A 57671-nucleotide genomic window follows, 5' to 3' on the forward strand; every position below is an offset into this window, starting at 1 on the left:
AACTAATATTGATAATCCATATTTCTTTTTAAGTTCATTCAAGAAGATCATTAGAGTTGTTGCTTCTGAAGCCTTTTCTGTTCCGTTTTTTAGGTAAGAGATATTATCTATTATTAGAACTTTTGCAGATTGTTGAAGGATTATCGTTTCAAGACTTTCACATAAATACTCTTCAAATGAATTATACTTTTGAGGTACTTTTACTCCAGGTTCTATCTCAGCTCGATAAAAATTATTATTAAAAGTGAAGTGATTTTTATAGCCATCAGAATACCTACATTCAAATTGTTTATCGGATAATTCAAAGTCAATATAAATAACGGGTTGTTGCTTTGCTTCTAAACGTAAGCCACAAGTTGGATAACCAGAACTAATACTTTGTGCAATTTGAACTGCTAAAATTGATTTACCAAGATTTGTATCTGCAAAAAGGATGCATAATTCGCCTTCAAACCAAAATTCTCCGAAGAGCATTTTAGGAATAGGTCTTTTTTTAGCTTCATCTATCCAGTCATTAACTGGTTTAATTTGAAACAGTGAAGGAGCTGTTCTTTGTTCTAAATCTTTTGTGAGATTTTCTTTAAATATATCTGTGTTTTTCATCGTTATTCCGATTTACGGCTCAACGAAAGTAGAAATAGTTATATTTTTATTAGTTAGTATTGTGGTTAAACAATTTAAAAATCAGCGTTTTAAAATGTTTTCAAGTGTTTTCAAGTGTTTTCAAGAATTTTCAAGAAAAGTTTTCAAGAGTTTTCAAGAATTTTCAAGAAAAGTAAATTATTTTTCTATAGGATACCTTTAAATTTTTCAACTAAGATCTTTCTAATATTTTTATAAGTATTATCAATACCCCTATTTACTTTATAACCCCACATTGATTGATATGAACCTATATAATGGTCAAACATATTTTCAAACGCATTATAAATTTTTTGTTTTTCACCTTGCTCAAGAGTTAATAAATCATATTTATGTAAATATTCAATTATACATCTGTATGTTTTTCCTTTTTTATCTTTGAAATTTTCAAAAATTATTTTTTCTATTTCATCATTATTTTCATGTGAAATATAAAAGGCTAGAGTTTTTGGTTTAATATCTGGTTGCGATGTTTCACAGTTTAAATTTTGAGGAATCTGTGTTTTATAATTTGTTTTTTTTGAAATATTACGTTCTGTATCAATAACCTTAATATTGTATCTAGCTAATAATTCATTAAAATGGGTTTTAAAAGACTGAAATTGAATTTCAAATGCAGTTAAGATATCTTCTGGTAATTCATTTTTGAAATCAAACTTCAAATTTATAAGCTCAAAGTCACATGTCTCCATTACCACAATAACAAAAGCTAAATATTTTTCAAAGACCAAACAAAAATGTTCAGAGCTAAGATTTTGTTCGGCATCGGCCAATATAAATAAATTAGTTTGCAGCTCACGGTCCTTTTGTAAAACTCGAAATACTTCTTTTTGGTTTTCAAGATCTATTAATATCATTGGGGATCCAATCTTTTTAATAAGGAATACCTCATTATAAGGTATTGTCTTACTTGAATTACCTAGATCAAATGCTAAAGAACCATCTTCTAAATGAGGAGTTTCCGAATGATATATTAAAAAGTTAGTCGCTAAATTTTTATTGAGAAGATTAATTATTTCTGTGGATGAAGTCATTTATTATGTGTTTCGGTTTTAACAATATTTTTTTTTAAATCCTTAATATGTATATTTATAAAGTTTGAAATCAAGGGTGCTTATATTATAAAAATTTTCTAAATAAGCTTATTCTTTAATACTAATTTAAAGATATTTAATAAATAATTATAGTTCATGAATTTTACATTATTCTAACATTTTTGAATAGTCTTCTGGTAGTTCAGCATCAATATCACGTAAATATTTTTCCAATGCATCCATTGTAGCGTGACCAGTTATTAACATTAATTTACTTTTCGCTTCAAAAGGTGAATAGTCTTTACGCAGCTCTTTATATAGCTTAGTTATAAATGTATGTCTAAAACTATAAAGTCCATAATCTACTCCTAAGTTAAAGTGATCTTTCACAACCTTTTTAAAACGTTTGCTAAAATAATTTCTCTTATCATTTTCGTTTGTGTTCCATTCTCTACCTATTTGATCTGGAGTAAATAAATTATCATCTGGATTTAATTTTGATAAATCTGGGAGTTGGCTAATTAAAATTTCTGGAATTATTTTGGTCTTTAAAGTATTGTTTTTTGCTTCGAATTGGAGTTTTCGTTCTTTGATATTTATATCCTTTACCTTTAATCTGCAAACTTCAATAGGTCTTAAAAAGTTATAAGAAATGAATTTTATATATAATAGAAGAAGTGGATCATTATTTTCTAAATAAGTATAAATTTCTTCTTGCAATTCATTGGAATAAGTTTTATTCCTTGTAGGAATTGACTTTAGGTTTGGTATTTTCTTAACGTAGTTGATTATAATAATTTCATTATCTTCTAATACTTGAAAAACACTGCTAAGGTCAGCTCTAAAATTGTTTCTGTTTCCAGCACTTGTTTTTTCTAATTGAAAATTTAAAAATTCATTAATGGTTTTTTTGTTGAGATCTTCAATAGTGTTTAATTTAGAATGATTTTTTTCAATCCATTCTGTAAAATTATTCACCCTATTGCTTAAACCTCTATAAGATGTGTATTTTAATGTTTGCTTCTTTAGATTAAGGGAATAATCAATAGCTTCCTTAATCGTCATCTTAGGCTTTTCAATTTCAACCTTTATTGAAGAATTTTTCTCTATTTCTTTGTTATATAAGTTTTGATTTCCTTCAAAAGGATTATATCCATCTTTTAATATTTTGGATAATGTTTTTTGAAATGAAGTCAAAATAGAAAGCCTTTCTACTTTAGTTTTATAGTTGTTTGCTCCTAAAAATATTGAAGGCATTCTTTTAAGCTCACCAGTTTCTGGGTTTCTATATCTATAATATACGTACCATCGTTTACTTAAATCTCCATTTGCATTGTAGATTTTTGGTTCAGAATATTTTTTTTTCATAGGAGGATTGTATTCATTTTCGTACTCGTTTTCGTACTCGTTTACTAGATATTCGTTTAAATTAAACATAAAAAAAGCGATTTAGTAGTACTAAATCGCTCGTTTACATAAATTTAAAGTGTAGCGTGATCCAGAATTGAACTGGAGACCTCCGGGTTATGAATCCGACGCTCTAACCAACTGAGCTACCACGCCATTTATTAAGGGTGCAAATATAAAAAATAAAATAGTTATAGCAACAAATATATTCTTCTATTTTTTAAGAATTTAAATTTTTTTAAAAAGGAATATTTATATATATTGTGCTTTTAAATAAATAAGATGTCGACAAAAATTAAATTTGAAATAGAATTTCCTATACACGCCTCACCACAAATGCTTTATCAATATTTTGGTACACCATCAGGGCTTTCTGAATGGTTTGCAGATAATGTAAATTCTCGTGGAGAGCTATATACATTCATATGGGATGGATCTGAAGAACAAGCAAAAGTGCTTCAAGAAAGACCAGGTGAAAAAATAAAATTTAAATGGCTTGAAGATGGCGAGGACAAAATTTACTTTGAATTTAAAATTCAAGTAGATGAAATTACGAAAGATGTATCATTAATTGTTACAGATTTTGCAGAAGAAGATGAAGTTGAAGAAGCCAAAATGTTTTGGACAAACCAAATTGATGAGCTAAAACATACCATAGGAGCATAATTACATTGCTTTTTATACATAATTAAACCTTGAATTTTTTAAGATTTTAATTATGTAAATTTGTCAACTAAATTTAATAAATGATAAATTTAAGCGGTACACTACATAACAAATCAACTGAAATTTTTAATTCAAATAATAGAGCTTTCAAATATGGAGATGGTTTATTTGAGACTGTAAAAGTTAAAAATTTAAAAGTTTATTTTATTGAAGATCATTATTTTAGATTAATGGCTTCAATGAGGATGCTTCGAATGGAAATTCCAATTAATTTCACGTTAGAATTTTTTGAGCAAGAGTTACTTAAAACTGCAGAGCAAAATAATTTGGAAAATGCTAGAATTCGATTTACAGTTTTTAGAAAAGATGGTGGCTTATATAAACCATTAATAAATGAAGTTGATTATTTAATTGAAGCTTCAGAACTTAATTCAAGAATAAAAGATAATTATACGATTGATATATTTAAAGATTATTATATCTACTCAGGATTGTTATCTTCTATAAAGACTACTAATAAAATAACAAACGTTTTAGCCAGTATTTATGCCTCTGAGAACGAGTTTGATAATTGTATTTTAGTAAACGAAAATAAGCAGGTAGTTGAAGCTATCAACGGAAATATATTTATTATTAAGGGGAATTTGATTAAAACTCCTCCAATAAGCGAAGGCTGTATAAAAGGGGTTGCAAGGAAAAAAATAATTGAAATTATATTAAAAAATGAAAAATATTCATTTAAAGAAGCTATAATTTCTCCTTTTGAGTTGCAAAAAGCTGATGAAATTTTTATTTCAAACGTAATTATTGGAATACAACCAGTTTTTGCTTATAAAAAGACGATATTTAAAACTGAAGTCTCTAAAGAATTAACTTTTGAGTTTAATAGGTTAGTTTAAATTAGGGTTTTTTGGTGCATTTGCCCAAATTTGATATTCACCACCAAATTTTAATAATTGATTTTTCCAAATATCATTACTTTCAACTTCTAATATATTCTTGTAATTATTATCAACTACTGTCCAAGTAGACTCTTCTAACTCTTCTTTTAATTGGGATACAGACCAGCCCGAATAACCTAAGAAAAAACGAATATCAGTCGGTTTTATAGTATTATTATTTAGTAAATCGGTTAAAATATCAAAATCACCGCCCCAATAAATGTCCTTATCTATTTCAATACTATTTGGTATTAAATTTGGTAACTTATGAATAAAATATAAATTTTCTTGCTCTACAGGACCGCCATTATATACTTTAAAATCACAATTAATCTCATGAATTAAATCATTTAAAATAAATTGAGTTGGTTTATTTATTATAAAACCAATACAACCATCTTTATTGTGTTCAGACAAATAAATTACAGACCTATTAAATGATTTATCATTTAATATAGAAGGTTCGGATACTAATAATTTACCTTTAGAAGGAGTTAATTCAACCATTATAAGAAAATTGTATGTTTAAATATAAAATTATTTTTTGAATAAAAAAAACTCTCTAAATTTTTTAGAGAGTTTTTAAAATAAGAAATAGTTCTTATATGTTAGTTTACAGCATCGCTTAGTCCAGCTCCAGCTTTAAATTTAACTACATTTTTAGCTGCAATTTGGATAGTTTTTCCAGTTTGAGGGTTTCTACCAGTTCTAGCTGCTCTGTTAGAAGTAGACCAAGTACCCCATCCAACTAATGCTACTTTTCCTCCTCCTTTAAGAGTTTTAGTCACATTTTCTGTTAATGATTCTAATGCTGCTTTCGCTGCTGCTTTTGTGATACCAGCATCAGCTGCCATTGCATCAATTAAATCTGATTTGTTCATAACTTAAATTTTAAATTAATTGGTTAAACATTTTTTGCTATTAATAGCTTAACAAAGTTATACGGAATAAGGGCTTGTGCAAGTTTTTGAATAAAAAAGTGATATTTTTGTTAATAAATGATATTAAATGTTAATAACCTTAATGCTATTTATTAAAAAAAGCTATAAACCCTTTAAAATATAAGGATTAATGCATCAATGCATTTTGAGAAAATGTAAATCCATTTAGCAAGCTTTTGCTTTCCATTTTTCTCTTGCCAGCTAATTGTAAACTGTTAATGATAATAAAGCCATTTGAAACGGCAACTTTAATTTCTTCCTTTGAAGTGATTATTGTTCCTATTTTATGTAGATGCTCTATATTTTCTTTTTTAATATCGTAAATTTTAACTTTAATTTCTTCATTATTGTTTCTTAAAGTTGTCCAAGCAGCAGGATATGGATTTAAACCTCTTATTAAATTGTAAATGTTATTTAAGGAATCATTCCAATTTATTTTACAGGTATCATTGTATATTTTTGGAGCAGGTTTTTCATCAATTTCGGGTTGCTTAAATGTTTTAACATTATTTTGTTCAATCTGTTTAACAGTTTCAACTACTAACTTACTTCCAATTAGCATTAGTTTATCATGTAATTCGCCAACAGTTTCCGTTTTATCAATTTCAACTTCTTCTTGCAAAATAATATTTCCAGTATCAATTTTTTCGTCAATAAAAAATGTGGTAACTCCTGTTTTTGTTTCACCATTTATAATTGCCCAATTTATTGGCGCAGCACCTCTGTAATTTGGTAATAATGATGCGTGTAGATTAAAGGTACCGTATTTAGGCATTTTCCAAACTACTTTTGGTAACATTCTAAAAGCTACTACTATTTGTAAATTAGCATTTAAGCTTTCTAATTCTTTTATAAATTCTTCACTTTTTAAATTTGTAGGTTGCAAAATGTTAAGATTGTTTTGTAAAGCATATTTTTTAACTGCAGATTCGGATATTTTTTGACCTCTTCCGGCAGGTTTATCAGAAGCTGTAATAACTCCAACTACATTAAACTTTGCTTTTACAAGTGCATCTAAAATTGCAACAGCAAAATCAGGAGTTCCCATAAATACAATTCTCAAATCTCTCATTAAAAGTTACGTTTAAATTTATTTTGCGAAGTTATTGCTATTTTATTTTTTTCTAATAGTATTTTTAAGGAATTTAAAATTTCACTTTCTGAATAATTTAAGAGTGTAGTTAGTTCTTGAGAAGACAGCGGTTTTTCATCCAATAAATTAATAATATGGTTTGAAATGGTTTCTAATGAATTATCAGGTTTAATTTTAGCTTTACAAACATCACAATTACCACAAGTTTTTTTAATAGTTTCATTAAAGTAGGAGAGAAGTTGAGTATTTCTACACGTTTTGGTATTTTGAATGTATGAAATAACGGCTTCTAATTTTTCGTACTTTAAACTATTCTGTTGTTCAATATTTTTTGAAATATGATTAATTGTATAATTATCATCTCTTGTAACTAAAAATAATAACTTTGAAGTGGTATTTTCATACGAATAGTTTACGATTCCATTTGAATGTAAATCATTTAAATGTTTAACAACTTCTTTTTTTGAACTTTTTAATTTTTTTGAAAGTGAAAACTCATTTATAATGGTATAATGGTCAAAAATACCGCCATAACTTCTTAAAATTAATTGTATTAACTCACTTTTTGAAGGCTGATTGTTTAAATAATCAAAAATTTGAGTGTTGCTTATTAAAAATTTCAGGGTAGATTTTTTACTGTAATTTTCATCTAAACTCACTATATTTTCACGCTCTAAAGCTTTAATAGCATTGTATGTTTGTAATAGTTTTAGTTGATAAGTATGACAAAATTCTTGGATTGAAAAATCAAATAATTGTGTTGGTAATTCGCCTAAAGTGATATTATAATATTGGTTTAAATGGTTGTAAACAGCTTTTACAACCTTGGTTGAAGCCATATTAGTTTTAAACTTATTTGTAGTGTCAAAGAGATTAGATTTATTAGTTAAAATTATTGAATAAGCTGTTTCACCATCTCTACCTGCTCTGCCTGCTTCTTGAATAAAATTTTCTAAACTATTTGGTGTGTTTATATGAATTACAGCGCTAACGTCGGGTTTGTCAATTCCCATTCCAAATGCATTTGTAGCAACCATTATAGGAGTTTCATTTTGCATCCAATTAGTAAAAGCATTATTTTTTTCATGAGTTGAAAGCCCACCGTGGTAGTAACTACTTTTGAAATTGTTTTTTGTTAAAAATTTTGAAATCTCTTTCGTTTGTTTTCTAGTATTGGTATAAATAATTATGGAAGCGTCTATTTTATTAACAATTTGAAGCAATTTTCCATGAATATTTTCTGTAGTAATTACATGATAATTTAAATTACTTCGTTGAAAAGATTTTTTAAATATAACAGCTTCTTTTATTTCTAAATTTTGTTGAATATCTTCTAATACTTTTTGTGTAGCTGTAGCTGTTAAAGCCATAAAAGTTGCTTTGGGCTTTAATTCTTTTAGAATTTTTAACTGCAAATAGGAAGGTCTAAAATCGTGCCCCCATTCTGAAATACAATGAGCTTCATCAATAGCAACAATGGAAACATTCAATTGCTTAATTTTTTCTTGAATAAAAGGAGATTGTAATTTTTCTGGCGAAAGGTATAGAAACTTAAAATTGCCAAATTGTAAATTGTCGAAGGCTAATATAACATCATCTTGACTTAACTGAGAAGTTAAAGCAATGGCCTTAATATTTTTTTCTTTTAAGCTATTTACTTGGTCTTGAATAAGAGCAATAAGTGGAGAAATAATGATACAAATCCCATCTAAGATTAAAGCAGGAATTTGATAACATAATGATTTTCCACCTCCGGTAGGTAGTAAAATAATGGTATTTGTTCCATTTATAGTAGCTTCAATAATTTCCTCTTGTGGATCTCTAAATTCAGAGAAGTTCCAATATTTTTTTAATATTTCAAGAGGTGTATTCATTATTTTAAACAGTCTAATATAAAGTTTGTTCTAGCTTCAATGGTTCCTGTTGGTACTTCAATTATTTTATAGTTTAAATCTTTATAAGTACGTTCAAGGTGATTATGAATAGCTAAAGCTTGTTCAAAATTTTCATAACGTTCGTTGTCTGAAATATAAATTTCTTCCCAAGGTGGCATTAAAAATATGTAATTATATCTATATAAATTACTTTTTGTAAGATATGTAGCTGGGTAATCTATACTAATATAATTCATATAGGCATGAACATCAGGGATTCCTCTATCAAAAAAAATAAGATTTTCATTTTTTGTTTCAGCTTCAATATATTGGTTTACACGCCCTTCTAATAACAATTCACTAAATAACAACGGTTTTGTTAAAAATAATTGTTCTGTTCCATTTTTTCTGGCATTTAAAGTAACCTCTCTTGAGATTTCTTTCATACACGTAAACTTACGTTTTATCAATTCTTCAATAATGGTAGATTTTCCTGTACCAGGTCCGCCAGTGATTACTATTTTTTGTTGCATATTGCAAAATTAAGGTATTCATTAAATTATACTAAAAATATTCATGTAATTTTGTCAGTTAAATATTAACAATAGTAGATGGTATAAAATTTGATACCTTATTTTTTAAAAGAAAATGGATAAAAGAGAACAATTTTATAAAAAATTAAAGAAAAAATTAAAAAAGGATACTGCTTTTCCAGCAAAATACTTATTTAAATTTATTGTACCTGCATCAGAAGAAAAAATTATACAAGTTGAAGATATTTTCGATTTCACAGGAGCAGTTATTACTAAAACATCTTCAAAAACTGGAAAGTATGTTAGTTTATCAATACTTGTAGTGATGAATAAAGCAGATGATATTATTGTAAAATATATGGAAGCAGAAAAGGTTGAAGGTATTATTTCTTTGTGATTCCTTTAACATGGTTGTGAAAAAATAAAAAATATCTTGCAGCGTTTTAAAATTATATTGATATCCACACTTTTTGTTATTTTTGAAGCAAAATTATTATTATATGAAGTTTAAGTATTTATTTTTATCATTATTTTTTATAGGATTTAAAACTTTTTCACAGGAAAATAAAAATATCTTATTTACTATTGATAATGAACCGTATTATTCTCAAGAGTTTTTAACGGTTTATAAAAAGAATTTACAGTTAGTAACTGACTCAAAATCAGATTTAGAGAGTTATTTGAAATTATTTATAGATTATAAATTAAAAGTAAAAGAAGGAAAATCTTTAGGTTTAGACACACTTCAAAAATTTAAAAATGAATTAAAACAGTATAAAAATAATTTGGTTTTACCTTATTTAAAAGATAAGGAAGTAACAAATAAACTAATTAAAGAGGCTTATGATAGATTAAAAAAAGAAGTAAATGTTAGTCATATTCTTATTTTTTTAAAACCAGAAACTACTCCAAATGATACCTTAATAGCTTACAATACTTTAATTGAAGCTAGAAATTTAATTTTAGACGGCAATGATTTTGCTGAAATAGCAAAAAAATATTCTAAAGACCCAACCGTTGAGCAAAATGGAGGAAGTATTGGGTATTTTACGGCATTGCAAATGGTATACCCGTTTGAAAATATGGCGTTTGAAACTCCAGTAAATGAAGTTTCTATGCCTTTTAGAACTAAGTTTGGATTTCATATTTTAAAAGTGAATGGCATAAGAGCATCTGAAGGAGAAGTTGAAGTTGCTCACATCATGTTTAAAAATGATAGTTTAGCAGCTAAAAGAAAAATAGATTCAGTTTATGATGTTCTTCTTAGTGATAAATCAGATTTTTATGAATTAGCTAAAAAAGTTTCTGAAGATAAAGCAAGCGGCATAAAAGGTGGAAAACTAGAAAAATTTGGCACAGGAAAAATGATTGAAGATTTTTCAAAAGTTTCATTTTCGTTGAAAAAAGAGGGTGATATTTCTAAACCATTTAAAACTCAATTTGGATGGCATATTGTAAAATTAATTAAAAAATACCCTATTGAAAGCTTTGAAAAAATGGAGGAAAAATTAAAGCAAGAAGTTGAAAAGGATGAACGCTCTAATTTAATTAGTAAATCAGTTATTAATAAGCTATTTCATCAGTATACTATTACTGTAAATGAAGCAGCACTTCAGCAATTTTATAGTGAAGACTGGAAGAATAATTCTGAAAATTTTCAACAAAATTTATTTTCAATTAACAATAAAAAAATTCTTCAAAAAAAATTCATAATCTACTTAAAAACAGTTATAAATACACCTTTAAATGAAGCCTTTACAGCTTTTAAAGAGAAAGAAATTTTAGAATATTATACAGAGAATATAGAATATTCTAATCCTGAATTTGCAGCAACTTATAAAGAATTTAATGAAGGGTTATTACTTTTTGATTTGTTGGAAAAGGAAGTTTGGGAAAAAGCAAAGGATAGTATAGGTTTACAAAATTATTTTAACTCAAATGAGAGTAAATATAAATCGAATGATTTAAAAACTAGAAAAGGTGAAGTTATTTCAGATTATCAGAATTATTTAGAAATTAATTTTTCTAAACAACTTAGAGATAAATACTTCGTGAAGATAGAAAGTGCAGAAAAAAAGAGATTAAAAAAGTTAAAAATATAATGAAGAAATGAAATACTTATATATTTACATAGTAGCTGTTATTAGTTTGCAATCTTGTAATTATTTTACTTTTAAAAATGATACTCGTCAGACTGTAGCACGTGTTAATAATACATATTTATATAAGGATGATTTAAAAAATATTTTTAATGAAAATATTTCAGCACAGGACAGTACTTTAATCTCTAATAATTTTATTAATAATTGGGTTAGGCAGCAGTTACTTCTGTCTAAAGCCCAAATAAATTTAGAAAATGATATTGAAAAATTCGAGGGTTTTGTTAAGAAATATAGAGAAGATTTATTTATAAACTCTTATAAAGAAGCAGCAGTTAAACAATATTTAAATACTGAAATTACGGAAGATGATATTGATATATTTTATAAAGAGAACAAACAAAATTTCAAGCTAAATGAGGAATTAGTGAAGCTTAAATTTATAAAAATTGGTAAAGATGTTTTGAACAAAAAGGAACTTATTAAACTTTTTCTTTCATCAAAGAAAGAAGATTTAGATGATTTAAATTCTAAAGAACTTTCTTTAAAATCTTATCACTTAAACGATTCAATTTGGATTAAATTAAGTGATTTACTGGTTAAAATACCAGTATTTAGCAATGAAGACAAAAATCAGTTGTTAAAAAAAGATAACTTTATTCAAAAAGAAGATTCATTAAGCTTATATTTGGTGACCATTAAGCAAGTGTTAAATAGGAATGAATTAGCTCCAAAAAGCTATGTAACACCTACCATTAAGCAGATGATTTTACATCAAAGAAAATTATTATTATTAAGAAATATTGAAGAAACATTAATTGAAGATGCAACTAAAAAACGACAAATTGAAATTTACTAAAATGAAAAAAAATATTATTGGAATGGCATTTCTGTTATTTGTGATAGGAATAAATGCACAGGATAGTTTAAGCGTTGAAACTAACAAGTTTGAAAGAATAAAAATAGACGGTGTTGCAGTAGTTGTTGGGAAAAATATAGTGTTAGATTCTGATATTGATAAATTTAAAAAAGAATTGCAGCAGCGTATTGAAGGTAAAATAGATATTACAGATTGTGAGATGTTGGAAGAACTTATGACACAAAAATTAATTGCGCATCATGCTGTAGTTGATAGTATTGTAGCTACAGATGTAGAAGTTAATAGTGAAGTTGAACGTAATATAGCCTACTTTACGCAACAATTAGGTGATATGGAAAAAGTAGTTGAAATGTATGGTTTTAACGACGAAGAAGATTTAAGAAAAGAATTATATGACATTCAAAAAGAGCAAATTTTAATACGTAAGGAAAGAGAAAGCATCACTGAAAAGGTAGATGTTACTCCTGAAGAAGTTAGAACTTATTTTAAAAATCTTGAAAAAGAAAATAGTTTACCTGAATTTAGTGCTGAAATTGAATTGGCTCAAATTGTAAAAATTGTAAAACCTTCTGAAGAAGAAGTTAATCGTGTGATTATAAAGCTAAATGAAATTAGAAAGGAAATAGAAGAAGGGTATAGTTTCAGATTAAAAGCAATTATAAATTCTGATGATCCTGCTGTTTCAGGTAATGGTGAAGGAGCTGGAGGGAAATATACAATTACGCGTGAAAGTGGTTTTATTAAGGAATTTAAGGAAGTAGCTTTTAGCTTAGATGAAGGTGAAATTTCTGAACCATTTGAATCAGGTTTTGGATATCACATCATTCAGGTTGAAAAAATTAAAGGTCAGGAACGTGATGTACGCCATATTTTAATGCAACCAAAAATTAGTGGAGCTGAATTACAAGCTTCAAAAGATGAATTATCTAAAATTCGTGAGCAAATACTTAGTGGAGAAATTACTTTTGAAGATGCAGTGCTAAAATATTCAGAAGATAAAGAAACTAAAAATAATAAAGGGTTAATTTTAAATCCACAAACTAATGATACACGTTTTAATTTAACACGTATGGATCCAACTTTATACGGACGCGTTAGTAATTTAAAAGCAGGTGAAATTACAGAAACTTATTATGATGAGATAAGAGGAGGAGAGAAAATGCATAAAATAATTTTGTTAAAAAGTAAAGATGAAGCTCATACTGCTAGTTTTACACAAGATTATGAAAAAATTCAACAATTAACATTGCAAAAAAAACAAGAAGAAACAGTTGATAAATGGGCAAAAGATAAAATTAAAGATACTTACATTAAAATAAACGAAGATTTTAAAAAATGTGAGTTTAAAAATAATTGGAAAAAAGATTAATATGTCTGATGTTGATGCATTAAAAGAACTAGTTGTAAAACATAAAGCTTTAAAACAAGAAATAGGAAAAGTAATAATTGGTCAAAATGAAGCAGTAGATCATATATTACTTTCAATTTTAAGTGGAGGACATTCACTTTTAATTGGCGTTCCTGGTTTGGCAAAAACCTTAATAGTACATACAATTGCTAAAACTTTAGGTCTTAATTTTAAACGAATTCAGTTTACACCAGATTTAATGCCTTCAGATATTTTAGGAAGTGAAATATTAGATGAAACGAGTCATTTTAAATTCATAAAAGGCCCAATTTTCAGCAATATTATTTTAGCTGATGAAATAAACCGAACTCCACCAAAAACACAGGCTGCTCTTTTAGAAGCAATGCAAGAGCGCACTGTAACAGTTGCTGGCCATCATTATGAATTAGCAAAACCCTTTTTTGTGTTGGCTACACAAAACCCAATTGAGCAGGAAGGAACGTATCCTTTACCGGAAGCTCAGCTAGATCGATTTATGTTTTCAATAAATTTAGAATATCCAAGTTTTCAAGAAGAAGTTGAAGTGGTGAAAAACACAACTAATGATGTTAAACCAGTTATTAACGCATTACTTTCAGATGAGGAAATTAATAAGTTTCAACATTTAATAAGAAGAATTCCTGTTCCAGATAATGTGATTGAATATGCAGTAACATTGGTTTCTAAAACAAGACCTAATACCGAGAATTCACCTGAAATTGTAAATAATTATATAGATTGGGGTGCAGGGCCACGGGCTTCGCAAAATTTAATTTTAGGAGCAAAAGCAAATGCAGCCGTTCACGGTAAGTATTCTCCTGATATTGAAGATGTTCAGGCTGTTGCGTATTCAATATTAAAACACAGAATTGTTAAAAATTACAAAGCGGAAGCTGAGGGAATTTCCGAAAAACAAATTATTGAAGCCTTATTTTAGGCTTCATTTTCTTTTTCAAAAAAACTAAACATATTTCCTCCATATTTTTTTGAATAACTAAAATATTGATGCTTAGATAAATCAGTCTGTTTTGAGTGTTCAACAATCAAAGTACCTTCATCATTTAATAAATCTTTGTCAAAAACTAAATTAACAATTTTCTCAAACAATTCAATTTCAAATTCATAAGGTGGATCTGCAAAAATGACATCAAATTTGGTGTTGGTTTTTTCTAAATATTTAAACACATCACTTTTTATAGTGTTTATATTTAAATCTAGTTCTTTAGAGGTCTCATTTATAAATTTAATACAACCAAAATGAGCGTCAACGGCTGTAATATTTTTAGTGCCTCTTGATCCAAATTCAAAACTTATATTACCAGTTCCAGAGAATAAATCAAGTACAGCTATATCATTAAAATAATAGGTATTGTTAACAATGTTAAATAAAGCTTCTTTTGCCATATCTGTTGTTGGTCTAACAGGTAAGCTTTTGGGTGCTTGTAATCGTTTACTTTTATGTTTTCCTGAAATAATACGCATTAATTATAATTGATTTAATAAGGTAAAGTTAGAGTGTGAAGAAATACTATTCAAAATTGATGGAAAAGTAGTAGGTTCATAAAATTTTATATTTCTTATATATTGATATAAAATAGTATATAATTCAGATTCTTTTTCAATATCACCTACAAGCACTAAATTAAACTCTTCTGGATTTAAATTTAGTTGTTCAGCTGTAAAAAGTATATAATATATAAAATCTTCTTTTGTAACAAAACTAAAGGAGTTAAACAATTCAAATTTTGTATTTTTCATTACTATAATTTCAAATGTAGTATTTGAAACATTTACGAAACAAAAATCGCCTTCTAAATTTTTATACTTATTTAATAGTTTTTCAATAAGTATTGTAGAAGAGTGTTTGTAGATAAAAGTTCCATAAATATCTAATAAAAAATTATTAATATTTACAAAAGGAATGTAAACATTTATAATCTCTGAATTCCAAACTTCATCATAAGTAATATAATCATTATCAAGCACTTTAATAGTGTGCTGAAGGTAGTCTTTTAAATTACTTTTATTGAAAAAGGCTTTAGGAACTTGCGTAGCTAGGTTATTAAAATGTGAAACGCTAACTGATTCATATTTTATATGAAGCAAAATTTCTTGATCAAATAATTGCTTAACCTGTTCTAAATGTTTGTATGGAGAATTCGAGTTATTTTCAAACTCGTATACTGCAAAAACACCTATTTCTTCTTGTATTTTATTATAAATACAAAAAGAAAATCCATCCAAACTAAGTTGGATGGATATGTGATTTTCTTGTAGATTTAAAAAATCTACGTTATTATTCGATATCTTTTTTATCTCCTTGATCATAAAATGGCGGCCAGTTACCGTCTTCGCTTACTTCACCTAAAGAACCAACTCTTAAATATTCACCTCTTACTTCTTCACCACCAATTGCTTCTTTTTCTTGTTTAATTAGGTTCATATCCATTCCTTCTAAAATTAAAGCTTTATCAACTTTAATTTCAAATACAGGAACAAATAAACCTTGTATTTTTTCAATTTCACCAACTTCAATCTTAAATTTCTGATCTGTACCAGGAATGGTAAGCATATTTTTATAATCTACTCCAGAAAATTTATTTTTAACATCCTCATAACCAATAGTGTCAACTACTCTTTCTTCAATTTCTTTAGTAATTCCACCACCAACATTAATCGTTTTTGCAACGTTTCTTGTTTGTGTTAATGCAAATTTAGCGGTGTCAATAAATTTAATTAATCCTTCACCATTTGCTGTATATTTTCCTGTTACCTTTTTATGAGCAACTTCAGCATCACGAAGAATTTTCAAATTCTTAACTACTGCAGCATATTTTATTTTTTTCTCTTTATTAAATTGAACAGGTTTTTGAATTTCAAAATTAATTTTAAAAACTAAAAAAGCTGCCAAAGCAATTAGTACTACTGAAATTACCCAATGAAGTTTCCTTGGAATAAAATTAACAATTGCGTATGCTAAAAAACCAGTAACTACAATACCAGCAATTATAATCAAAAATGTCATCATTTGTATTTAAATTTTATGTGTGTACGCAAATCTACAAATTTTTTTTAATGAGAAAAATTTTTGAGCATAAATCAATTTGTATATTTGAATTTTATTTTAAATATGACAAAAACTGCACCTGAATTTTATCAAGATATTATTGAAAAGTTTCCTTTTGAACCTACAAGTTCGCAAAACAAGTTACTTGGTAAATTGTCTGAGTTTGTTTTTGACACAAATAAAAATGCACTTTTTTTATTAAAAGGGTATGCTGGGACTGGAAAAACAACTACAATTAGTACAGTTGTAAATAATTTATGGCGAGTAGGGAAAAAAGCCGTACTGTTAGCGCCAACGGGAAGAGCGGCAAAAGTTATTTCTGGATATTCAAACAGACAAGCATTTACCATTCATAAAAAAATATATTTTCCTAAAAAGAATAAAGCAGGTGGTGTAGATTTTACGTTACAAACAAATAAACATACAAATACACTCTTTATTGTAGATGAAGCTTCTATGATTCCAGATTCACAACCAGGTGCAAAATTATTTGAAAATGGATCTCTATTAGATGATTTAATCTCCTATGTTTATTCTGGAGCACATTGTAAATTGATTTTAATTGGTGATACAGCACAATTACCGCCAGTTAAATTAGATATTAGTCCTGCATTAGATGCTAAAAAGCTTTCATTAAACTATAATAAAGATATTACTGAAATTGAATTAAATGAAGTAATGCGTCAGCATGAAGATTCTGGGATTTTAATAAATGCTACTGAACTACGTTTAATTTTAGCGAATAATGGTTTTAGTAATTTTCAATTTCAATTAGGTTTTCCAGATTTAATTAGATTGATTGATGGTTATGATATTGAAGACGCAATAAATACCGCTTATGATAATATTGGTGTAGAAGACACTGCTTTTATAGTTCGTTCAAATAAACGTGCAAACCAATACAATCAGCAAATTAGAAGTAAAATTAGAGGACAGGAAAATGAAATTTCTACTGGAGATTTTGTAATGGTTGTTAAAAATAATTATTTCTGGTTAAATGATGATAGTGAAGCTGGTTTTATTGCCAATGGAGATATTTGTGAAATATTAGAGATTTTTAATATGAAGGAACTTTATGGATTTAGATTTGCTGAAGTTAAACTACGAATGATAGACTACCCAAATCAAAAACCATTTGAAACCGTATTATTGTTAGATACACTTTCTTCTGAATCACCTTCACTTTCTTATGACGAATCAAATAAATTGTACCAAGAAGTGGGTAAAGATTTTGCTCATGAAAGCTCTAAATATAAGCAGCTACTAGCAGTTAAAAAGAGCAAATATTTTAATGCTTTACAAGTGAAATTTTCATACGCTGTAACATGCCATAAATCACAAGGTGGGCAATGGAAAACAGTATTTGTTGAGCAGCCATATTTGCCTGATGGTCAAAATATTGATTATCTACGCTGGTTGTATACAGCAATTACCAGAGCTCAAGAAAAAGTATATTTAATTGGGTTTTCAGAAGATTGTTTTAAAGAATAAATTTTCTTTAATTCTAAAATGAAAACTCTAAACATGAAATTTATTATCATTTAATTAAGGCTTTAGATATTTTTAACTAAATAAATTTAATTCAAGGTTAAATTATCCTATTTTTGCCACTCAAAAATTAGTACGGATGACAGATAACTTTATGAAAATACCAAAAGCTGAAAAGATTGAGAAGAAATTAGAAATTCATGGAGATGTTAGAATTGATAATTACTACTGGTTAAATGATAAGGAAAATTCAAAGGTTATTGATTATTTAAATGAGGAAAATGCATATTATGATGCAAAAACTGCTCATACTAAACAATTTCAAGAAGATTTATTTCAAGAAATGAAATCTCGTATTAAAGAAGATGACGAGTCCGTACCCTATAAAAAAAACAATTACTATTATATTACAAGATTTGAAACAGGAAGCCAATATCCAATTTATGCTAGAAAAAAGGGTTCTTTAGATGCAAAAGAAGAAATTTTGTTTGATGTTAATAAATTAGCCGAAGGGTTTAATTATTTTAAACTTTCAGGTTTGTCTGTTAGTCCAGATAACAATTTAGTTTCTTTTGGTGTTGACACAATAAGTAGAAGAATATATACATTGCAGTTTAAAAATTTAACTACAGGAGAAATTTATCCTGAAAAAATTGAAAACACCACAGGAAGTGCATCTTGGGCAAGTGATAATAAAACTGTTTTTTATACACAAAAGAATCCTATTACTTTAAGAAGTGAAAAAATATTTCGTCACGTTTTAGGAACAGACCCATCAAAAGATGTTGAAGTATTTTTTGAAGAAGATGAGGCATTTAGCACGTATGTTTATAGAACCAAATCTGAAAAATATATAATCATAGGTTCAAGCAGTACAGTTTCTACAGAGTATCGTATTTTAGAAGCTGATAATGCTACGGGTGAGTTTAGAATATTTCAGCAAAGAGAACGGGATTTGGAATATAGTGTGGCACATTACAAAAATCACTTCTACATACTTACTAATAAAGATAAAGCCGTTAATTTCAAATTAATGAAAACTTCAGAAAAGAAGACATTAAAAGAAAATTGGGTTGATGTAATAGCACATAGAGAAGATGTTTTATTAGAAGATATTTCAATATTTAAAGATTTTTTAGTTGTTGAAGAACGGACCAATGGATTGAATAAAATTAGGATTATGTATTGGGATAATTCTGAAGATTATTATCTTCCTTTTGAAGAAGAAACTTACTCAGCAGGCGTTTATTTTAATCCTGAATTTGATACAAACGAAATACGTTACGGATACAATTCCATGACAACACCAAGTTCTGTAATAGATTTTAATGTACATACCAAAGTAAAAGTAATTAAAAAAGAACAACAAGTTTTAGGCGGGAAGTTTGATAAGAATAATTATATAAGCGAACGTTTATGGGCACCAGCGATTGATGGAACTCAAATACCTATATCTATTGTTTATCATAAAAATACTAAATTATCAAAAGATACCCCATTACTTTTATATGGTTATGGTTCGTATGGAATTACTATTGATGCAGGTTTTAGTACAACTCGATTAAGCTTATTGGACAGAGGTTTTGCTTATGCAATAGCACATGTAAGAGGAAGTGAATATTTAGGACGTAAATGGTATGAAAACGGAAAATTATTAAATAAAAAAAATACTTTTACCGATTTTATTGATTGTGCAAAATTTTTAATTAAAAAAAAGTATACTTCAAAAGATCATTTATACGCCAGCGGAGGATCTGCAGGTGGTTTATTAATGGGAGCTATTATTAATATGAATCCTGATTTGTTCCATGGAATTATAGCTTCTGTTCCTTTTGTAGATATTGTAACTACCATGTTAGACGAAAGTCTTCCACTTACCACAGGTGAATATGATGAATGGGGAAATCCAAATGAAAAAGAATATTATGACTATATGAAATCTTATTCACCTTATGACAATATTTCGAAGCAAAGTTATCCAAATATGTTAATCACAACAGGATTAAATGATTCTCAAGTTCAGTATTTTGAGCCTGCAAAGTGGGTTGCAAAGCTAAGAGAATTAAAAACCGATAAAAATATTTTATTAATGCATACAGATATGGAAGCGGGTCATGGCGGGGCTTCTGGGAGATTTGATTCCTTAAAAGAAGTTGCAAGAGATTATAGTTTTATATTAGGTTTAGAAGGCCACATTAAAATTTAAAAAAAAATATTAAATTGCGCGTTATAGATTATTATTCATAATTCATTTTTGAATATCTCATTATTGAATTAAACTTTAGAAAATGACTGAAAATATAGGTATAAGTAATAACATTCTAGACCTTATAGGTAATACTCCCTTAATTAAGTTAAATACAATCACAAAAAATCTTAGAGGTAACTTTTATGCAAAATGCGAAGGATTTAATCCTGGACATTCTATGAAAGATAGAGCAGCTTTACATATTATTGAAGAAGCAGAAAGGCAAGGATTACTTAATAAAGATAGCACTATTATAGAAACCACTTCTGGTAATACAGGTTTTAGCCTTGCATTAATAAGTATTATAAAAGGATATAAATGCATGTTAGCAGTTAATTCTAAAGCTTCAGTAGGGAAAATAAACATGTTAAAAGCTATGGGTGCTAAAGTATTTGTTTGCCCAGGACATGTTAATGCAGATGATCCACGTTCTTATTATGAAGTTGCTAAAAGACTACATAAAGAAACTGCAAATTCTATTTATATAAATCAATATTTTAATCATTTAAATGCGGAAGCCTACTATAATTCATTAGGTCCAGAAATTTGGAAACAAACTAATGGAGAAATAACTCATTTAATTGCAGCAAGTGGAACTGGAGGTACAATATCAGGTGTTTCTAAATATTTAAAAGAGCAAAATCCAAACATAAAAACATTAGGTGTTGATGCATTTGGTTCAATTTTAAAGAAATTTCATGAAACAAAAGAATTTGATAAAAATGAAATTTATCCATATAGAATTGAAGGTTTAGGTAAAAATTTAATACCATCAGCTACAGATTTTGATGTTATTGATGTTTTTGAAAAAGTTACTGATGAAGCAGCTGCACATAGAGCTAGAGAATTAGCACTTACTGAAGGGTTGTTTACAGGTTACACAAGTGGAGCAGTAGTTCAAGCAGCTATACAATATGCAGAAAAAGGCTATTTTGATAAAAATTCTAAGGTAGTACTAATTTTACCAGATCACGGATCACGTTATATGGAAAAAATATATAGTGATGATTGGATGAAGGAACAGGGTTTTTTTGATACTCAAAAGCAAGCACATTCTGAAGTTGAATATATAAAGTAATGTATATATACCAATTTAAAAAGAGGTTTAAGACTAATTTTAAACCTCTTTTTTTGTATTAATAACATTTTTTTAGCATAAAAAAATTGCCGTACTTTGCAATCTTAAAAAGAGATAGTTATAAAATATATTTTGCCCTAAATAATTAAACAATGAAAGATTTATTTGAAAGAATAGTGAAAGATAAAGGTCCATTAGGGAAATGGGCTAAACAAGCAGAAGGCTATTATGTTTTTCCAAAATTAGAAGGTGAAATTTCTAATAAAATGATATTTAATGGTAAAGAAGTTATTACTTGGAGTATAAATGATTACCTAGGTTTGGCAAATCACCCAGAAGTTAGAAAAGCTGATGCAGAAGCTGCTGCAGAATATGGTATGGCTTATCCAATGGGGGCTAGAATGATGTCTGGTCACACAAAATTTCACGAGCAATTAGAAATTGAATGTGCTGAATTTGTTGAAAAAGAAGCTGCTTACTTAGTTAATTTTGGTTATCAAGGAATGGTTTCTGCTATAGATGCACTGGTAACTAAACATGATGTTATAGTTTATGATATAGATGCTCATGCATGTATTATTGATGGAGTTAGATTGCACCATGGAAAAAGATTCACTTACCAACATAATGATATTGAAAGCTTAGAAAAAAACTTACAAAGAGCTACAAAAAATGCAGAGGAAACAGGTGGAGGTATTCTTGTTATTTCAGAAGGTGTTTTTGGAATGCGTGGTGAACAAGGTAAATTAAAAGAAATAGTTGCTTTAAAAGAAAAGTACAATTTTAGATTCTTAGTAGATGACGCTCACGGTTTTGGAACTTTAGGTAAAGATGGTAAGGGAACTGGTTTTGAGCAAGGAGTACAGGATGGAATAGATGTGTATTTTGCTACTTTTGCAAAATCTATGGCTGGTATTGGAGCATTTTTTGCAGCGGATAAAGATATTATTCAGTACTTACAGTATAATATGCGTTCACAAATGTTTGCAAAATCATTGCCAATGCCTATGGTGAAAGGAGCATTAAAACGTTTGGATATGCTTAGAACAATGCCTGAACTTAAAGAAAAGTTATGGGAAAATGTTGATGCTTTGCAAAATGGCTTAAAAGAAAATGGTTTTAATATAGGTAAAACAAATACATGTGTAACTCCTGTTTTCTTAGAAGGTGATATTCCTGAAGCAATGGCCATGGTGAATGATTTAAGAGAAAATTATGGTATATTTTGTTCAATTGTTGTGTACCCAGTTATCCCAAAAGGTTTAATAATTTTAAGATTAATACCAACAACTACGCACACATTAGATGATGTAAAAGTAACTATTGAAGCTTTTTCAGCAATTCGTTCTAAACTTGAAAAAGGTATTTATAAACGTATTGCAGCCTCAATGATATAATTAATGAGAGTTTTACAAATTTTATAAAAAAAAGCCTTTTAGATTTCTAAAAGGCTTTTTTATGTAAAGGTTAATATTTAATATCCTTCAGACATGTTTTTAAGTCCATTTTTATCTGAAATTTTTATCTTTTTATTAATTAAATCAATCAGACCATCTTTTTTTAAGTTTGATAATAATCTAATTGCTGATTCTGTGGCTGTTCCAATTGTGTTTGCAATTTCTTCTCTGGTTAAAACCACATCAATGCAACCTTCATTGTCTACGCCAAAAATTTCTTCTAAACTGAGAAGAGTTTCTGCTAAGCGTTCTTTTACAGGTTTTTGAGCCATTTGAGATATCATGGTATTGGCTTGGTTTAATTGATGAGAAATAATCTTCATTATATTTAATGAAAATTGACCATTTTCTTTAATAGTTTCTAGAATATCTTGTTTTGGAATAAAACAAACGTGCATATCCTCTAAAGCGGTGGTGTTTAAGCCCACGGGCTCATCACTTAATATTGAACGTTGTCCTAAAATATCTCCACCTTTTACAAATTTTATAATTTGTTCTTTACCATTTGTACTAAGCTTTGTTAATTTTGCTTTACCATCTCTAATACAATATAAGCCATTTATAGGGTTTCCTTCAGTCATTAAATTTTCACCTTTTTTAATAAAAAGAGATGTTTTATGATCTGAAAACTTCTCCAGTTCTTCACTAGTCAAAGATTTAAGAGCGTTAAATCGCTTTATGATACATTGTCCACATTTCGACATAAATATTGATTTTAATATGTGTAGTAATTGCGGGCTAATGTACAAAAATAAATGATATTTGTCATACCAATAAATTATTAAATGAATAGTTTTGTGCAGAACTTAATTTATAGTATGAATTTGAATAGTTGTTATCATTGTGGCGCAGATTGTGGTAAAAATCCAATTCATTTTAATGAAAAAGATTTTTGTTGTAACGGTTGTAAAACTGTTTATGAAATATTAAATGCTAATGAGTTAAGTTGTTATTATGATTTAGAATCTTCTCCAGGAACTATTCCAAAAGAAATACAAGGCAAATATAATTATTTAGAAAATGAAGAAATTATAGAAAAACTCTTAGAGTTTAATGATAGCGAAACTTCTGTAGTAGAATTTTATATTCCTAGTATTCATTGTAGTTCATGCATTTGGGTTTTGGAAAATTTGAATAAAATAAATAATGGAGTTTTAACTTCAATGGTAAATTTTCCAATGAAGACGATTAGAATTACCTTTAAAAATAAAGAAACTAATTTAAAACAACTTGTTGAGTTAATTACATCTATTGGTTATGAACCTTATATAAGTTTAGAGGATGCTGATTCTAAAAGGATTAAAATTGATAAAACCTTAATTTATCAAGTTTCTATAGCGGCTTTCGCTTTTGGGAACATCATGCTATTATCATTTCCAGAATATTTTGCGGTTAATGAGTTTTGGTTAGAAAAATATAAGCCTTTGTTCAGATGGTTAATGTTTTTCATGGCAGTTCCAGTGGTTTTTTATTCTGCAAAAGATTATTTTATTTCAGCATATAAAGGAATTAAACATCGTATTTTAAATATAGATGTTCCAATAGCATTAGGAATTTCAGTGTTATTTATAAGAAGTTCTATTGAAATTATTTTGGATATTGGTTCTGGTTTTTTTGATAGTTTAGCAGGGTTAATTCTTTTTTTGTTGTTAGGTAAATTTTTTCAACAAAAAACCTATAATTTTTTATCGTTCGAACGTGATTACAAATCGTATTTTCCTATCGCAGTTACTATAATTGTTGAGGGTGTTGAAAAAAGTATTTCAGTAAATGATGTTGTAAAAGGGAATAGATTATTAATTAGAAATGAAGAATTAATACCAGTTGATGGAATTTTGATTAATGGAAATGCAGCTATAGATTATAGTTTTGTAACTGGTGAATCGGTAGCAGTAATTAAACAATCTGGAGATAAGTTATTTGCAGGCGGTAAACAAACTGCTGGAGCCATTGAAATGGAAGTTATTAGTACAATTTCTCAAAGTTATTTAACTCAACTTTGGAGCAATGATGTGTTTAATAAAACCAACGATGTTACTATAAAAAATATAACTGACACTATTAGCAAATATTTTACATTTGCTATATTATTTATTGGTATTTCAGCAGGTATATTTTGGTATTTTTATAATGCATCAATGGCAATAAATGTTGTTACGGCTGTATTAATTATTGCTTGCCCTTGTGCATTAGCATTATCTGCACCATTTGCAATTGGAAATATGTTACGAATTTTTGGTTATAAGAAATTCTATTTAAAAAATGCTGAGACCATTGAAAATATGGCAAAAATTGATACTATTATTTTTGATAAAACAGGAACTATAACATCAAGTGATAAAACTCAACTATCTTATAAAGGAGAAGAATTTTCAAATGAAGAACTTTCGCTAATTAAAAGTGTTTTAAGAGCATCTAATCATCCATTAAGTAGGTCTCTATATGAATATATTGATGTTGAAACATCAATTGAAAATCCAACTTCTTTTCAAGAAATATTGGGAAAGGGTATTGTAGCTATAATTAACAATACAGAAATAAAATTGGGTTCAGCTAGTTTCGTGGGTTCTGATGTAGTTGGTATTAATGAAACAGCCATTTACATTAAAATTAACAATAGATTAAAAGGTGGTTATATTTTTAAGAATAATTATAGAGCAGGAACAAAAGAGGTTTTTGAAAATTTATCAAAAAAATACAATTTGGTAATTCTTTCAGGTGATAATGATGGGGAAAAGAAGTTTTTAAAAGAATTATTACCTATAAACACACAATTTCAATTTAATCAAAAACCTGAAAGTAAATTAGAATATATAAAAGCACTTCAAAATAAAGGAAACAAAGTTATGATGATTGGAGATGGTTTAAATGACGCAGGAGCATTGGCACAAAGTAATGTTGGAATTGCAATTTCTGAAGATGTAAACGTGTTTTCACCAGCTTGTGATGCAATACTTGATGCAAAATTTTTCAACAAATTACCAAAGTTTTTAACATTAGCCAATAAAACAATTGTTATAATTAAAGCAAGTTTTGTATTTTCGTTTTTATATAATATTGTTGGGATGTATTTTGCCTTAACGGGGCAATTAACTCCAGTTATTGCGGCGATTTTAATGCCTTTAAGCTCGATTTCAATTGTGATTTTCGTAACAATTTTAACGAATTGGATTTCAAAAAAAATAGAGTAATTTGTAAATAAAAAGGGAGTTAAAAAAAAGTATATGATAAATATCATCCTTTTTTATCAATAAAAAATTATTTTTGTATTTAAACTAAAAGTCAAAAACAAATTATAAAATGGAAGTAGTATACATAACAATTGGTGTTAGCATTATTATAGCTGTTTTATTTTTTATTGCATTTATTAAATCAGTTAAATCTGGGCAGTATGAGGATACTTATACACCCTCAGTTCGTATGTTGTTTGATGATGAATTAGTTACAGAAAAAAAAGAAAAGATTCAAGAATAAATCAACTAAATAATAATTAACAATTAATCAAACAAGTATGGAAAAAGAACAGTTTTATTATGATAATAAAATCGTAAAAATGTTTCTTTGGGCTACAATTCTATGGGGAATTGTAGGCATGTTAGTAGGGCTTACTGTAGCCTTACTTTTTGTATTCCCAGGATTATTAGAATTTGCAGGATCAGATAATGCTATTTCATGGTTAAGTTTTGGACGTTTACGTCCATTACATACCAATGCAGTTATTTTTGCATTTGTAGGTAATGGTATCTTTTTGGGAATTTATTATTCAACTCAAAGACTCTTAAAGGCAAGAATGTTTAATGATGTATTAAGTAGAGTACATTTTTGGGGTTGGCAAGCTATTATTGTAGCTGCAGCAATTACATTGCCCTTAGGTTATACTTCAACAAAAGAGTATGCAGAATTAGAATGGCCAATAGATATAGCTGTTGTTTTAATTTGGGTAGTTTTTGGGATTAACTTAATTGGAACTATTTTAAAAAGAAGACAGCGACATATTTATGTTGCAATATGGTTTTATATAGCAACACTAATTACAATTGCGGTCCTTTATATATTTAATAACTTAGAGTTACCAGTAACAGCATTCAAAAGTTACTCAGTTTATGCAGGTGTGCAAGATGCCATGGTACAATGGTGGTACGGTCATAATGCAGTTGCATTTTTCTTAACAACTCCTGTTCTAGGGTTGATGTATTATTTTGTTCCTAAAGTTGCAAATAGACCTGTTTATTCTTATAGGTTGTCTATTATTCATTTCTGGACATTAATATTCTTATACATTTGGGCTGGTCCTCACCATTTATTATATACAGCTTTACCAGAGTGGGCACAAAATTTAGGTACTGTATTTTCAATTATGCTAATTTTCCCATCTTGGGGTGGTATGATTAACGGTTTATTAACGCTTCGTGGAGCATGGGATAAAGTTCGTGAAAATCCAGTATTAAAATTCTTTGTAGTTGCAATTACAGGTTATGGTATGGCAACTTTTGAAGGTCCAATGCTTTCTTTCAAAAATTTAAATGCAATTGGTCATTATACAGATTGGATTGTTGGGCACGTGCATATTGGAGCTTTAGCTTGGAACGGATTTATGATTGCTGGTATTGTTTACTGGTTAGCCGAAAAACTTTGGAAAACGCCATTATACTCTAAAAAATTAGCGAATACGCATTTTTGGTTGGGAACATTGGGGATCTTATTTTATGCAATTCCATTATATGTTGCAGGTTTTACACAAGCTTTAATGTGGAAAGATTTTAATCCTGACGGAACTTTAGTTTATGGAAACTTCCTTGAAACAGTTACTAAAATTATACCAATGTATGCAATGCGTGCTATTGGTGGTACCTTATATTTAACAGGGTTTTTATTATTAGCTTATAATGTTATTAAAACTGCAAAAGCAGGTTCAACTGTTGAAGATGAATTGGCAGAAGCAATGCCTTTGAAAAAGATTAGCGGACAAAGAATAGCTGGTGAAGGTTGGCATACTTGGTTAGAAAGAAGAACTGTATTATTTACCATCTTAACCACAGTTGCAATATTAATTGGAGGTTTAGTTGAAATAGTCCCTTTAATTTTGGTGAAATCAAACATCCCAACAATATCAAGTGTTAAACCATATACTCCTTTAGAATTAGAGGGAAGAGATATATATATGCGTGAAGGATGTAATAACTGTCACTCTCAAATGATTCGCCCTTTCCGATCTGAAGTTGAGCGTTATGGAGAGTATTCTAAAGCTGGTGAATTTGTGTATGATCATCCATTTTTATGGGGTTCTCGTAGAACTGGACCAGATGTACACAGAATAGGTGGAAAATACAATGATAACTGGCATTTTAACCATATGTCTGACCCTCGTTCTACATCTCCAGGTTCAATCATGCCACGTTATTCATGGATTATTAAAAATGATTTGAATGCATCTGATATAGAGGTGAAAATGAAAGCTATGGTAACATTAGGAGTTCCTTATACTGATGAAGAAATTAGTAGTGCTAAACAAGATATATTAGCACAAGCCAAAGAAATTGAAAATAATTTAAGGCAAGATCCTGAATTTGTTAAAAATTACGGAAATAGTAATATTCAAAATAAGGAAATTGTTGCTTTAATTGCTTATTTACAACGTTTAGGAACTGATATTAAAGCAAATAAAACTGCACTAAAATAATTTAATATGTTAAAATTTATATCGCATAATTTTGATGGTATGGATGGAGTTGAAATATATCCAATTATTTCATTAGTACTTTTTTTTATAGTTTTTGTTACAATGTTTATTATTGTTATAAAAATGCCTAAAAATACATATGATGAAATAAGTCAATTACCTTTAGAGAACGATACTAATAGTAAAGAAAACAATCATGAATAAAAATTCAGAAAAAATATCGGGTTGGAAAAGATTTATGAAATCTATGACCAAAGCTCACGAACTAGGTACAGAAGAAGACATCATGTTAGACCATGATTATGATGGCATTAAAGAATTAGACAATGTATTACCACCTTGGTGGTTGTATGGTTTTTACATTACAATTGCAATAAGTGCGTTTTATATTTTTCAAGTATTTTATAATTCTGAAGCATATAACCAAGATAAAGAATATGAAGCAGCAGTAGCAGCAGGAAAAGCGGAAATTGAAGCCTATAAAGCAGCAAATCCACAATTATTTGATGATGCTAATATTGTTGCACTTACAAGTGCTGAAGATTTAGCAAAAGGGAAGGAATTATTTACTTCTAAAACTTGTTTTGCGTGTCATTTAGCTGATTTGGGAGGGAGTATTGGCCCAAATTTAACTGACAATACTTGGATTTTAGGAGGAGATGTTAAAACTATTTTTAACACTATTTCTAAAGGAGGAAGACCTGGAAAAGGTATGATTGCTTGGGAAAGTTCAGTCACAAGGGAAGAAAGAATTCAATTAGCTAGTTATATTATATCTATGCAAGGTACTTTACCTGCAAATCCTAAGGCTGCAGAAGGAGATGTTTTATTTCCAGTAGTAGTTGAAGCTGTTGAAGAATAACACAAAATTAATTTTTAAAAACATAGGGCATTCGTTTGTTCTATGTTTTTATTTTTTATAGTTTATATAATTAGGCTGTTTTTATGATTTTTGTCACTTTTGTATCTAAAAGGTTGTATTTATAACCATATTTTTACGAAATTAAAAAAATCATAAAGCAGCCTTTTTAAAATTCAGGTATGAGCACAGAAAATAAAGAAATCTTTAGAGATTCAATAGGAACAATAAGCGAAAGCGGAAAACGTAATTTTATATTTCCTAAAAAACCAAAAGGAAAATTCTATAACTATAGAACTTTTGTAAGCTGGGTTCTATTAGCTTTTATGTTAGCATCGCCATTTATTAAAATAAAAGGAAACCAATTTTTGCTATTTAATGTTTTAGAACGAAAATTTCATATTTTCGGATTTCCTTTTTGGCCTCAAGATTTTCACTTATTGGTAATCTCGTTATTAATAAGTGTTGTATTTGTTATATTATTTACGGTAATTTTTGGTAGAATATTTTGTGGATGGATGTGCCCTCAAACTATTTTTATGGAAATGGTTTTTAGAAAAGTTGAATACTTAATTGAAGGTGATAGAAATAAACAAATTAAACTTGATAAACAAGATTGGAATACTGAAAAAATTGGAAAGCGCTTATTAAAATGGATGTCATTTTTTATAATTTCATTTATAATTTCAAATGTTTTTTTAGCATATATCATAGGTTCAGATGAGGTTTTAGGTTATATAAAAGATGGACCAATAGAACATCTAAGTACTTTAACTTATTTGCTTGTATTTACGGTTGTGTTCTATTTTGTTTTTGCTTGGTTTAGGGAGCAAGTTTGTATTATAGTTTGTCCATATGGTCGCTTACAAGGAGTATTATTAGATAATAAATCTATTAATGTTGCATATGATTTTGTTAGAGGAGAAAGTGAAAATGGGAGAAAAAAACTAAGAAAAGATGAAAATAGAGATGATTTAGGAAATGGAGATTGTATAGACTGTAAACAATGTGTTTTAGTTTGTCCAACAGGAATTGACATTAGAAATGGTACACAATTAGAGTGTATTAATTGTACAGCTTGTATTGATGCCTGTGATGAAATGATGGATAAAGTTGGATTTGAAAGAGGTCTAATTCGTTATGCTTCAGAAGATAATATTGAGAAAAAAGAAAAATTCAAATTTAATGCACGTTTAATAGCTTATTCAGCAATATTAACAATTTTAGTTACTGTTCTTACAACCATGTTATTTTTAAGAACTGATTTGGAAGCAACTATACTAAGGTTACCAGGGCTAACATTTCAATCAACAGAAACTACGGTGAAAAATGTTTATACGGTTAAGTTCATCAATAAAACTACAGAAGATATCGAAAATGTTGAAATAAAATTAATTTCACACAGAGGTCGTATAGAAGTGATAGGAGGAATTATGAGTATTAAAAAGCAAGGATTAAAAGAAGGAACTCTATTTATTGAAATTAACAAAAGTGATTTGAGTTCATCAAAAGAAAAATTAAAAATTGGAATTTATTCAAACGGAAAATTAATTGAAAAAACAACCACTAATTTTTCAGGACCTATAAAAATTAATTAAATGAAGTTTAAAATTAGTTGGCCTACCGGCATCATTATTTCAATTGTAGCATTTGTAATATTTATATTATCTTTTGTGTATAAGGTTACGTTTTTACCTCAATATGATCATCATTTGGTTTCAGATGATTATTATAAAGATGAATTAAATTATCAACAAGAGATTGATAAATTAAATAAAGCTGCTGAATTAAAACAAAATATTACTTTAAAAAAGATTGATTTAGGTTTATTAATTAGTTTTCCTTCAGAGTTTGAAGCTTCAAAAATTAAAGGAATTATAGCTTTTCAAAGATTATCTAATGATAAAATAGATTTTGAATTGCCTATAGACCTAGAAACTAATGATCTACTTATTCCTGATGAAAAGTTAGTTGACGGAAGGTGGAATGTTAAAATTGAATGGACTGTAAATAATAATAACACTTATTTATTTAAGGAAAAAATAATGTATTAAGATGCTTTGGACAGGACTTTTTTTAGGATTGGCTGGCGGTTTTCATTGTATTGGAATGTGTGGTCCAATTGCATTTATTTTACCAGTAAATAGAGATTCTACATCATTACTTATATTTCAAACATTTTTATACCATTTTGGTAGAATATTAAGCTACGCAATAATTGGAATTGTATTTGGTTTTATTGGTAAAGGACTGTATTTAGCAGGATTTCAGCAACGTTTATCCGTTTTAACAGGAGTTGTTATGATTGCTCTAGTGTTAATTCCAATATCAATTTTTAATAAATATAATTTTTCAAAACCTTTATATGCAATTATTGGAAAAGTAAAACATAAATTAGGATTTTACTTAACAAAAAAATCAAACAAAGCATTATTTTTAATTGGGTTTTTTAATGGGTTTTTACCTTGTGGCTTGGTTTATATGGCTCTAATTGGTTCAATTTCAACTGGAAATCCGTTTGGAGGCGCTCTATACATGATCTTATTTGGATTGGGAACAGTTCCTTTAATGACTTCAGCAGTATTAATTGGTAATTTTATAAGTTTAAAAATACGTGCTAAAATTCAGAAGATAATTCCTGTTTTTGTTGTTATTATAGGAATATTATTTATTTTGCGAGGATTAGGATTAGGAATTCCTTATATTTCACCTTCAGATGCTAAATTACAACTTTCAAACAACCCTATACAGTGTATAACTTTTGAAAATGACGATTAATAATGAAAGAATTACCAAAATTAACTATTGAGGATTTTGAAAATATAACTTCAAATAAGGAACTTTTACAAAGAATTAAAGAAAAGAATATTCCAATTGATAAAGTAAATAAAGTATTATCTTATGAAGAAGAATTACGTCGTTTACAAATTGAATTAGTGAAATTGCAGCATTGGGTATCTAAAAATAAAAAGCGTGTTGTTATAATTTTCGAAGGGCGTGATGCTGCGGGTAAAGGGGGGACCATTCGAAGATTTAAAGAACATTTAAATCCACGTTCAATGAGAGTTGTGGCTTTAGCTAAACCAACGGATGTTGAAAGAGGTCAATGGTATTTTAGGCGCTACATTCGTAGATTACCTAACCCAGGAGAAATAGTTTTTTTTGATAGAAGCTGGTATAATAGAGCTGTTGTAGAACCTGTTATGGGTTTTTGTTCAGAGGATGAATATCAAAAGTTTATGGTACAAGTTCCAGAATTTGAGCATATGTTATATGAAGATGGAACAATTATAATTAAATTTTGGTTTTCTATTCTTAAAGAAGAGCAATTGGCTAGGTTTGAATCTAGAATAGCAACACCTTTAAAACGTTGGAAATTTAGTCCAGTTGACCAAAAGGGACAAGAATTATGGGATAAATACACCCACTATAGAGAACTAATGTTTAGTAAAACACATACAAGTTATAGTCCCTGGATAACTGTGAAAGCTAATAATAAGCAAATTGCAAGATTAGAGAGTATAAGATATGTTTTATCACAATTTGAATATGATGGTAAAGAAGAAGCTTTAACAACTTTATTACCCGATCCAAATATTGTAATGAGGTATTATAGATCATCTAAAAGACTAAATTAAGATGGAGAAAAAAGGATATAAAATAACCAAGGATGATGTTGGAATTCTTAATACAAATAAAGGTTTAAAGGCTTTGTTAGCGAAAGAACCTTATAATGTAGAAAAAGCAGTTAGATATGTTACTTATGAGAAAAAATTAAAAAAATTACAAGTAGAACTCATAAGACTACAATTTTGGGCAATTGATAATAATGAACGAATTATTGTAATTTTTGAAGGACGTGATGCAGCTGGAAAAGGAGGTGCTATCAGACGAGCAACAGAACATTTAAATCCTCGTCATCTTCGTATAATGGCATTACCAAGACCTACTGAAGATGAAAAAACGCAATGGTATTTTCAAAGGTATGTAAAACAATTTCCGAAAGCTGGAGAAATTGTATTTTTCGACCGTAGTTGGTATAATAGAGCCGTTGTTGAACCTGTAAATGGATTTTGTACAAATGAAGATTATGAAGTATTCATGAATCAAGTGAATGATTTTGAACGCATGATTACTGAATCAGGTATTCGTTTAGTTAAGATGTATATGTCTATCTCTAAAAAGGAACAGGCTAAACGTTTTGAGGATATAAGAAGTAATCCTTTAAAACAATGGAAAATGACTGCGGTTGATGAGAATGCTCAACAATTATGGGATGTGTATACAGACTATAAAAATAAAATGTTTGAAAAAACTAAGGAGAGCAATATTCCTTGGAAAATTATTAGGGCAAATAAAAAAACATTTGCCAGAGTAGTTGCCATTAATCATATATTAAATAGCATTCCTTATGATAGAAATAAGGAAGTCTAAAAATGTAAAGTGAAATTAAAATTTCACTTTAATTAAAAGAACAGTACCTATAAAACGGTGTGCATAAAAAAAGCTTAGGTGATTTCACCTAAGCTTTTTTATTTGATGTTAAATTTTATTCTTCAACAACAACCCAATCTCCTTTTTGGATTAAAGGAATTGCTTGTTTAAATTTTAATGATTTATTTTCACCACTCATTACATTTTTTATGGTAACCTGCTCGTTTCTACCAATTTTACGTTCAGCTCTAACAATGGTTTCTACTATTTGTGGCTGTTGTGTTTGGTTGGTTTGCGCACTTTCAGTTTGGTTACCGTATTCTTCTTTACTTAATTGAACTTTTTCTCTTTTTTGCTCTCTTGCTTGTGAAACCTGATTTACTGCTTGAGAAGGCAATTCTCCTTTAAATAAGAATGATAAAACTTCTTTATTTACCTTATCAAGCATTCCGTTAAACAATTCAAACGATTCAAATTTGTATATTAAAAGAGGATCTTTTTGCTCATATGTTGCATTTTGAACGGATTGTTTTAATTCATCCATTTGACGTAAATGATCTTTCCACGTATCATCAATTATAGCCAGTGTAATATTTTTTTCAAAATCTACAACTAATCCTTTACCTTGAGATTCGTAGGCTTCTTTTAAATTAGTAATTACTTTTAATTCTTTTGTACCATCAGTAAAAGGAACTACAATTCGTTCGTATTTATCACCCTGATTTTCAAAAACATCTTTAATTACTGGATATGCTGCTTTTGCGCTTCTTTCTAATTTTTCTTTATAATGCTTATAAACTACATCAAATAATTTATCGGTAAGTTCTTGTACAGACAACGCTTTAAATTCTTCTTCAGTAAAAGGCGAACTCGTTGAGGAAAATCTAATTAATTCAAATTCAAAATTTTGATAATCATTAGTAGTTTTATTCTCTCTAATCAATAGGTTACAAGTATCAAAAACCATATTTACAATATCAACTTGTAATCGGTCTCCATATAATGCGTGACGACGACGTTTGTAAATTACTTCACGTTGTGAGTTCATTACATCATCATATTCTAACAATCTTTTACGAACTCCAAAGTTATTTTCTTCAACTTTACGTTGTGCTCTTTCAATAGATTTGGTAATCATAGAATGCTGAATTACTTCGCCTTCTTTTAATCCCATTCTATCCATCATTTTCGCAATACGTTCTGAACCAAATAAACGCATTAAATTATCTTCAAGAGAAACGTAAAATTGTGAAGAACCTGGATCACCCTGACGACCTGCACGACCACGTAACTGACGGTCTACACGACGAGAATCATGACGTTCAGTTCCAATAATTGCTAAACCACCAGCAGCCTTCACTTCATCAGATAATTTAATATCCGTTCCACGTCCCGCCATATTGGTTGCAATAGTAACAACACCGGCATTACCTGCTTGTGCAACAATGTCAGCTTCTTTTTTATGTAATTTTGCATTTAATACATTGTGGCCAATTTTTCTGATAGCTAGCATTCTACCTAATAATTCAGAAATTTCTACTGAGGTAGTACCAACTAAAATTGGACGACCTTGCTTCACTAAGTTTTCAATTTCATCAATAACCGCGTTGTATTTTTCACGTTTTGTTTTGAAAACAAAATCTTCTCTATCATTTCTAATTAATGGAACGTTGGTTGGAATTTCAATAACATCTAACTTATAAATATCCCAAAATTCACCTGCTTCAGTAATAGCTGTACCTGTCATACCCGAAAGTTTACGGTACATTCTAAAGTAATTTTGAAGTGTAACAGTTGCATATGTTTGTGTAGCAGCTTCAATTTTTACATTTTCTTTTGCTTCAATTGCCTGATGCAAACCGTCCGAATAACGACGACCATCCATAATACGACCAGTTTGCTCATCAACAATTTTAATTTTATCATCCATGATTACATACTCAATATCCTTTTCAAATAAAGTGTATGCTTTTAATAATTGATTCATGGTGTGAATTCGCTCACTTTTTATACTGTAATCACGGTATAATTCTTCTTTTTTGGAAGTTTTATCTTCTGCACTAATGTCACCCTTCTCAATTTGACTAATTTCAGTACTTAAATCTGGTAAAATAAAGAAGTTTTCATCACCATCATCACCTGATAAAAATGTAATTCCTTTATCGGTTAACTCAATAGAGTTATTTTTTTCATCAATCACAAAATATAATTCCTCGTCAATTTTAGGCATTTCACGATTGTTATCTTGCATGTAAAAGTTTTCAGTTTTTTGTAATAACTGTCTAATACCTTCTTGACTTAAAAATTTTATTAATGCTTTACTTTTTGGTAAGCCTCTATATACTCGAAGCAATAAGAATCCTGCTTCTTTAGTGTCACCTTCTTTAATTAATTTTTTGACTTCGGCTAAAACTCCTGTTAAATAATTACGTTGAGTTGATACAATTTTATCTACACTTGGTTTTAGTTCATTAAATTCGTGACGATCTGCGTTTGCTGTTGCCCCTGAAATAATTAAAGGTGTACGTGCATCATCAATCAATACAGAATCCACCTCATCTACAATAGCGTAATTATGAGGGCGTTGCACTAAATCGTTTGGTGAATGTGACATGTTATCACGTAAATAATCAAACCCAAATTCATTATTTGTACCGTAAGTAATGTCAGAATTATAAGCTTTTCTACGTGCATCAGAATTTGGTTCATGATGATCTACACAGTCAACACTTAATCCGTGGAATTCAAAAATAGGACCCATCCAAGCAGCATCACGTTTTGCTAAATAATCATTTACGGTTACAACATGCACTCCTTTACCTGTAAGTGCATTTAAATAAACAGGTAAAGTTGAAACCAATGTTTTACCTTCACCAGTCATCATTTCAGCAATGTTTCCTTTATGTAATACAGCTCCACCAATTAGTTGCACATTATAATGTATCATATCCCAAGTAACTTCTTTTCCTTGAGCATCCCATTTGTTAGCCCAAATAGCTTTTTCATTTTCAAGAGTAATATTATCTCTTGAAGCAGAAAGTTCACGGTCAAAAGGTGTAGCTGTTACTGTGATAAATTCATTCTCAGTAAAACGTTTTGCAGTTTCTTTAATAACTGCAAAAGCTTCAGGCATAATTTCTGTTAGTATCTTTTCGGAAGCTTCATAAGCTTCGTCTACTAGGGTGTCAATTTCAGCGTAAATTTCTTCCTTTCTATCTACATTAGCTTCATGAGCTTCATCTTCGAGAGTTTTTATTCTTGAAGTAAATTCATGAGTAGCTTCTTCTATTTTAAGTTTGAAGTATTTTGTCTTCTCTCGTAACTCATCATTTGTTAAACCTGAAATTTCTTTTTCAAAAGAAAGTGTGTTGGTTACAATTGGTTGAAGTATTTTTAAATCGTTCTTCTTTTTATCTCCTACAAATACTTTAAGGACTGAATTTATGATATTCATAATTAATGTGTCAATTTATATTGATTACTTATTATTTGCGTAATCGGTGTTGTTATCTAAATAGTAAGCGAATTTAAAATATTTTATTTTTAAAAGGCTTAAAATATGTTTAAAGTTTTAGTTAATAAACCAAAAAAAAAGTCTCTAACGAGACTTTTTGTGTTTATTATTTTTTAGTATTCATCCTCGTTCCAAAGATAATCATCTTCAGATGGATAATCTGGCCAAATTTCGATTATAGATTCAAAATTTTCTTCTTCATCTTCAAGTTCTTGAAGATTTTCTACAACTTCTAAAGGTGCTCCAGTTCTTATTGCATAATCAATTAATTCGTCCTTTGTGGCTGGCCAAGGCGCATCTGATAAATAGGATGCTAATTCTAATGTCCAATACATAATTTTGTAGTATTAAATTTTCTGCAAAAATAATTTTTTTACTCAAATAGTCAAGTTTTTTATTACTTTTTTTTAAATTATAAAGAACTTATGTTGTTTTCTCAGGAATCCATTTGATTTCTTGAGCGTTGTTATCAAATGTCAATTTCCGTGCCAGCACAAAAAGATAGTCAGAAAGTCTATTTAAATACATTAAAATTTGAAGCTCAATGCTACTTTCGTCACTTAGTTGGGTAGTTATACGTTCAACTCTTCTGCAAATACAACGCGCAATATGACAAAATGACACTGTTGTGTGACCGCCAGGTAAAATAAAATGAGTCATTTCTGGTAATGTTTCATTCATTTTATCCATTTCTTTTTCTAAAAGTTCAATAGATTCGTTGCTAATTTTTGAAATAGTTAAGCGTTCTTTTCCATTTTTTAGCACTTTTTTCTCTGGTGGAGTTGCTAACATGGAGCCAATAGTGAATAATTCATGCTGAATTATTAGTAAAATTTTAGATGTATGCGTATCAATTTTTTGATCACGAATTAAACCAATGTGTGAATTTAATTCATCAACGGTACCATAAGCTTCAATTCTTAAATTATATTTTGGGACTCTTGTTCCTCCAAAAAGTGAAGTTTTACCTTTGTCGCCTGTTTTTGTATAAATTTTCATGATTTAGAGGTATTTATTTTTTTTATGAAATAAGATATTAAACTCTTATTGTGAAATGTTCTTTTTCTTGTTCTTTTCTGAAGAAAATGATTCCCCAAAAAAAAGTATCAATGCTAATTGTTACTTTTGGATGTTTTTTTATTGTTGACCATGCTTGCTGCATTTCTGGAGACAAATTTATGTCATCAAAAATAAATATGGAATTATTGTGGATTGTTTTTAAACACAAATTAAAATAGTTTAAGGTTGCTTCTTTTTGATGGTTACCATCAAAATAAATTAAATCGAATTTACTGTTATTTACTGCAATAGGTAATGTTTCTTTAAAGTTTCCAATAGTTAATTTAATATTTTCCAACTTAAAAGTATCAAATAATTCTTGTGCAATAGTTGCGGTGCTTTTGCATCCTTCAAGTGTAGTGATAGTAGCTTTTGAATTTCCTATACTTAGTGTTGCAGTTCCTAAACCAACTGAAGTTCCTATTTCTAACATATTTTTAATTTCAAAATAAGCTAAAATTCTAAGTAAAAGTGCTACTTTTTTAGTATTAATTCCTGCAACTTTAGCAATAGCGGCTATTTTTCGTTCATTATTTTTAAAAACTTTTGAGCCACTACCAAAATCTGTAACAATTATGGTTTTTTTATTAAGAGATAGCCATTTTTTAGCAGTATTTACTAAATTAACTTTGGAAGCATCCGTTTTTTGATAAAAGCATTTTGTAACTAGGTTGTACACAAAAGGGGAGTGTACACCATGTTGATTGGTAGATTTTAATAAAAATAAAATAAATGACTTAACTTTGAACCACATATTAGGCTAAATTTAGCACGAAAATAATGGAAATATTATTTTAATTTGCTATTTAAAATTATATTTGCCTTACTACACTAATTTTATATGAAAAAACTTTTTTTATACGTATTGTTTTTATGTTGTTTTTCTTCTTGTGTTACCACAAAACAAATGACTTATTTTCAAGGAGAGCCAATTGCGAAATCAGAAATTTATAAACTAAATAATGAGCCTTATCGTTTACAAGTAAATGATGTGTTATATATTGATATTAAAGCTGTTAACTCAGAGCTTGTTTCTTTATTTAAAAGTGAAGTAAGCAGTAATAATAGCTCAAGTAAAGGTGAAGGTTTGTATTTTTCGGGTTATACTATTGATAGACACGGAAATATTAGAATACCTTATATTGGTAATTTAAATGTACTAGGTTACACTGAAAATGAAGTTCGAAAAAAAATAGAAAGTGAGTTAAGTAATTTTTTAAAAAACCCCGATTTGGTTTTTGTGACCGTAAAATTGGCGGGTATTAATTTTATAGTTACAGGTGAAGTAGGATCACCAGGTACCATTAATTTAGCTCAAAATCAGGTTTCAATAATTGATGCAATTGCAAATGCAGGAGAAATTTCTCAGTTAGGGAATAGAGAAGATGTAACGTTGATTAGAAAAACATTGGATGGTGTTAAGAAATATAAGTTAGACCTTACGAAAATTGAAATATTTGAATCTGAAAATTTTTATATTCAGCCTAATGATATTATTTATGTAGCACCATTAAAGCAAAAAGCTTGGGGGACAGGAACTACAGGACTTCAAACTTTTTCAACAGTTGTAACAGTATTATCGTTTTTGGTGAGTTCTGTATTATTAGTTAAAAATATATAAGAGTAGTAATGGAGAATAAATTCAATTTTATTGAAAACAGAGCAGAGCATATATCAGATATTAAAGATTATTTGTTTAGAATTCTTGCAAATTGGAAATGGTTTTTATTTTCAATTCTAATTGCTTTAGGAATTGCGTACTATTTTAATATTTCAACTGAAAAAATTTACGGTTTACAAACTACCATTGCTGTAAAGGAACAACAAAACCCACTTTTTTCATCAGGTACAAATATTGCATTTAATTGGGGTGGTGTAAGTGATAAAGTAGAATCAATAAGAAAAGCATTAATTTCTAGAACTCATAATGAAAAAGTAGTTAAGGAATTAAAATTTTATATAGAATATTTAAAAGATGGGCGTTTCAGAACAGAGGATGTTTATGGTAAAACTAATTTTGTAATTAATCTTCAACCTAATCAATATCAATTATTAAATACACTTATTAAAATTGATTTTATTGATAGCAATAGTTTTAAATTATCGGTAGATTTTAAAGGAGAAACTAGTAGTAATTTAATTAATTATAAAGATGAAACTACAGAGAAACTACTTATTGAAAGTAAGCATTTTTCTCAAATATTTTTAATTGATGAGTATATAAATTTACCATTTTTAAAGGCTCAAATTGAAATTAAGGATAAATCTAAATCTTTAATAGGACAATCGTTTTATATACAATTAAAAACGGTAAGCCAAGCAACAGGTAAATACCAAAATGTAAGAGCAAATGGTCTTTCTGGAACCTCGCTTATAGAATTGTCATTAACAGGCTCCAATAAAAATAGACTAGTAGATTATTTAAATAAAACGGTTGAAGTTTTATCTGAATTTGAATTAGAGCAAAAAACAAATTATGCTTATAGCACAAAAGAATTTATAGATGCTCAATTTAAAAACACATCAGATAGTTTAAAATTGATTGAAGATAATATTGGAAAATTTAAAGAGCAGAATTCTATTTATAATTTATCTGCAGAAGCAGGTGAAATATTTTCACAAACATTAGGACTTGATAAAATGCAGCAGCAATTGGCTGATAGAATTGTATATTTTGAAAATTTAGAAAACTATATTAAAACGAATTCAAATTATTCTAAAATACCAGCACCTGCTATCATAAATATTGAAGATGGTTCTATAGCAGGTATGGTTGGTAAATTAACGGAACTATCTATACAAAAAGAAAAATTATCAAAAGAAGTTACTACAAATCATCCTTCTTTAAAATTAATTAATGATGAAATTGAAACAGCAAGAAATGTATTGCTTGAAAATTTGTCATCATTAAAAAAAGTGACAAATGTTGGTTTAGCGAATAGTGTAAGTAGACTAAATTCTTATAATTATCAGTTAACAAAACTTCCAAATAAAGAGCAAAAATTATTAAATTTTCAACGAAAGTACAGTTTAACAGAATCTAATTTTGTGTTTTTAATGCAAAAGAGATATGAAGCTGAAATAGCAATTGCAGCAAGTGTATCTGATATTTCTGTTTTAGATACAGCAAAAGACACGGGTCAGGATTTTATATTACCTAGAGTGTCCTTTAATTATGTGATAGCTTTATTATTAGGAACTATTTTACCTCTTTTTGTAATCATAGCAAAAGAAATATTAGATAGTAAAATTTATACAGCCGATGATATTGAACGAATTTCACCAATTCCAATATTAGGAGTTGTTGGAAAAAATACAGCAGAAAATAATTTAGCGGTGTTTTTAAAACCAAAATCTACGGTTTCAGAATCTTTTAGAGCATTGCGTTCTAATATTCATTTTCTATTTTCAAGAAATACAAAAGATAAGTGTAAAACAATTATTGTAACATCCTCAGTTAGTGGTGAAGGTAAAACATTTGTTTCTATAAATTTAGCAACTGTTTTTGCATTAAGTGGTAAAAAAACTATTTTGGTAGGTTTGGATTTGCGTAAGCCAAAAATATTTGGGGATTTTGAAATTGCTAATAAAATTGGAATTGTTAATTATTTAATTGGTGAGGAAAGTAAAGAAAGCATTATACAAAAAACAAAAATTGAAAATTTAGATGTAATAACTTCAGGTCCTGTTCCTCCAAATCCTTCTGAATTATTAATTAATTCAGCAACTGAAGATTTAATTAACAGTTTAAAAGAGGAATATGAATATATTATTTTAGATACTCCACCAATTGGGCTAGTTTCTGATGCCTTAGAATTAGTAAAATATGCAGATTCAACAGTGTATATTGTTAGACAAGGATATTCTCAAAAGGGAATGTTAAAAATGATTAATGAAAAGTACCGTAAGCAGGAAATTTCAAATATTAGCATTGTTTTAAATGATTTTGAAGTGAAATCAAAATATGGATATGGTTACGGTTATGGCTACGGTTATGGATACGGAAAATATTCAAATGGCTATCACGAAGTAGAAGATAAATCGATTTTAAGAAAACTGTTTAAAAGACAAAATAAGATTTAAATAATTTTTCCTTCAATAAGAACTTGATATATTTTGTTGTTTCCAAAAGAGTAAGGAATAAAATTATAACTTGGAATTTGTTCAGTAATTATAAGATTTGCTTTTTTACCTTTGCAAATGCTTCCATGTGTTTTTTCTAACCCCATTGCATAAGCACCATTTATTGTTGCTGCGTTTATAGCTTCTTCAGGAGTCATTTTCATTTTAATACAAGCAGTTGACACTACAAAGTTCATGTTACCAGAAGGAGTAGAGCCCGGATTGTAATCTGTTGCCAAAGCCAATGGTAAACCTGCATCAATCATTTTTCGAGCTGGAGTATAAGGAATACTTAAAAAGAAAGAGCATGAAGGTAATGCCACAGGCATTGTATTTGAGTTTTTTAAAGCGTTAATATCTTCATCTCTCATTTCTTCTAAATGATCAACAGAAACAGCTTTATATTTAATGCCAGCTTGCACACCTCCAATAGCATTAAATTGATTTACATGTATTTTTGGAATTAATCCGTAGTTGCTACCAGCGTTTAATAATCGTTCAGTATCTTCTACAGAGAAATAACCTGTTTCACAAAAAATATCTATAAATTCAGCTAAATTTTCTTTTGCAACAATTGGTAATATGTCATTAATAACTACATCTAAATAGTCATTTTTATTGTTTTTAAACTCAAAAGGTAATGCGTGAGCACCTAAAAAAGTTGCTTTTATGGTAATAGGATAGTTTTTATTCAATTTCTTTATCACTCGTAACATTTTTAGTTCAGCATCTAATGTTAAGCCATAACCAGATTTAATTTCTACTGCACCAGTTCCTAATTTCATCACTTCTTCAATACGAACAGCTGATTGTTTGTATAATTCTTCTTCTGATGTGGTTTGTAATAACTTTGCCGAATTTAGTATTCCGCCTCCGTTATTAGCAATTTCTTCATAGGTAAGGCCATTAATTCTATCAACAAATTCTTGTTCTCTATTACCAGCATATACAATGTGCGTATGGCTATCGCACCAAGCAGGCAATACAATTCTTCCAGAAGCATCAATAATTTTGTCAGCAATTAAATTGGATAAATCTTTCATTTCACCAAAATTAATAATTATATCATTTTCTATTAAAATAAAAGCATCATTAACAACGGGAAGAATTTTCATTTCTTTTCCCGAAACCATTTTCTTAGGTGAGTCTTCAACTTGTAATAGTTCTTTTATATTGATGATTAAAGTGGTCATATTTTATAATAAAATTAATAGCTCAAAGATACAGCTATTCTAATGAGTTTTTTTGATTAAACAGTGACAAAAGTCACTAAAATATAATTTGATTTCTAATGAATTCATTGAATATTGAATTATATTTGCAAAAAATTTAAATAATGAGTAAAGCCATATACATAGCTACCAGCGAAGCCAATAGCGGTAAGTCTATTGTTTCATTAGGATTAATGAGAATGTTGTTAGGAAAAACAGCAAAAGTTGGGTATTTTAGACCTATTATTGATGATGTTAAGAAAGGAAAAAAGGATAATCATATCAATACGATTATTTCACATTTCGAGTTAAATATCAATCCAGATGATGCATATGCATTTACACGTTCTCAGTTTATAAGTAAGCGAAATGAAGGGAAAGAAGGAGAAATATTTGATAAAATTATTGAAAAATATAAAAGTATTGAAGAAAAGAATGATTTTGTATTAGTTGAAGGAACTGATTTTTCAGGTGAAGGAGCTGCTATAGAATTAGATGCAAACATTTTAATAGCAAAAAATCTAGGAATTCCTGCAATTATTGTTTCAAGTGGTGTTGGTAAAACCTTAGATGAGTTTGTAAATGGTTTACATTTGGCCTATGATTCTTTTAAAGAAAAGGATGTTGAAGTTTTAGCTGTGGTAGCTAATAAAGTTCAAGAAACAAACATTGATTTAGTTAGAAAAGGTATTGAGAAAAATTTGCCAAAGAATGTTTTGGTAAATGTAATTCCTATAATTTCTTCATTAAATAATCCAACAATTAAAGAAATAGCAAAAGCGATTGATGCTAAAATTTTATTTGGGGAAGACAATATTAATAACCAGTCATCAAGTTTTAAAGTAGGAGCAATGCAACTAAGAAATTATCTTAATCATATTGAAGAGGATAGTTTAATTATTACTCCTGGTGATAGAGCGGATATTATTTTAGGGGCTTTACAAGCAAATGCATCTTCTAATTATCCAAAAATATCAGGAATTGTTTTAACAGGAGGTATCGTTCCAGATGATTCTATCATTAGATTAATAGATGGTTTGTCTCAAATTGTTCCAATTTTATTAGCAAAAGAAGGAACCTTTGAAGTGGCAAATAAAATTGGTGCTGTACGATCACATATGTATGCTGATAATAAGCAAAAAATAAGAACGTCATTAAGTACTTTCGATAAATATATTGAAATAGATAAATTGAATGAAAAATTAATTTCGTTTAAAAATAATGATGGAATTACACCAAGAATGTTTCAATATAATTTATTAAAACGCGCAAAAACACAAAGAAAGCATATTGTTTTACCAGAAGGTAATGACGATCGTGTTATTTCAGCTGCTTGTAGATTGGTTGAAATGGACATTGTTGATTTAACTATTTTAGGTGATAAAGATACTATTGAAAATAATATTCTTCGTCTTGGATTAAAATTAGATTTAAGTAAAGTGAACGTTATAAATCCAATTGAATCTGAATATTATCAAGATTTTTCAAATACCTTATTTGAATTAAGAAAAAATAAAGGACTTACTATTGATATGGCTGAAGACCTAATGGGAGATGTCTCTTATTTTGGAACCATGATGGTACATAAAGGATTAGCTGATGGGATGGTATCTGGAGCAGCGCACACTACGCAACACACTATAAAACCAGCCTTACAGTTTATTAAAACAAAGCCTGGCGTTTCAGTTGTTTCATCAATATTTTTTATGTGTTTAGAAGATAGAGTTTCAGTTTTTGGTGATTGCGCCATTAACCCAAATCCAAATGCTGAGCAATTGGCTGAAATTGCAATTTCGTCTGCAGATTCAAGTATAAATTTTGGTATGGATCCAAAAATTGCAATGCTTTCCTATTCATCAGGTTCTTCAGGGAAAGGTGAAGATGTTGATATTGTTCGCAGAGCAACAGAAATAGTAAAAGAATTACGTCCTGATTTAAAAGTAGAAGGACCTATTCAATATGACGCAGCGGTTGATGCAAGAATTGGAAAAAGCAAAATGCCAGATTCTGAAGTTGCGGGACAAGCAAACGTATTAATTTTTCCAGATTTAAATACTGGAAATAACACTTATAAAGCAGTGCAACGTGAAACAGGAGCATTGGCAATTGGGCCAATGTTACAAGGTTTAAATAAACCTGTAAATGATTTAAGTAGAGGTTGTACAGAAGATGATATATTCAACACAGTAGTTTTAACAGCAATTCAAGCACAAGGTTTATAATGAAAATTTTAGTAATTAATTCAGGTAGTTCTTCAATTAAATATCAATTATTTAATATGCCTCAAGAAGAAGTTATATGTTCAGGTTTAGTGGAGAGAATAGGGTTAAATGATGCCGAAATTCATTATAAATCTGAAAAGAATAAAATTGATGAAGTTTTAGACATTCCAAACCATAAAATTGGTTTAGAAAAAATTGTAAACTTATTATTAGATGAAAAAGTAGGAGTACTAAAATCTACTTCAGAGGTTGAAGCAGTAGGGCATAGAGTTGTTCATGGAGGAAGTACTTTTTCAGATACAACTATTATAAACCAAGAAGTTAAAGATCAAATTAAAAAATTATTTTCATTAGCTCCACAACACAACCCAGCAAATTATGAAGGTATTGTAGTTGCAGAAACTATGTTTCCTAATGCAAAGCAAATTGCTGTTTTTGATACTGCATTTCATCAAACTATACCTGTTGAAGCTTATAAATATGCCATTCCAAATAAATTTTTGGAAGAACATAAGATTAGAAAATACGGATTTCATGGTACCAGTCATAAATACGTTTCTGAAAAAGTAATTGAATATTTAGGAATTGAAAATTCTAAAATAATTACAATTCATTTAGGTAATGGTTGCAGTATGGTTGCTGTAAAAAACGGAAAAAGTATTGAAACATCATTAGGTTTTGGGCCTGTAACAGGGCTAATAATGGGTTCAAGAAGTGGTGAAATAGATCATGCTATTATTTTTCATTTAGTAAATAATTTGGGTTATTCTCTTGATGAAGTAAATAACATGCTTCAAAAAGAAAGCGGTATGTTTGGTTTAACAGGTTTTAGTGATTTGCGTGATATTGAATCTGAAGCTGAAAAAGGAAATAAAGATTGTCAGTTAGCTTTAAATATGAGCGCTTATAAAATTAAAAAATATATTGGTTCTTATACAGCTGCAATGAATGGTTTGGATGCGATAGTATTTACAGCTGGGATTGGAGAAAATTCTGATGTTATTAGAAAATTAGTATGTACTAATATGGAATACTTTGGAATTGAACTAGATGCTGAAAAGAATAATATTAGAGCTAAAAAATTGACTGAAATTCATACAGAAACATCAAAAACAAAAATTTTAATTGTGCCAACTAATGAGGAAGTTGAAATTGCAAAACAATCTTTTGCATTGATAAATTAATAATAAAATTGAACAAAAAAATCCTTGAATTAATTCAAGGATTTTTTTGTTTTAATATGTTAAACATATTATTTTAAAGAACCAATCATATTTTCAGGTTTTACCCATTCATCATATTGTTCGGGAGTTACATAACCTAAGCGAACAGCTTCTTCTTTTAAAGTAGTTCCATTTTTATGTGCAGTATTTGCAATTTCAGCAGCTTTATAATATCCAATTTTTGGATTTAATGCAGTCACTAACATTAAAGAATTGCTAACCAACTCTTTAATTCTGGGGTAATTGGGTTCTATGCCAATAGCACAATGCTTTTCAAAACTAACACAAGCATCACCAATTAACCGTGCAGATTGTAAAAAATTTGCAGCCATAAGAGGTTTAAAAACATTTAACTCATAATGTCCTTGTGTTCCACCAACAGTAATTGTTACATCATTACCCATAACTTGTGCACAAACCATAGTTAATGCTTCAGATTGTGTAGGATTTACTTTTCCTGGCATAATTGAACTTCCAGGTTCGTTTGCAGGGATAATTAATTCCCCAATTCCTGAGCGTGGTCCTGAAGCCATCATTCTTATATCATTTCCTATTTTATTTAAGGAAACAGCTAATTGTTTTAATGCTCCGTGAGTTTCAACAATAGCATCATGCGAAGCCAATGCTTCAAATTTATTTTCAGCAGTAATAAATGGCAATCCTGTAAATTCAGCAATTTTTTGAGCAACCAATACGTCATAACCTTTTGGGGTGTTTAATCCCGTACCTACAGCGGTTCCGCCTAATGCTAATTCGGCTAAATGGGGTAAAGTGTTTCTTAATGCTTTTAAACCATGATTTAATTGAGAAACATACCCAGAAAATTCTTGACCAATAGTTAAAGGCGTTGCATCCATTAAGTGTGTACGACCAATTTTCACAACATCCTTAAATTCAATAGATTTTGCTTTTAAAGTATCACGTAATTTTTCAACACCTGGAATAGTAACATCATGGATCATTTTATAACAAGCAATATGCATTCCAGTAGGAAAGGTATCATTACTTGATTGTGATTTGTTTACATCATCATTCGCTTGAATAGTTGGTTTGCCTTCGCCAAGTATATTTCCAGCAATTTCGTGGGCTCTATTGGCAATTACTTCATTCACATTCATATTACTTTGTGTGCCTGAGCCTGTTTGCCAAATTACTAACGGAAACTGATTGTCTAATCTCCCTTCTAAAATTTCTTCACAAACTTTTGAAATTAAATCTCTTTTTTCTGAAGAAAGCACTCCTAGATCACAGTTTGTGTGTGCTGCTGCTTTTTTTAGATAGGCAAAACCGTAAATAATTTCCAAAGGCATAGAGCCTGCAGGACCAATTTTAAAATTATTTTTTGAGCGTTCAGTTTGAGCTCCCCAATAGTTGGCTGCAGGAACTTCAACTTTTCCCATGGTGTCTTTTTCTATTCTATATTTCATAAGATTGTATTTGTCTATTTTAATGGTTCTTAAGTCTAACAAATAGCTAGTTATATTTTTTTTGATTAGTTTTCATTTAAATGTAAGCATAAATTTTAGCATCTTAATATAATGTCCAATCAAAAAAATCACATTTATTAAACTTGGTTTATTTAAGTATTTAAAAAACTTAAAAAAAGTGACTATAAATATCATTTTATCTTTTTTGTAAAGCAAAAGAAAATGGTATAAATAAACCTATTTTCTACCAACTATTTTCATCTTCCATGGTATATTTGTAAGAGTTAAAAATGAATTACTATAAAATTATATAAAATGTCTGAATTTAAATACCAAAAGCCGTTTCCTATTACAAAAGACACCACCAAGTATCGTTTGTTAACCAAAGATCACGTTTCTGTGGTGGAATTTGATGGTCGAAAAATTTTAAAAGTAGCACCAGAAGGTCTTGAGTTACTTTCACAATCAGCTTATCATGATGTATCATTTTACCTTCGTGCTTCTCATTTAAAAAAATTAGAGACGATTCTTAAAGATCCAGAAGCTACAGATAACGACCGTTTTGTTGCGTATACAATGTTGTTAAACCAAATGGTAACTGCCGCTGGTGAATTGCCAACTTGCCAAGATACAGGGACTGCAATTTGTGTAGGTAAAAAAGGGGAAGATGTATACACTGGTGTAGATGATGCAGAATACATTTCAAAAGGAGTGTTTAATACTTTCCAAACGAATAATCTACGTTTTTCTCAAATTGTTCCTCAAACAATGTTAGAAGAGAAAAACTCGGGCAATAACCTTCCTGCTCAAATTGATATTTATAGCGCAACAGGTAATAAATATGAATTTTTATTTATAACAAAAGGCGGAGGTTCAGCTAATAAAACATACTTGTATCAAATGACCAAGTCTTTATTAACAGAAGAAAACTTAACCAACTTTGTGAAGCAACATATTATGGATTTAGGAACTTCCGCATGTCCTCCTTACCATTTAGCATTTGTTGTTGGTGGTACTTCTGCTGAAGCTAACTTAGCAACTGTAAAGAAGGCATCGGCAGGTTATTTAGATCACTTACCAACAGAAGGTAATGATGGTGGACAAGCTTTTCGTGACCTTGAATGGGAAGAAAAAATTACAAAAATTTGTCAAGATAGTGGAGTAGGAGCTCAATTTGGTGGTAAATATTTTGTGCACGATGTACGTGTTATTCGTTTGCCACGTCATGCTGCGTCTTGTCCTGTAGGATTGGGTGTTAGTTGCAGTGCCGATCGTAATGTAAAAGGTAAAATTACTAAAGATGGTATTTTTCTTGAGGAATTAGAAAAAAATCCAGGACAATTTTTACCAAAAGAAGCACCACACCTAAAGGATGCTATTGAGTTAGATTTAGATCAACCAATGGAAAAAATACGTGAGGAACTTTCAAAATATCCTGTAAAAACACGTTTCAGCCTGAGAGGAACATTAATTGTTGCTCGTGATATGGCTCACGCAAGAATTAGTGAAATGCTTGCTAATGGAGAAGAAATGCCTCAGTACTTTAAAGATCATCCTGTATACTACGCAGGACCAGCAAAAACACCTAAAGGAATGGCTTCTGGTAGTTTTGGACCTACAACAGCAGGTCGTATGGATCCTTATGTAGATGCTTTCCAAAAAGTAGGTGGTAGTATGGTAATGGTAGCAAAAGGTAATCGTTCACAACAAGTAACAGATGCTTGTAAAGCAAATGGTGGTTTTTACCTCGGTTCTATTGGAGGACCAGCTGCAATTTTAGCAAAGGAAAGCATTAAATCTGTTGAAGTAGTTGACTTTCCAGAATTAGGAATGGAAGCGGTTCGTAAGATTAGAATTGAAAATTTCCCTGCATTCTTATTGGTAGATGATAAGGGGAATGATTTCTTCGCAGAATTTAAATAGTTAATAAAAAACAAGATTTTTTAAATTAAAGACACTAGGGAACTTTGTTCTTTTGGTGTCTTTTTTTTGTCCAAAAAAGTTGATTAAAAATGAGTAAAATGCATCTTTAAGCTTTTAACGCTAAAATCATCCAGTTTCATAGAGTTTTTAATTCTCTGAGTTCAAAATTTGAGATTATGATAAAACTGTACTGAATTAATTTTTAAATCAATAGATGAGAAATATCACGTATAAAAAAAATAAAAAGAAATATGGTTAATTAAAAATAAATACTATTTTTGTAAAAACATAAAAGAACACGATTAAGTTATGGATTTATCACAATTTTCTGGATTTTTAGTATTTTTAACCATTTTTACAATGGGATTTTGGTTGATGATTTTTTTAATTACATTTATTATTCCTTATTGGTTAATAGGATATTTTAGAGAATCATGGAAATATAGAAAAGAAGGTAAGGCAGAACGTAAAAAATAATAATCTTTATAGATACAAAAAAAGGGACAATTTATAAATTGTCCCTTTTTTTTGTTTTATGCTTTAAACATTTCTTCTTCACCACCACCATCATATCTTTGAGGTCTTTCTTGTTTTTTCTTTTGATTAAATCTATAGGTGAAATTTAATAATATTTGACGTTGTCTCCATTGAAATTCACTTTGAGAAACAGTAGAAGTTGAATAGTTTGTTGATTCTCTTTTTCTTGAATTTAATAAATCACTTACATTTAAAGAGAGTGTTCCTTTTTCTTTTAAAATATCTTTACTGAAAGCAAGGTTTACACTAATCATTCCTTTTCTTTTAGATTGAGCAGTTTCAGATGGACCCATATACATTGCTCTTGTTTGCCAGTCAATTTTACCTGGTAGTGTAATTTGTGAATTTAACCTTGTAAACCAACTTGTATCTTCAGAATCATAACTTACGCCATCAAAATCTCCAGTTGTTTTAGAATTAAAAAAGTTAAAACTATTGGAAATTTTCCACCACTTAAATGGATTGTAATTTGCTGTAAACTCAAACCCAAATCTATCTTGTGAGCTTAAATTTATAGGACTACTAATAATTACAAGTATTAAGTCTTTATTTATTTCAGGGTCTGTATCAGGGTTTAGAGGATCAAATATTATTGTTTCACCAGCACTATCTCTAATCTCTTCAGTTTGAATTCTTTCAATATTGTTTACCGCATGTTGGTAATATATGGAAGAGTTCAATGTAAATTTATCCCAACGTTTTAAATAACCTAAATCAAATGAATTTGTGTATGTAGGGTCTAGATTAATATTTCCCTTGTTAATATAAGTTTCACTTATTCTAGACTCAAATGGATTTAAATAATGTTGGTGTGCACGTCTTAATCTTTTGCTGTAACCTAATGTTAAACTTTCAGAGTCGTTAAATTCTAGGCCTAAATTTAGTGTTGGGAATAATTCAGTAAATTTTTTATTGAAGTCTTCATTTGTTTCAGATAAATTAATTTTTCTATCTGTAGTTTCCATTCTTAAACCTACTAAGTATGAAAATTTATTTATTTTACTTCCATATTGAGAGTATAGTGCATAAATATTTTGCTCAAAATCTAAAATATTTGAAAAATTGGTATTATTAAAGTATTCATTGGTGCTTGGGTCAAATTCTTCAACTAAATAATCAGTTGTTATATTGTTTAAATCAGCTTTAAAACCAAGTTCAAATTGAGAATTTTCGCCTATGGGTAATACATAATCTACTTTCGCTAAAATATCCTTAGATTTTTCATCTGTTGAATTACGCTCAGGATCATTTTCTAAATAAATAGGAAATAAGTTAGCGTCATTAATTATTGCGTTGCTATTTTCAACACTTTTGCCATACTGAAAATCCAGCATTAATTTATGACCTTCATTTTTGAAATCTTGTGTGAAATTTACTGAATATTCAATGGTTTCATCATTTTCCTTTTCAATTTCAACTCGCTCATTCGTTAAAGTTAAAATTTTATTGACATCAAATTCATCACTTGTATTTGTTGAAGTATCTTCTCCATCAGATTTTCTGTATAACACAGTACCAATAATTGAACTTTTATCAGTTATATAATATTCTATTCCAAACCGAGTGTTAAAACTGTTATTTTCTCTGTCGTAATTTCTGATTTCATTTTTAAAGGATGAAATAGCTCCAAAGTCATCTAAATAGGTAATATTATTTGTTGAATTTCCTGGAGCATTTCTATAATTATAGCCCGTATTTGTAAAGAAATTCATTTTAGTTGTACGATAATTTATGCTTGTTGAAGCTCCAAAATTATCAGGGTTTCCAGCAGTAGTTGTAATTGAACCATTAAATCCTTGAGCTTTACCTTTACGTAGTATAATGTTTAATATTCCAGCAGTTCCTTCTGCATCATAACGAGCAGATGGGCTAGTAATTACCTCAACTTTTTCAATGGCATCAGCAGGTAATTGCCTTAAAGCATCAGTGCCACTTAAACCAACTAAACCAGAAGGTTTTCCATTAATTAATATTCTCACATTTTCATTTCCTCGTAAACTTACATTTCCTTCAACATCTACTGAAACCGAAGGTACGTTATCTAATACGTCAGATGCTGAGCCTCCTTTTACAGTCATATCTTTACCAACATTGTATATTTTTTTATCTAAACGTATTTCAACTGTACTTTTTTCAGCAATAATTTCTATTTCATTAAGAGATTCAGCATCAATTGTTAAAGTTATAGTTCCTAAATCAGTTGGTCCATTAATTACTTTATTTAAAAAATATTTTGTTTTAAAAGAAATAAATTCAATAGAAATGTTGTAGGTGCCTTTTGCTACAGGAATATCAAATAAACCATTGCTATCCGTAATTCCGCCTGTAATAATTTTTCCTTCAAGATTTTTAATAACGATAGTTGAGTATTCTAAAGGTTGTTTTGTGTCACTATCTATAACTTTTCCAAAAATTGAAACTTTATCAATTGGTGTTAAGTTTGTTGCAAAAGCATTAGAAGTTAAGAATGTAATGAATAGAAATAAAAAAAAATTTTTCATAAGTTTTTTGAAGTTTAAATCAATACAAATATACTATAGGTAATTATATTTTAATGTTAACGTATGTTAACGTGTATTTGGATTAAAATTCAAAAAGGAGTTTTTAGGAATTTTTTAAATTAATAGTTAGATTATTGATTATTAGCTTTTAATAAATTTAATTTCGTTAGTTTTTAATTATAAAAATAATTTTTAAAACAAATTAATCTGTTAATAAAAACATAAATTTTAAAGTATTGTTTTAATAATTTCAGGAGGACGCCCAATAACTGCTTTTCCATTATTAATTACAATAGGTCTTTCTATTAATTTTGGATGTTCAACCATTGCTGATATTATTTCAGAATCTGATAGATTTTTACCTTTATAATTTTCTTTCCAAAGAGCTTCATTTTTCCGAACTAAATCTAAGGGGTCTATTCCTAATAATTTTATAATTTCTGTTAACTCTTCTTTTGAAATAGGAGTTTCTAAATATTTAATGGTTTCAAAGTTTAAGTTTGAAGCTTCTAAAATCGCTAAACCTTCACGGCTTTTACTACAACGTGGATTGTGGTATATTTTCATTTAAATAATTTTTGTGCAAAAGTAAGAATTAGTAATTTGGATTGATTTGTTTTTTCTCAAAATCTATTTTTCTATCTTTTTTACTTTGGTTAAATCTGTAAGTAAAAGATAAAATAATTGTGCGGTATTTATTTTGTATTAAGCTTTTTGAAAAATAATTAGTATCAAACCGATCTCTATCTGTTATGTTTGACAAGAATAAATCATCAACAGTTAAACTAATTGAAGCTTCTTTATTAAATAAATCTTTTGTAATAACAGCATTAGCATATGTATATGCTTTTCTTGTAGAAACAGGTCCTTCAGATATTAAAGTGTGTTTAATATTTGTTTGTAAATTAAACACCTCTGAAATTTTAAGTTGTGTTAATAAATTAAATGATCCATTAATACTTGCATGATTATAATCTATAATAATGTTTTGATTTGCTTCATTAGTAATATTAAATGTTCCAGATTGGTCAAAGTTATAAATATTGGCAGAAGCTGTAAAGTTTAACCGGTTTGAAGCTTTTAGTATAGTTGTTAAGCTAATTCCATAATGATCTACCTTTCCTAAATTAGTAAGCGTTCTTATAATTTTGTTAATACCGTTTATTTGTTCACCGGTTTCGTAGGTAACTTGTTGCCAAAAATTATTATATCTGTTAAAAAATAGGGAAGAAGCTATTGTTAATTTATTGCCATTATAAGTGTACGTTAAAGTAGCTGCGTCTTTATTCATAGGATTTAAATTTGGATTTCCTATATAAGAAGATGTTTCACTGTATTTTTGTTGAAAAGGTTGTAATTCATAATATCCGGGTCTTTCAATAGCTCTGTTATAACCTAAACTTAATGCTTTAGAATCACTAAAACTATATTCTAAATATACTGATGGTACAAAATTGTTAAACGTTTTATCTAATTTAGTATTTAATGTTTTGTAATTGATTTTTGAAGTTAAAAATTCAGCTCTTATACCAATACCGTAATAAAATTTATCACTTTCATTTTCAAATTCTATAAATGCTGCGTGTACATCTTCAGTATAATCAATAAAATTATCACCTGAAGTACCAACATAAGAGAAAGGAACTTTTCCTAATTCACCAGAATATCCAAATGTATAAGTACTTGCTTCTCCAATAGGGCTTGTAAAATCAATAGCAACTTCATTATTTTTTAAGCTGTTATCTTCAATATAATCTTCGTTTGTAAAATTTAATATATCGGAGTTTGTAATAGTATTGTCATAGATTTCGGTATCATTATTCGTCTTAAAATAGGCAGTTAATTTTTGCCCTTCTTTTTTAAATAATTGTTCGTAATCAATAATAAATTCAAAAATTTCATCGTTAAAATTTCTAAAGTGTTTTCTAATATTACTGTTTGTTAGTACTTTTGAAGCATCAAAAATATCAGAATTAGTTAATGTAAGTCCTTCATTATTTACACTTGTGTAGTTAATACTTGTAGATAAGGTGGCATTTTTTGACAAGTAAAAATCAGCACCAATAGTACTATAAAACACATTCGCTTTATTGTTGCTTTCAGTTTTTTCATTTAAAAAAGCACTAGTACTACCATTTTCAAAATATTCATTTTCATAGTTTGCAATTGTTATTGGATTTCTATGAAAATAAGAAGCGTTTGTAAAGAAATTAACTTTTTTTGATTTATGATTTAATGTAAGTAAACCGCCATAATAATCTTTATAACCACCGGCAGTTGTAATAGAACCGTTTAAGCCATTGTCTTTTCCTTTCTTTAAAATAATATTAATGATACCTGTTGAAGAAGCTTTATATTTTGCCCCAGGATTTGTAAGAACCTCTATTGTTTCAATAGAACTTGCAGGAATTGTTTTTAAAGCATCCGTTTTTGAAAGAGAAGATGTTTTTCCATTAATTAATACTGTAGGAGTATCAAAACCCCTTAAAGTTATACTTCCATTGGGATCCACTGAAACTAATGGGATATTATTTAAAATATCAGTTGCAACACCAGCGTCAGAAGAAATATCTTTACCAACAGTATAAATTACTTTACTGCGTTTAAAAGCAAGTGTGCTTTTTTCTCCAATAATTTCTATTTCATCTAAAAATTCGGTGTCTATTTCTAATTCAACAGTTCCAATATATATATCTCTTGTAATTGAAGAAATGTTTAACTTTTTTGTTTTAAAGGATAAAAACTCTACAGAAGCATTGTAAGTGCCTTTTTCAACTTCGATAGAAAATTTACCTTTTTTGTCGGTAATTCCACCACATTTGAAGTAATTTGAATCTATATTTTTAAATATTATAGTGGCATCTTCAAGTGGTAGTTTGGTTGATGCGTCTAATATTTTACCAGATATTGTATAAAGGGAGTTATTTTTTTCTTGGCCAATTATAAGTGAAGGGAAAATTATAAGCAGTAATAAAAACAGTCTTCTCATATAAAAACTTTTAATTAATAATTCGTAACAATTTTTTGTATTTATGTTTTCTTAACAAAAACTTAATCTTTTTTCAAGTGTAAAAATACAAATTATTGTTAATAAACAACATTTTATAAAAAATAAATTGCTGTTTGTTAGTAATTTATCAAAAATTATTATTTTATATGGTACTTATGTAATGATTTTAATAGTTGTTGTGGATTCATATAATGTATCCCTTTCAATTTTAATTTTTTTGCAGCTTTCACATTTTCTTCATTATCATCAATAAAAATTGCATTTTCTGGAATAATTTGATAACGATTTAAAATAATAGTATAAATTTCAGGAAATGGTTTTCGGGTTTTTTCTTGTCCAGAAACTATTACACCATCAAAATCATTAAAAAACGGAAATAATTTTAAGGCTAAATCCCATTTTTCAGCACTCCAATTTGTTAAAGCATATATTTTATAATTATTTGAAGCTTTTAAATTTTTAAATAGTGCAACATTTTCAACAATAGGACCTGAAAACATATACTGCCATTCTTTATAAAATAATCGAATCAAATTTTCATATTTTGGAAATTCAGCAATTTTAATTTTTTCACCTTCTTCAATAGTTCTACCAGCATCTTGTTCCATGTTCCATTCTGGCGAGCAAACAGTAGTTAAAAACCATTGTACTTTTTTTTCGTCTCCGTTAAAAACTTTTCTATAAACATATTCAGGCTTCCAATCAACAAGTACACCTCCTAAGTCAAAAATTAAGGTGTCTATTTTGTATTCCATTACAATTCATTTGAAGTTTCATTTTGTCCTTGAGCCATTAAATAAGCTTTTATAAATCCATCAATTTCACCATTCATAACAGCATCTACATTCGCAGTTTCATGAGCAGTTCGTACATCTTTCACTAATTTATAGGGATGCATAACATAATTTCTAATTTGCGAGCCAAATTCAATTTTCATTTTATTTGCTTCAATTTCGTTGCGCTTTTCACGTTGTTTTTGCAATTCAATTTCATACAATTGTGATTTTAATAATTGCAAGGCTTTTGTTTTATTTTCTAGCTGAGAGCGTGTTTCAGAATTCTCAATTACAATTCCAGAAGGTTTGTGACGTAAACGAACTGCGGTTTCAACTTT

The 57671-nt window shown here is 28.7% G+C and carries 50 protein-coding genes and 1 tRNA gene (1 of these 51 running past the window's edge); 27 read left to right on the forward strand and 24 right to left on the reverse strand.

What is annotated here, in order from left to right; genetic code table 11:
• The 4 genes from ABY863_RS00005 to ABY863_RS00020 all read right to left on the reverse strand — a co-directional run.
• Positions 1-603, reverse strand: a 603-nt coding sequence (locus ABY863_RS00005; protein WP_372792047.1) for an AAA family ATPase, incomplete at its 3' end; no start/stop codon positions are given.
• Positions 604-788: 185 nt separating this feature from the next.
• Complete coding sequence (locus ABY863_RS00010; protein ID WP_372792049.1) at positions 789-1676, reverse strand: hypothetical protein; 888 nt, start codon at positions 1674-1676, stop codon at positions 789-791.
• Between the two features lie 168 nt (positions 1677-1844).
• Complete coding sequence (locus ABY863_RS00015; protein WP_372792051.1) at positions 1845-3113, reverse strand: tyrosine-type recombinase/integrase; 1269 nt, start codon at positions 3111-3113, stop codon at positions 1845-1847.
• A 52-nt stretch (positions 3114-3165) separates the two neighbouring features.
• A tRNA-Met gene (locus tag ABY863_RS00020) sits at positions 3166-3239 on the reverse strand.
• A 126-nt stretch (positions 3240-3365) separates the two neighbouring features.
• Here ABY863_RS00020 and ABY863_RS00025 point away from each other — a divergent pair.
• Positions 3366-3749, forward strand: a complete 384-nt coding sequence (locus tag ABY863_RS00025) for an START-like domain-containing protein (protein ID WP_372792053.1) — start codon at positions 3366-3368, stop codon at positions 3747-3749.
• Between the two features lie 80 nt (positions 3750-3829).
• A complete protein-coding gene (locus tag ABY863_RS00030; RefSeq protein ID WP_372792055.1) occupies positions 3830-4648 on the forward strand; it encodes an aminotransferase class IV in 819 nt (272 codons plus the stop codon).
• Here the strand turns inward: ABY863_RS00030 and ABY863_RS00035 are convergent.
• The 5 genes from ABY863_RS00035 to ABY863_RS00055 all read right to left on the reverse strand — a co-directional run bounded on the left by ABY863_RS00035 (position 4640) and on the right by ABY863_RS00055 (position 9131).
• A complete protein-coding gene (locus ABY863_RS00035) occupies positions 4640-5197 on the reverse strand; it encodes a YqgE/AlgH family protein (protein ID WP_372792057.1) in 558 nt (185 codons plus the stop codon). The genes ABY863_RS00030 and ABY863_RS00035 overlap by 9 nt on opposite strands.
• A gap of 101 nt (positions 5198-5298) precedes the next feature.
• On the reverse strand, positions 5299-5571 hold the full coding sequence (locus ABY863_RS00040; protein WP_372792059.1) for an HU family DNA-binding protein: 273 nt from the start codon (positions 5569-5571) through the stop codon (positions 5299-5301).
• Between the two features lie 187 nt (positions 5572-5758).
• Positions 5759-6703, reverse strand: coding sequence for a methionyl-tRNA formyltransferase (gene fmt, locus ABY863_RS00045; RefSeq protein ID WP_372792061.1), 945 nt, complete (start codon positions 6701-6703; stop codon positions 5759-5761).
• Positions 6703-8598: an ATP-dependent DNA helicase RecQ gene (locus tag ABY863_RS00050; RefSeq protein ID WP_372792063.1), complete on the reverse strand. Its 1896-nt coding sequence runs from the start codon at positions 8596-8598 to the stop codon at positions 6703-6705. The genes fmt and ABY863_RS00050 overlap by 1 nt, the downstream gene beginning before the upstream one ends.
• The gene (locus tag ABY863_RS00055) at positions 8598-9131 is read right to left on the reverse strand and encodes an AAA family ATPase (protein ID WP_372792065.1); all 534 of its coding nucleotides are present in this window, start codon (positions 9129-9131) and stop codon (positions 8598-8600) included. The genes ABY863_RS00050 and ABY863_RS00055 overlap by 1 nt, the downstream gene beginning before the upstream one ends.
• Before the next feature lie 115 nt (positions 9132-9246).
• Between ABY863_RS00055 and ABY863_RS00060 the strand changes: the two genes are divergently transcribed.
• From ABY863_RS00060 to ABY863_RS00080, 5 genes are all read left to right on the forward strand, one after another.
• Complete coding sequence (locus tag ABY863_RS00060; protein ID WP_372792067.1) at positions 9247-9528, forward strand: DUF493 family protein; 282 nt, start codon at positions 9247-9249, stop codon at positions 9526-9528.
• 103 nt (positions 9529-9631) lie between these two features.
• Positions 9632-11233, forward strand: a complete 1602-nt coding sequence (locus ABY863_RS00065) for a peptidylprolyl isomerase (protein WP_372792069.1) — start codon at positions 9632-9634, stop codon at positions 11231-11233.
• Positions 11234-11240: 7 nt separating this feature from the next.
• Positions 11241-12089, forward strand: coding sequence for a hypothetical protein (locus ABY863_RS00070; protein WP_372792071.1), 849 nt, complete (start codon positions 11241-11243; stop codon positions 12087-12089).
• A gap of 1 nt (position 12090) precedes the next feature.
• The gene (locus ABY863_RS00075; RefSeq protein WP_372792073.1) at positions 12091-13479 is read left to right on the forward strand and encodes a peptidylprolyl isomerase; all 1389 of its coding nucleotides are present in this window, start codon (positions 12091-12093) and stop codon (positions 13477-13479) included.
• A 1-nt stretch (position 13480) separates the two neighbouring features.
• A complete protein-coding gene (locus tag ABY863_RS00080) occupies positions 13481-14434 on the forward strand; it encodes an AAA family ATPase (RefSeq protein ID WP_372792220.1) in 954 nt (317 codons plus the stop codon).
• On the opposite strand, the gene rsmD is transcribed toward ABY863_RS00080, so the two are convergent.
• The 3 genes from rsmD to ABY863_RS00095 are packed head-to-tail and all read right to left on the reverse strand — an operon-like array spanning position 14431 to position 16525.
• A complete protein-coding gene (gene rsmD, locus ABY863_RS00085) occupies positions 14431-14979 on the reverse strand; it encodes a 16S rRNA (guanine(966)-N(2))-methyltransferase RsmD (protein ID WP_372792075.1) in 549 nt (182 codons plus the stop codon). The genes ABY863_RS00080 and rsmD overlap by 4 nt on opposite strands.
• A 3-nt stretch (positions 14980-14982) precedes the next feature.
• Positions 14983-15825 (reverse strand): DUF3822 family protein, encoded by an 843-nt coding sequence (locus ABY863_RS00090; RefSeq protein WP_372792077.1) that lies wholly within the window; start codon positions 15823-15825, stop codon positions 14983-14985.
• Positions 15794-16525, reverse strand: coding sequence for a hypothetical protein (locus tag ABY863_RS00095; protein ID WP_372792079.1), 732 nt, complete (start codon positions 16523-16525; stop codon positions 15794-15796). Before ABY863_RS00095 ends, ABY863_RS00090 begins: the two co-directional genes overlap by 32 nt.
• A 102-nt stretch (positions 16526-16627) precedes the next feature.
• Between ABY863_RS00095 and ABY863_RS00100 the strand changes: the two genes are divergently transcribed.
• The 4 genes from ABY863_RS00100 to ABY863_RS00115 all read left to right on the forward strand — a co-directional run bounded on the left by ABY863_RS00100 (position 16628) and on the right by ABY863_RS00115 (position 22775).
• Positions 16628-18055 carry an ATP-dependent RecD-like DNA helicase gene (locus tag ABY863_RS00100; RefSeq protein WP_372792081.1) on the forward strand — a complete coding sequence of 476 codons (1428 nt, stop codon included), beginning with the start codon at positions 16628-16630 and terminating at the stop codon, positions 18053-18055.
• A gap of 136 nt (positions 18056-18191) precedes the next feature.
• The gene (locus tag ABY863_RS00105; RefSeq protein ID WP_372792082.1) at positions 18192-20258 is read left to right on the forward strand and encodes a S9 family peptidase; all 2067 of its coding nucleotides are present in this window, start codon (positions 18192-18194) and stop codon (positions 20256-20258) included.
• Between the two features lie 82 nt (positions 20259-20340).
• Positions 20341-21378 carry a PLP-dependent cysteine synthase family protein gene (locus ABY863_RS00110; protein ID WP_372792084.1) on the forward strand — a complete coding sequence of 346 codons (1038 nt, stop codon included), beginning with the start codon at positions 20341-20343 and terminating at the stop codon, positions 21376-21378.
• Between the two features lie 152 nt (positions 21379-21530).
• A complete protein-coding gene (locus ABY863_RS00115) occupies positions 21531-22775 on the forward strand; it encodes an aminotransferase class I/II-fold pyridoxal phosphate-dependent enzyme (RefSeq protein ID WP_372792086.1) in 1245 nt (414 codons plus the stop codon).
• A 77-nt stretch (positions 22776-22852) separates the two neighbouring features.
• Here ABY863_RS00115 and ABY863_RS00120 read toward each other — a convergent pair whose 3' ends face one another.
• A complete protein-coding gene (locus tag ABY863_RS00120; protein WP_372792088.1) occupies positions 22853-23539 on the reverse strand; it encodes a Crp/Fnr family transcriptional regulator in 687 nt (228 codons plus the stop codon).
• A 114-nt stretch (positions 23540-23653) separates the two neighbouring features.
• Here ABY863_RS00120 and ABY863_RS00125 point away from each other — a divergent pair, with 114 nt between their 5' ends.
• From ABY863_RS00125 to ppk2 (ABY863_RS00170), 10 genes are all read left to right on the forward strand, one after another.
• Positions 23654-26026: a heavy metal translocating P-type ATPase gene (locus tag ABY863_RS00125; RefSeq protein WP_372792090.1), complete on the forward strand. Its 2373-nt coding sequence runs from the start codon at positions 23654-23656 to the stop codon at positions 26024-26026.
• Positions 26027-26135: 109 nt separating this feature from the next.
• Positions 26136-26309, forward strand: a complete 174-nt coding sequence (gene ccoS / locus ABY863_RS00130; protein WP_372792092.1) for a cbb3-type cytochrome oxidase assembly protein CcoS — start codon at positions 26136-26138, stop codon at positions 26307-26309.
• Between the two features lie 37 nt (positions 26310-26346).
• Complete coding sequence (gene ccoN, locus ABY863_RS00135; RefSeq protein ID WP_372792094.1) at positions 26347-28515, forward strand: cytochrome-c oxidase, cbb3-type subunit I; 2169 nt, start codon at positions 26347-26349, stop codon at positions 28513-28515.
• Positions 28516-28521: 6 nt separating this feature from the next.
• A complete protein-coding gene (locus ABY863_RS00140) occupies positions 28522-28719 on the forward strand; it encodes a CcoQ/FixQ family Cbb3-type cytochrome c oxidase assembly chaperone (protein ID WP_372792096.1) in 198 nt (65 codons plus the stop codon).
• Positions 28712-29377, forward strand: a complete 666-nt coding sequence (locus ABY863_RS00145; protein WP_372792098.1) for a cbb3-type cytochrome c oxidase N-terminal domain-containing protein — start codon at positions 28712-28714, stop codon at positions 29375-29377. The genes ABY863_RS00140 and ABY863_RS00145 overlap by 8 nt, the downstream gene beginning before the upstream one ends.
• 179 nt (positions 29378-29556) lie before the next feature.
• Entirely contained in the window at positions 29557-30972 is a 1416-nt protein-coding gene (gene ccoG, locus ABY863_RS00150) for a cytochrome c oxidase accessory protein CcoG (RefSeq protein WP_372792100.1), read from the forward strand.
• A complete protein-coding gene (locus ABY863_RS00155) occupies positions 30973-31428 on the forward strand; it encodes a FixH family protein (protein ID WP_372792102.1) in 456 nt (151 codons plus the stop codon).
• Position 31429: 1 nt separating this feature from the next.
• Positions 31430-32152: a sulfite exporter TauE/SafE family protein gene (locus ABY863_RS00160; protein ID WP_372792104.1), complete on the forward strand. Its 723-nt coding sequence runs from the start codon at positions 31430-31432 to the stop codon at positions 32150-32152.
• A 2-nt stretch (positions 32153-32154) separates the two neighbouring features.
• A complete protein-coding gene (gene ppk2 / locus ABY863_RS00165) occupies positions 32155-33012 on the forward strand; it encodes a polyphosphate kinase 2 (RefSeq protein ID WP_372792106.1) in 858 nt (285 codons plus the stop codon).
• 1 nt (position 33013) lies between these two features.
• The gene (gene ppk2, locus ABY863_RS00170; protein WP_372792108.1) at positions 33014-33808 is read left to right on the forward strand and encodes a polyphosphate kinase 2; all 795 of its coding nucleotides are present in this window, start codon (positions 33014-33016) and stop codon (positions 33806-33808) included.
• 115 nt (positions 33809-33923) lie between these two features.
• Here ppk2 (ABY863_RS00170) and secA read toward each other — a convergent pair whose 3' ends face one another.
• The 4 genes from secA to ABY863_RS00190 all read right to left on the reverse strand — a co-directional run bounded on the left by secA (position 33924) and on the right by ABY863_RS00190 (position 39135).
• Entirely contained in the window at positions 33924-37262 is a 3339-nt protein-coding gene (gene secA / locus ABY863_RS00175) for a preprotein translocase subunit SecA (RefSeq protein WP_372792110.1), read from the reverse strand.
• Positions 37263-37435: 173 nt separating this feature from the next.
• The gene (locus ABY863_RS00180) at positions 37436-37657 is read right to left on the reverse strand and encodes a DUF2795 domain-containing protein (RefSeq protein ID WP_372792112.1); all 222 of its coding nucleotides are present in this window, start codon (positions 37655-37657) and stop codon (positions 37436-37438) included.
• Positions 37658-37745: 88 nt separating this feature from the next.
• The gene (locus ABY863_RS00185; protein ID WP_372792114.1) at positions 37746-38321 is read right to left on the reverse strand and encodes a cob(I)yrinic acid a,c-diamide adenosyltransferase; all 576 of its coding nucleotides are present in this window, start codon (positions 38319-38321) and stop codon (positions 37746-37748) included.
• Positions 38322-38358: 37 nt separating this feature from the next.
• Entirely contained in the window at positions 38359-39135 is a 777-nt protein-coding gene (locus ABY863_RS00190; protein ID WP_372792116.1) for an O-methyltransferase, read from the reverse strand.
• 87 nt (positions 39136-39222) lie between these two features.
• On the opposite strand from ABY863_RS00190, the gene ABY863_RS00195 reads away from it, so the two are divergent.
• Together ABY863_RS00195 and ABY863_RS00200 are read left to right on the forward strand one after the other, a co-directional pair.
• Positions 39223-40002 carry a polysaccharide biosynthesis/export family protein gene (locus ABY863_RS00195; RefSeq protein ID WP_372792118.1) on the forward strand — a complete coding sequence of 260 codons (780 nt, stop codon included), beginning with the start codon at positions 39223-39225 and terminating at the stop codon, positions 40000-40002.
• 8 nt (positions 40003-40010) lie between these two features.
• Positions 40011-42464 (forward strand): polysaccharide biosynthesis tyrosine autokinase, encoded by a 2454-nt coding sequence (locus ABY863_RS00200; protein WP_372792120.1) that lies wholly within the window; start codon positions 40011-40013, stop codon positions 42462-42464.
• Here the strand turns inward: ABY863_RS00200 and hutI are convergent.
• Complete coding sequence (hutI, locus tag ABY863_RS00205; protein ID WP_372792122.1) at positions 42461-43696, reverse strand: imidazolonepropionase; 1236 nt, start codon at positions 43694-43696, stop codon at positions 42461-42463. The genes ABY863_RS00200 and hutI overlap by 4 nt on opposite strands.
• Before the next feature lie 143 nt (positions 43697-43839).
• Here hutI and pta point away from each other — a divergent pair, with 143 nt between their 5' ends.
• Positions 43840-45936: a phosphate acetyltransferase gene (pta, locus tag ABY863_RS00210; protein ID WP_372792124.1), complete on the forward strand. Its 2097-nt coding sequence runs from the start codon at positions 43840-43842 to the stop codon at positions 45934-45936.
• A complete protein-coding gene (locus ABY863_RS00215) occupies positions 45936-47120 on the forward strand; it encodes an acetate/propionate family kinase (protein WP_372792126.1) in 1185 nt (394 codons plus the stop codon). The genes pta and ABY863_RS00215 overlap by 1 nt, the downstream gene beginning before the upstream one ends.
• Before the next feature lie 68 nt (positions 47121-47188).
• Here ABY863_RS00215 and fumC read toward each other — a convergent pair whose 3' ends face one another.
• Positions 47189-48586 (reverse strand): class II fumarate hydratase, encoded by a 1398-nt coding sequence (gene fumC, locus ABY863_RS00220; RefSeq protein WP_372792128.1) that lies wholly within the window; start codon positions 48584-48586, stop codon positions 47189-47191.
• 315 nt (positions 48587-48901) lie between these two features.
• Between fumC and ABY863_RS00225 the strand changes: the two genes are divergently transcribed.
• Positions 48902-50509 (forward strand): fumarate hydratase, encoded by a 1608-nt coding sequence (locus ABY863_RS00225; RefSeq protein ID WP_372792130.1) that lies wholly within the window; start codon positions 48902-48904, stop codon positions 50507-50509.
• A 309-nt stretch (positions 50510-50818) separates the two neighbouring features.
• On the forward strand, positions 50819-50986 hold the full coding sequence (locus tag ABY863_RS00230) for a hypothetical protein (protein ID WP_372792132.1): 168 nt from the start codon (positions 50819-50821) through the stop codon (positions 50984-50986).
• Positions 50987-51042: 56 nt separating this feature from the next.
• Here the strand turns inward: ABY863_RS00230 and ABY863_RS00235 are convergent, their stop codons facing one another.
• From ABY863_RS00235 to prfB, 5 genes are all read right to left on the reverse strand, one after another.
• Complete coding sequence (locus ABY863_RS00235; RefSeq protein WP_372792134.1) at positions 51043-53547, reverse strand: outer membrane beta-barrel protein; 2505 nt, start codon at positions 53545-53547, stop codon at positions 51043-51045.
• A gap of 228 nt (positions 53548-53775) precedes the next feature.
• On the reverse strand, positions 53776-54114 hold the full coding sequence (arsC, locus tag ABY863_RS00240) for an arsenate reductase (glutaredoxin) (RefSeq protein ID WP_372792136.1): 339 nt from the start codon (positions 54112-54114) through the stop codon (positions 53776-53778).
• Positions 54115-54142: 28 nt separating this feature from the next.
• On the reverse strand, positions 54143-56536 hold the full coding sequence (locus ABY863_RS00245) for a TonB-dependent receptor domain-containing protein (protein ID WP_372792138.1): 2394 nt from the start codon (positions 56534-56536) through the stop codon (positions 54143-54145).
• 158 nt (positions 56537-56694) lie between these two features.
• Positions 56695-57312 carry an HAD family hydrolase gene (locus tag ABY863_RS00250; protein WP_372792140.1) on the reverse strand — a complete coding sequence of 206 codons (618 nt, stop codon included), beginning with the start codon at positions 57310-57312 and terminating at the stop codon, positions 56695-56697.
• Positions 57312-57671: the 3' portion of a peptide chain release factor 2 gene (gene prfB, locus ABY863_RS00255; protein WP_372792142.1), read on the reverse strand. Its footprint extends 747 nt past the window's final position; the window shows 360 of its 1107 coding nt (coding positions 748-1107); the start codon falls outside the window, past its right edge; the stop codon is at positions 57312-57314. The genes ABY863_RS00250 and prfB overlap by 1 nt, the downstream gene beginning before the upstream one ends.

Source organism: Lutibacter sp., assembly GCF_041562875.1.
GTDB lineage: Bacteria > Bacteroidota > Bacteroidia > Flavobacteriales > Flavobacteriaceae > Lutibacter.

Coding starts and splice junctions, on each gene's coding strand:
- ABY863_RS00010 (WP_372792049.1), bottom strand. CDS start 1,676: ATGACTTCATCCACAGAAATAATTAATCTTCTCAATAAAAATTTAGCG.
- ABY863_RS00015 (WP_372792051.1), bottom strand. CDS start 3,113: ATGTTTAATTTAAACGAATATCTAGTAAACGAGTACGAAAACGAGTAC.
- ABY863_RS00025 (WP_372792053.1), top strand. CDS start 3,366: ATGTCGACAAAAATTAAATTTGAAATAGAATTTCCTATACACGCCTCA.
- ABY863_RS00030 (WP_372792055.1), top strand. CDS start 3,830: ATGATAAATTTAAGCGGTACACTACATAACAAATCAACTGAAATTTTT.
- ABY863_RS00035 (WP_372792057.1), bottom strand. CDS start 5,197: ATGGTTGAATTAACTCCTTCTAAAGGTAAATTATTAGTATCCGAACCT.
- ABY863_RS00040 (WP_372792059.1), bottom strand. CDS start 5,571: ATGAACAAATCAGATTTAATTGATGCAATGGCAGCTGATGCTGGTATC.
- fmt (WP_372792061.1), bottom strand. CDS start 6,703: ATGAGAGATTTGAGAATTGTATTTATGGGAACTCCTGATTTTGCTGTT.
- ABY863_RS00050 (WP_372792063.1), bottom strand. CDS start 8,598: ATGAATACACCTCTTGAAATATTAAAAAAATATTGGAACTTCTCTGAA.
- ABY863_RS00055 (WP_372792065.1), bottom strand. CDS start 9,131: ATGCAACAAAAAATAGTAATCACTGGCGGACCTGGTACAGGAAAATCT.
- ABY863_RS00060 (WP_372792067.1), top strand. CDS start 9,247: ATGGATAAAAGAGAACAATTTTATAAAAAATTAAAGAAAAAATTAAAA.
- ABY863_RS00065 (WP_372792069.1), top strand. CDS start 9,632: ATGAAGTTTAAGTATTTATTTTTATCATTATTTTTTATAGGATTTAAA.
- ABY863_RS00070 (WP_372792071.1), top strand. CDS start 11,241: ATGAAATACTTATATATTTACATAGTAGCTGTTATTAGTTTGCAATCT.
- ABY863_RS00075 (WP_372792073.1), top strand. CDS start 12,091: ATGAAAAAAAATATTATTGGAATGGCATTTCTGTTATTTGTGATAGGA.
- ABY863_RS00080 (WP_372792220.1), top strand. CDS start 13,481: ATGTCTGATGTTGATGCATTAAAAGAACTAGTTGTAAAACATAAAGCT.
- rsmD (WP_372792075.1), bottom strand. CDS start 14,979: ATGCGTATTATTTCAGGAAAACATAAAAGTAAACGATTACAAGCACCC.
- ABY863_RS00090 (WP_372792077.1), bottom strand. CDS start 15,825: ATGATCAAGGAGATAAAAAAGATATCGAATAATAACGTAGATTTTTTA.
- ABY863_RS00095 (WP_372792079.1), bottom strand. CDS start 16,525: ATGATGACATTTTTGATTATAATTGCTGGTATTGTAGTTACTGGTTTT.
- ABY863_RS00100 (WP_372792081.1), top strand. CDS start 16,628: ATGACAAAAACTGCACCTGAATTTTATCAAGATATTATTGAAAAGTTT.
- ABY863_RS00105 (WP_372792082.1), top strand. CDS start 18,192: ATGACAGATAACTTTATGAAAATACCAAAAGCTGAAAAGATTGAGAAG.
- ABY863_RS00110 (WP_372792084.1), top strand. CDS start 20,341: ATGACTGAAAATATAGGTATAAGTAATAACATTCTAGACCTTATAGGT.
- ABY863_RS00115 (WP_372792086.1), top strand. CDS start 21,531: ATGAAAGATTTATTTGAAAGAATAGTGAAAGATAAAGGTCCATTAGGG.
- ABY863_RS00120 (WP_372792088.1), bottom strand. CDS start 23,539: ATGTCGAAATGTGGACAATGTATCATAAAGCGATTTAACGCTCTTAAA.
- ABY863_RS00125 (WP_372792090.1), top strand. CDS start 23,654: ATGAATTTGAATAGTTGTTATCATTGTGGCGCAGATTGTGGTAAAAAT.
- ccoS (WP_372792092.1), top strand. CDS start 26,136: ATGGAAGTAGTATACATAACAATTGGTGTTAGCATTATTATAGCTGTT.
- ccoN (WP_372792094.1), top strand. CDS start 26,347: ATGGAAAAAGAACAGTTTTATTATGATAATAAAATCGTAAAAATGTTT.
- ABY863_RS00140 (WP_372792096.1), top strand. CDS start 28,522: ATGTTAAAATTTATATCGCATAATTTTGATGGTATGGATGGAGTTGAA.
- ABY863_RS00145 (WP_372792098.1), top strand. CDS start 28,712: ATGAATAAAAATTCAGAAAAAATATCGGGTTGGAAAAGATTTATGAAA.
- ccoG (WP_372792100.1), top strand. CDS start 29,557: ATGAGCACAGAAAATAAAGAAATCTTTAGAGATTCAATAGGAACAATA.
- ABY863_RS00155 (WP_372792102.1), top strand. CDS start 30,973: ATGAAGTTTAAAATTAGTTGGCCTACCGGCATCATTATTTCAATTGTA.
- ABY863_RS00160 (WP_372792104.1), top strand. CDS start 31,430: ATGCTTTGGACAGGACTTTTTTTAGGATTGGCTGGCGGTTTTCATTGT.
- ppk2 (WP_372792106.1), top strand. CDS start 32,155: ATGAAAGAATTACCAAAATTAACTATTGAGGATTTTGAAAATATAACT.
- ppk2 (WP_372792108.1), top strand. CDS start 33,014: ATGGAGAAAAAAGGATATAAAATAACCAAGGATGATGTTGGAATTCTT.
- secA (WP_372792110.1), bottom strand. CDS start 37,262: ATGAATATCATAAATTCAGTCCTTAAAGTATTTGTAGGAGATAAAAAG.
- ABY863_RS00180 (WP_372792112.1), bottom strand. CDS start 37,657: ATGTATTGGACATTAGAATTAGCATCCTATTTATCAGATGCGCCTTGG.
- ABY863_RS00185 (WP_372792114.1), bottom strand. CDS start 38,321: ATGAAAATTTATACAAAAACAGGCGACAAAGGTAAAACTTCACTTTTT.
- ABY863_RS00190 (WP_372792116.1), bottom strand. CDS start 39,135: ATGTGGTTCAAAGTTAAGTCATTTATTTTATTTTTATTAAAATCTACC.
- ABY863_RS00195 (WP_372792118.1), top strand. CDS start 39,223: ATGAAAAAACTTTTTTTATACGTATTGTTTTTATGTTGTTTTTCTTCT.
- ABY863_RS00200 (WP_372792120.1), top strand. CDS start 40,011: ATGGAGAATAAATTCAATTTTATTGAAAACAGAGCAGAGCATATATCA.
- hutI (WP_372792122.1), bottom strand. CDS start 43,696: ATGACCACTTTAATCATCAATATAAAAGAACTATTACAAGTTGAAGAC.
- pta (WP_372792124.1), top strand. CDS start 43,840: ATGAGTAAAGCCATATACATAGCTACCAGCGAAGCCAATAGCGGTAAG.
- ABY863_RS00215 (WP_372792126.1), top strand. CDS start 45,936: ATGAAAATTTTAGTAATTAATTCAGGTAGTTCTTCAATTAAATATCAA.
- fumC (WP_372792128.1), bottom strand. CDS start 48,586: ATGAAATATAGAATAGAAAAAGACACCATGGGAAAAGTTGAAGTTCCT.
- ABY863_RS00225 (WP_372792130.1), top strand. CDS start 48,902: ATGTCTGAATTTAAATACCAAAAGCCGTTTCCTATTACAAAAGACACC.
- ABY863_RS00230 (WP_372792132.1), top strand. CDS start 50,819: ATGGATTTATCACAATTTTCTGGATTTTTAGTATTTTTAACCATTTTT.
- ABY863_RS00235 (WP_372792134.1), bottom strand. CDS start 53,547: ATGAAAAATTTTTTTTTATTTCTATTCATTACATTCTTAACTTCTAAT.
- arsC (WP_372792136.1), bottom strand. CDS start 54,114: ATGAAAATATACCACAATCCACGTTGTAGTAAAAGCCGTGAAGGTTTA.
- ABY863_RS00245 (WP_372792138.1), bottom strand. CDS start 56,536: ATGAGAAGACTGTTTTTATTACTGCTTATAATTTTCCCTTCACTTATA.
- ABY863_RS00250 (WP_372792140.1), bottom strand. CDS start 57,312: ATGGAATACAAAATAGACACCTTAATTTTTGACTTAGGAGGTGTACTT.